At 64.9% G+C, this 56,100-nt stretch carries 52 protein-coding genes (2 of these 52 only partly in view); 32 read left to right on the top strand and 20 right to left on the bottom strand.

Translation table 11 applies throughout. The features are described 5' to 3' along the window. Positions 1-99, top strand: partial view of a histone deacetylase family protein gene (locus tag AC54AG_RS12345; protein WP_496630488.1) — the 3' portion only. The gene continues 828 nt to the left of window position 1, outside the view; 99 of the gene's 927 nt are visible here — the last part of the coding sequence; its start codon lies off the left edge, out of view; it ends in the stop codon at positions 97-99. 12 nt (positions 100-111) lie between these two features. Here the strand turns inward: AC54AG_RS12345 and AC54AG_RS12340 are convergent, their stop codons facing one another. Next, positions 112-438: a hypothetical protein gene (locus AC54AG_RS12340; RefSeq protein ID WP_034751776.1), complete on the bottom strand. Its 327-nt coding sequence runs from the start codon at positions 436-438 to the stop codon at positions 112-114. 163 nt (positions 439-601) lie between these two features. After that, positions 602-1,387: a hypothetical protein gene (locus tag AC54AG_RS12335; RefSeq protein ID WP_331777430.1), complete on the bottom strand. Its 786-nt coding sequence runs from the start codon at positions 1,385-1,387 to the stop codon at positions 602-604. A gap of 201 nt (positions 1,388-1,588) precedes the next feature. Between AC54AG_RS12335 and ylqF the strand changes: the two genes are divergently transcribed. Beyond that, a complete protein-coding gene (ylqF, locus tag AC54AG_RS12330; RefSeq protein WP_128140235.1) occupies positions 1,589-2,536 on the top strand; it encodes a ribosome biogenesis GTPase YlqF in 948 nt (315 codons plus the stop codon). Positions 2,537-2,662: 126 nt separating this feature from the next. Here ylqF and AC54AG_RS12325 read toward each other — a convergent pair whose 3' ends face one another. Next, positions 2,663-3,481 carry a DODA-type extradiol aromatic ring-opening family dioxygenase gene (locus AC54AG_RS12325; RefSeq protein ID WP_496630487.1) on the bottom strand — a complete coding sequence of 273 codons (819 nt, stop codon included), beginning with the start codon at positions 3,479-3,481 and terminating at the stop codon, positions 2,663-2,665. 112 nt (positions 3,482-3,593) lie between these two features. On the opposite strand from AC54AG_RS12325, the gene AC54AG_RS12320 reads away from it, so the two are divergent. Then, positions 3,594-4,484 carry a LysR family transcriptional regulator gene (locus AC54AG_RS12320; RefSeq protein ID WP_034751772.1) on the top strand — a complete coding sequence of 297 codons (891 nt, stop codon included), beginning with the start codon at positions 3,594-3,596 and terminating at the stop codon, positions 4,482-4,484. On the opposite strand, the gene AC54AG_RS12315 is transcribed toward AC54AG_RS12320, so the two are convergent. Together AC54AG_RS12315 and AC54AG_RS12310 are read right to left on the bottom strand one after the other, a co-directional pair. Beyond that, complete coding sequence (locus AC54AG_RS12315) at positions 4,485-5,369, bottom strand: hypothetical protein (protein WP_496630486.1); 885 nt, start codon at positions 5,367-5,369, stop codon at positions 4,485-4,487. Next, complete coding sequence (locus AC54AG_RS12310) at positions 5,366-7,618, bottom strand: M1 family metallopeptidase (RefSeq protein ID WP_496630485.1); 2,253 nt, start codon at positions 7,616-7,618, stop codon at positions 5,366-5,368. The genes AC54AG_RS12315 and AC54AG_RS12310 overlap by 4 nt, the downstream gene beginning before the upstream one ends. 230 nt (positions 7,619-7,848) lie before the next feature. Between AC54AG_RS12310 and AC54AG_RS12305 the strand changes: the two genes are divergently transcribed. From AC54AG_RS12305 to AC54AG_RS12285, 5 genes are all read left to right on the top strand, one after another. Continuing rightward, positions 7,849-9,384: a TonB-dependent receptor domain-containing protein gene (locus AC54AG_RS12305; RefSeq protein WP_496630484.1), complete on the top strand. Its 1,536-nt coding sequence runs from the start codon at positions 7,849-7,851 to the stop codon at positions 9,382-9,384. A gap of 146 nt (positions 9,385-9,530) precedes the next feature. Further along, complete coding sequence (locus AC54AG_RS12300) at positions 9,531-10,202, top strand: thiol:disulfide interchange protein DsbA/DsbL (RefSeq protein WP_034751770.1); 672 nt, start codon at positions 9,531-9,533, stop codon at positions 10,200-10,202. Between the two features lie 11 nt (positions 10,203-10,213). Continuing rightward, a complete protein-coding gene (locus tag AC54AG_RS12295) occupies positions 10,214-10,438 on the top strand; it encodes a hypothetical protein (protein WP_070303949.1) in 225 nt (74 codons plus the stop codon). Positions 10,439-10,519: 81 nt separating this feature from the next. Next, positions 10,520-11,266 carry an SDR family oxidoreductase gene (locus AC54AG_RS12290; RefSeq protein ID WP_496630482.1) on the top strand — a complete coding sequence of 249 codons (747 nt, stop codon included), beginning with the start codon at positions 10,520-10,522 and terminating at the stop codon, positions 11,264-11,266. Positions 11,267-11,380: 114 nt separating this feature from the next. Next, positions 11,381-11,911, top strand: a complete 531-nt coding sequence (locus tag AC54AG_RS12285) for an ester cyclase (RefSeq protein ID WP_496630481.1) — start codon at positions 11,381-11,383, stop codon at positions 11,909-11,911. A 10-nt stretch (positions 11,912-11,921) separates the two neighbouring features. Here the strand turns inward: AC54AG_RS12285 and AC54AG_RS12280 are convergent, their stop codons facing one another. The 7 genes from AC54AG_RS12280 to AC54AG_RS12250 all read right to left on the bottom strand — a co-directional run bounded on the left by AC54AG_RS12280 (position 11,922) and on the right by AC54AG_RS12250 (position 18,548). Further along, positions 11,922-12,839 carry a LysR family transcriptional regulator gene (locus AC54AG_RS12280; protein WP_331777423.1) on the bottom strand — a complete coding sequence of 306 codons (918 nt, stop codon included), beginning with the start codon at positions 12,837-12,839 and terminating at the stop codon, positions 11,922-11,924. Next, entirely contained in the window at positions 12,836-13,732 is an 897-nt protein-coding gene (locus tag AC54AG_RS12275; protein ID WP_331777422.1) for an HlyD family secretion protein, read from the bottom strand. The genes AC54AG_RS12280 and AC54AG_RS12275 overlap by 4 nt, the downstream gene beginning before the upstream one ends. Before the next feature lie 38 nt (positions 13,733-13,770). After that, on the bottom strand, positions 13,771-13,971 hold the full coding sequence (locus tag AC54AG_RS12270; RefSeq protein WP_496630480.1) for a DUF1656 domain-containing protein: 201 nt from the start codon (positions 13,969-13,971) through the stop codon (positions 13,771-13,773). Beyond that, positions 13,961-16,105 carry an FUSC family protein gene (locus tag AC54AG_RS12265; protein ID WP_496630479.1) on the bottom strand — a complete coding sequence of 715 codons (2,145 nt, stop codon included), beginning with the start codon at positions 16,103-16,105 and terminating at the stop codon, positions 13,961-13,963. Before AC54AG_RS12265 ends, AC54AG_RS12270 begins: the two co-directional genes overlap by 11 nt. Positions 16,106-16,115: 10 nt before the next feature. Next, a complete protein-coding gene (locus AC54AG_RS12260; protein ID WP_034751839.1) occupies positions 16,116-16,622 on the bottom strand; it encodes a MarR family winged helix-turn-helix transcriptional regulator in 507 nt (168 codons plus the stop codon). Between the two features lie 73 nt (positions 16,623-16,695). Next, complete coding sequence (locus tag AC54AG_RS12255; protein WP_496630478.1) at positions 16,696-18,108, bottom strand: efflux transporter outer membrane subunit; 1,413 nt, start codon at positions 18,106-18,108, stop codon at positions 16,696-16,698. A 122-nt stretch (positions 18,109-18,230) separates the two neighbouring features. After that, positions 18,231-18,548 (bottom strand): DUF4148 domain-containing protein, encoded by a 318-nt coding sequence (locus AC54AG_RS12250; RefSeq protein WP_034751760.1) that lies wholly within the window; start codon positions 18,546-18,548, stop codon positions 18,231-18,233. A 283-nt stretch (positions 18,549-18,831) separates the two neighbouring features. On the opposite strand from AC54AG_RS12250, the gene AC54AG_RS12245 reads away from it, so the two are divergent. The 3 genes from AC54AG_RS12245 (at position 18,832) to AC54AG_RS12235 (ending at position 20,158) form a co-directional block, all read left to right on the top strand. Next, complete coding sequence (locus AC54AG_RS12245) at positions 18,832-19,161, top strand: hypothetical protein (RefSeq protein ID WP_331777419.1); 330 nt, start codon at positions 18,832-18,834, stop codon at positions 19,159-19,161. A gap of 127 nt (positions 19,162-19,288) precedes the next feature. Then, positions 19,289-19,594 (top strand): hypothetical protein, encoded by a 306-nt coding sequence (locus tag AC54AG_RS12240; protein WP_331777418.1) that lies wholly within the window; start codon positions 19,289-19,291, stop codon positions 19,592-19,594. An 87-nt stretch (positions 19,595-19,681) separates the two neighbouring features. Continuing rightward, positions 19,682-20,158 carry a DUF2244 domain-containing protein gene (locus tag AC54AG_RS12235; protein WP_496630477.1) on the top strand — a complete coding sequence of 159 codons (477 nt, stop codon included), beginning with the start codon at positions 19,682-19,684 and terminating at the stop codon, positions 20,156-20,158. Here AC54AG_RS12235 and AC54AG_RS12230 read toward each other — a convergent pair. Beyond that, a complete protein-coding gene (locus AC54AG_RS12230; protein ID WP_496630476.1) occupies positions 20,143-20,628 on the bottom strand; it encodes a hypothetical protein in 486 nt (161 codons plus the stop codon). The two genes, AC54AG_RS12235 and AC54AG_RS12230, sit on opposite strands and share 16 nt — an antisense overlap. Positions 20,629-20,705: 77 nt before the next feature. Beyond that, positions 20,706-21,746, bottom strand: coding sequence for an L-glyceraldehyde 3-phosphate reductase (mgrA, locus tag AC54AG_RS12225; protein WP_034751755.1), 1,041 nt, complete (start codon positions 21,744-21,746; stop codon positions 20,706-20,708). A 121-nt stretch (positions 21,747-21,867) separates the two neighbouring features. Between mgrA and AC54AG_RS12220 the strand changes: the two genes are divergently transcribed. Further along, entirely contained in the window at positions 21,868-23,448 is a 1,581-nt protein-coding gene (locus tag AC54AG_RS12220) for a CYTH and CHAD domain-containing protein (RefSeq protein ID WP_496630474.1), read from the top strand. Positions 23,449-23,455: 7 nt separating this feature from the next. On the opposite strand, the gene kdoO is transcribed toward AC54AG_RS12220, so the two are convergent. From kdoO to AC54AG_RS12200, 4 genes are all read right to left on the bottom strand, one after another. Next, positions 23,456-24,331 (bottom strand): Kdo hydroxylase KdoO, encoded by an 876-nt coding sequence (gene kdoO / locus AC54AG_RS12215; protein ID WP_496630473.1) that lies wholly within the window; start codon positions 24,329-24,331, stop codon positions 23,456-23,458. Positions 24,332-24,466: 135 nt separating this feature from the next. Further along, positions 24,467-27,439, bottom strand: coding sequence for a sensor histidine kinase (locus AC54AG_RS12210; protein WP_496630472.1), 2,973 nt, complete (start codon positions 27,437-27,439; stop codon positions 24,467-24,469). A 129-nt stretch (positions 27,440-27,568) separates the two neighbouring features. Continuing rightward, positions 27,569-28,147 carry a superoxide dismutase gene (locus tag AC54AG_RS12205; protein WP_034751750.1) on the bottom strand — a complete coding sequence of 193 codons (579 nt, stop codon included), beginning with the start codon at positions 28,145-28,147 and terminating at the stop codon, positions 27,569-27,571. Positions 28,148-28,359: 212 nt separating this feature from the next. Continuing rightward, positions 28,360-29,379: a LacI family DNA-binding transcriptional regulator gene (locus AC54AG_RS12200; RefSeq protein ID WP_496630471.1), complete on the bottom strand. Its 1,020-nt coding sequence runs from the start codon at positions 29,377-29,379 to the stop codon at positions 28,360-28,362. Between the two features lie 443 nt (positions 29,380-29,822). On the opposite strand from AC54AG_RS12200, the gene AC54AG_RS12195 reads away from it, so the two are divergent. The 6 genes from AC54AG_RS12195 (at position 29,823) to AC54AG_RS12170 (ending at position 37,927) form a co-directional block, all read left to right on the top strand. Further along, positions 29,823-31,112: an extracellular solute-binding protein gene (locus AC54AG_RS12195; protein ID WP_496630470.1), complete on the top strand. Its 1,290-nt coding sequence runs from the start codon at positions 29,823-29,825 to the stop codon at positions 31,110-31,112. A 7-nt stretch (positions 31,113-31,119) separates the two neighbouring features. After that, complete coding sequence (locus tag AC54AG_RS12190; RefSeq protein ID WP_496630469.1) at positions 31,120-32,118, top strand: carbohydrate ABC transporter permease; 999 nt, start codon at positions 31,120-31,122, stop codon at positions 32,116-32,118. Continuing rightward, positions 32,115-32,933 carry a carbohydrate ABC transporter permease gene (locus AC54AG_RS12185; RefSeq protein WP_070282696.1) on the top strand — a complete coding sequence of 273 codons (819 nt, stop codon included), beginning with the start codon at positions 32,115-32,117 and terminating at the stop codon, positions 32,931-32,933. The genes AC54AG_RS12190 and AC54AG_RS12185 overlap by 4 nt, the downstream gene beginning before the upstream one ends. A 26-nt stretch (positions 32,934-32,959) precedes the next feature. Continuing rightward, positions 32,960-34,327, top strand: coding sequence for a GH1 family beta-glucosidase (locus AC54AG_RS12180; RefSeq protein WP_034751744.1), 1,368 nt, complete (start codon positions 32,960-32,962; stop codon positions 34,325-34,327). Between the two features lies 1 nt (position 34,328). Beyond that, the gene (locus AC54AG_RS12175; protein ID WP_070303931.1) at positions 34,329-35,369 is read left to right on the top strand and encodes an ABC transporter ATP-binding protein; all 1,041 of its coding nucleotides are present in this window, start codon (positions 34,329-34,331) and stop codon (positions 35,367-35,369) included. Positions 35,370-35,476: 107 nt separating this feature from the next. Then, positions 35,477-37,927, top strand: coding sequence for a TonB-dependent receptor (locus AC54AG_RS12170; protein ID WP_496630467.1), 2,451 nt, complete (start codon positions 35,477-35,479; stop codon positions 37,925-37,927). 94 nt (positions 37,928-38,021) lie between these two features. Here the strand turns inward: AC54AG_RS12170 and xseA are convergent, their stop codons facing one another. Continuing rightward, entirely contained in the window at positions 38,022-39,383 is a 1,362-nt protein-coding gene (xseA, locus tag AC54AG_RS12165) for an exodeoxyribonuclease VII large subunit (protein ID WP_496630466.1), read from the bottom strand. A gap of 1,329 nt (positions 39,384-40,712) precedes the next feature. Between xseA and AC54AG_RS12160 the strand changes: the two genes are divergently transcribed. The 9 genes from AC54AG_RS12160 to AC54AG_RS12120 all read left to right on the top strand — a co-directional run bounded on the left by AC54AG_RS12160 (position 40,713) and on the right by AC54AG_RS12120 (position 48,130). Continuing rightward, on the top strand, positions 40,713-41,318 hold the full coding sequence (locus tag AC54AG_RS12160) for a MotA/TolQ/ExbB proton channel family protein (protein ID WP_034751738.1): 606 nt from the start codon (positions 40,713-40,715) through the stop codon (positions 41,316-41,318). Further along, the gene (locus AC54AG_RS12155; protein ID WP_331777409.1) at positions 41,315-41,755 is read left to right on the top strand and encodes an ExbD/TolR family protein; all 441 of its coding nucleotides are present in this window, start codon (positions 41,315-41,317) and stop codon (positions 41,753-41,755) included. The genes AC54AG_RS12160 and AC54AG_RS12155 overlap by 4 nt, the downstream gene beginning before the upstream one ends. A gap of 74 nt (positions 41,756-41,829) precedes the next feature. Then, positions 41,830-42,885 (top strand): tetraacyldisaccharide 4'-kinase, encoded by a 1,056-nt coding sequence (gene lpxK, locus AC54AG_RS12150; RefSeq protein WP_496630465.1) that lies wholly within the window; start codon positions 41,830-41,832, stop codon positions 42,883-42,885. Next, entirely contained in the window at positions 42,866-43,042 is a 177-nt protein-coding gene (locus AC54AG_RS12145) for a Trm112 family protein (protein ID WP_010395789.1), read from the top strand. Before lpxK ends, AC54AG_RS12145 begins: the two co-directional genes overlap by 20 nt. 2 nt (positions 43,043-43,044) lie before the next feature. Beyond that, complete coding sequence (gene kdsB / locus AC54AG_RS12140) at positions 43,045-43,800, top strand: 3-deoxy-manno-octulosonate cytidylyltransferase (RefSeq protein ID WP_496630464.1); 756 nt, start codon at positions 43,045-43,047, stop codon at positions 43,798-43,800. Between the two features lie 246 nt (positions 43,801-44,046). After that, positions 44,047-44,703: an adenylate kinase gene (gene adk / locus AC54AG_RS12135; protein ID WP_034751729.1), complete on the top strand. Its 657-nt coding sequence runs from the start codon at positions 44,047-44,049 to the stop codon at positions 44,701-44,703. Positions 44,704-44,882: 179 nt separating this feature from the next. Continuing rightward, entirely contained in the window at positions 44,883-47,006 is a 2,124-nt protein-coding gene (locus tag AC54AG_RS12130) for a sodium-translocating pyrophosphatase (protein ID WP_496630463.1), read from the top strand. A 177-nt stretch (positions 47,007-47,183) separates the two neighbouring features. Next, entirely contained in the window at positions 47,184-47,615 is a 432-nt protein-coding gene (locus tag AC54AG_RS12125) for a hypothetical protein (RefSeq protein WP_496630462.1), read from the top strand. A gap of 14 nt (positions 47,616-47,629) precedes the next feature. After that, positions 47,630-48,130 (top strand): glycine zipper family protein, encoded by a 501-nt coding sequence (locus AC54AG_RS12120; RefSeq protein WP_496630461.1) that lies wholly within the window; start codon positions 47,630-47,632, stop codon positions 48,128-48,130. Here AC54AG_RS12120 and AC54AG_RS12115 read toward each other — a convergent pair. After that, positions 48,127-50,196 carry a TonB-dependent receptor domain-containing protein gene (locus tag AC54AG_RS12115; RefSeq protein ID WP_496630459.1) on the bottom strand — a complete coding sequence of 690 codons (2,070 nt, stop codon included), beginning with the start codon at positions 50,194-50,196 and terminating at the stop codon, positions 48,127-48,129. The two genes, AC54AG_RS12120 and AC54AG_RS12115, sit on opposite strands and share 4 nt — an antisense overlap. 246 nt (positions 50,197-50,442) lie before the next feature. Between AC54AG_RS12115 and AC54AG_RS12110 the strand changes: the two genes are divergently transcribed. The 5 genes from AC54AG_RS12110 to AC54AG_RS12090 all read left to right on the top strand — a co-directional run. Beyond that, positions 50,443-50,865: a hypothetical protein gene (locus AC54AG_RS12110; protein ID WP_496630458.1), complete on the top strand. Its 423-nt coding sequence runs from the start codon at positions 50,443-50,445 to the stop codon at positions 50,863-50,865. Between the two features lie 149 nt (positions 50,866-51,014). Continuing rightward, a complete protein-coding gene (locus AC54AG_RS12105; protein WP_496630456.1) occupies positions 51,015-51,773 on the top strand; it encodes a 3-hydroxyacyl-CoA dehydrogenase in 759 nt (252 codons plus the stop codon). A 72-nt stretch (positions 51,774-51,845) separates the two neighbouring features. Then, positions 51,846-53,621, top strand: coding sequence for a gamma-glutamyltransferase (gene ggt, locus AC54AG_RS12100; protein WP_496630455.1), 1,776 nt, complete (start codon positions 51,846-51,848; stop codon positions 53,619-53,621). 108 nt (positions 53,622-53,729) lie between these two features. Next, a complete protein-coding gene (locus AC54AG_RS12095; RefSeq protein WP_319992520.1) occupies positions 53,730-54,899 on the top strand; it encodes a patatin-like phospholipase family protein in 1,170 nt (389 codons plus the stop codon). Positions 54,900-55,000: 101 nt separating this feature from the next. Continuing rightward, positions 55,001-56,100, top strand: the beginning of a protein-coding gene (locus AC54AG_RS12090; RefSeq protein WP_496630452.1) for a hybrid sensor histidine kinase/response regulator. It continues 3,082 nt past the right edge of the window; only the first 1,100 of its 4,182 coding nucleotides appear in the window; it begins with the start codon at positions 55,001-55,003; the stop codon falls past the right edge of the window.

The raw sequence follows: 56,100 nt of genomic DNA, 5'->3' as shown, positions 1-56,100 counted from the left end.
GGCAAAGGCCGTATCGTCAGCTGCCTCGAAGGGGGCTACAACCTGTCGTCGCTGGGCCGCAGCGTGGCGGCGCACGTGAAGGCGCTGGCGGAACTGTAAGGACCCCGCGCGCTACAGCAAGGTGGGGCGGCTGCTGGAATTCGTGTGGCGGTGCGTCTGGTAGTCGAGCGCGTCGCCCGCCATGAAGCGGTGCCAGGCTTGCGTGTAGACGAGCGATGATTTATCCGCATCAAAACTGTCGAGTTGCAACATGTCGCGGTGGTGCTTGATTTCATTGACCAGTTGGTCATACAGCATTTGCAAGCCATAGCTGTCGGCGCTCTGGCGTTTCAGGCGCTCTTCCAGCTGCGCCACTTGCTGCTGCAACTGCCGGCATTCCTTCTTCCAGTCATTGCGCGGCACGCGCTCGGGCGCCTTGCCAGTGTGTTCCATCATCATATCGAGCTATTCCCCATCGCCTATCTCCCTGCATCTGGCGGGAGCCAGCCTGGAAAATTATTGCTTTTCATTTAAGAGGCGATATTAGAGCACACTTTTTTATTACTCTCAGTAAATAAAAGAATCCATGTGGAAATATTTGACCTGGCTTCCAGCGCGCGTATCACTGGCGCAGTGCTCCTGCAGGGGCGGCTTGCGCCATGTTGCCGTCATCGGCATACGTGAGGGTCAGCAGGGTATTGTCGTCCCAGCTCACGTCGTGCAGCGGCGGCACGTAGCGCTGGCGGTCTTCCGTGATGCGGACGTCCAGCGTGCGCTCGCCCGAGCGGGCCTGCACGGCAAGCAGCTTGCGGAACACGGGATACGGCACGTGGATCAGCGACGAGTGGCACGGTCCGCCCGCCAGGCGGAACAGGTTGCGCCGCACAAACGGCAAGTCATCCTGCTCGACGGCCCAGCGGATTTCGCATTCCAGGCGCAAGTCGCCCAGGCGGCGCACGTTGTGGGGCAGGCCCGGCGTGTGGATGTCGGCGCGCCAGCGCAGGGTGGCGCGCTTCTTGTTACTGACCAGGTCGGCATTCGCATCGTAGGCGGTCTTGTCGCGCGTCAGGATGAAACCGCCGTCCGCCGCCAGCGGCACGGGGATCGACAGATTGTCGGCCGACAAGTGCAGGGTCACGCCATCGAGCCTGGCCTTCGGCGTGGCGGGGATCAGCATGAAGCGCAGCGGCGCGCCCGGCGCCAGGCGCTGGTGGTCGGCATACGCGTCGAGTCCCTTGAGCATGGTGCGGTAGGGACGCAGGTCGGGATCGCGCGTGCCTTGCACATCGACAATCTGCTGCATTTCCTGGTTCACCGGGTCGCCTGGCGCCGCTGCTTGTTCCTGGGCCATGGCGGGCAGCAGGCAAGTGGAAAGGGAGGCAAGGAGGCAAAAGCGGGGAAGATGCATGGAATGCGTGCCAGGTTGAGCGTGCAATGGGGAAACCGTCCAGGCTGGACGGACTGCGGATCTTATCATTCGAGTAACTGCTAAATTATCACCAATTGTCTCGTTCGCGTCGCACGGCTGGCGCTGGCGGCGGAAAACGGGACGTCGTGGCGGCAACCACGTAAAATAGCGGATTGACTGAACGATTTTGAAAGCAAGAGCATGGCGATACAATGGTACCCAGGACACATGAACGCGGCCCGCAAGAAAGCGGCCGAAACCATGGAAAACACCGATCTGGTGATTGAAGTGGTGGACGCGCGCCTGCCGGCAGCCAGCTGCAATCCCATGGTGGACGAGCTGCGCCTGTTCCGCCAGCGCCCTTGCCTGAAAATCCTCAACAAGACCGACCTGGCCGATCCTGCCGCGACCGCCGCCTGGGTGGCGTATTTCAATGCGCAGGAAGGCGTGACCGCGTATGCGATGACGACCAAGAAGCCGGGCGACGTGGCGCGCATTCCGGACTTGGCCAAGTCGCTGGCGCCGCACCGCGGCGTGCCGACCAAGCCGCTGCGCATCATGATCATGGGCATCCCCAACGTGGGCAAGTCGACCCTGATGAACGCGCTGCTGAAAAAGCGCGTGGCCAAGGTGGGCGACGAGCCGGCCGTGACGAAGATGCAGCAAAAGCTGTATCTGGACAAGAACACCATCCTCGTCGACACGCCCGGCATGCTGTGGCCGAAGATCGCCATCCCCAGCGACGGCCTGATGCTGGCCGCCAGCCACGCTATCGGCTCGAACGCGCTGATCGAAGAGGAAGTGGCCGTGTTCCTGGCCGAGGAGTTGCTCAAGCGCTACCCGGACTTGCTGGCAACCCGCTACGGCACCAAGGTCGGTGAAGTCGATGCCATCGGCGTGGTCGAGGGCATCGCCGCCAAGCGCGGCTTCCGCATCAAGGGCGGCGACTACGATTTCGAGAAGGCGTCGCACACCTTGCTGCTCGATTACCGCAGCGGCATTCTGGGACGCATCTCGCTGGAAACGCCGGACACGCGTGCGGCCCTGATGGCCCAGCACGCGGCCGAGATGGCGGAAAAAGCGGCCAAGGCGGCCGAGATTGCTGCCGAGAAGGCGAAGAATGCGGCGCGCGGCAAGCGCGGTACGTAATGAACTAAAAGCCGCTTGTTAGCGGCTTTTTTAAATTCTGGGGTCAGACCCCCGGTGACGTTGGCGCTGAACCAGCCGTTAGCGGTGTTGAGGGACTCGGCGTCCCCGTCTGACCCCGGCTCGTTGCTAATTTCCGCCAGTCGCTCCAAACCGGAAACTCGTCACCGCCAGCGCTCCAAAAAAATCCTCCTCGTGATACGCCACGTGCGCCGCTTCCTGCTCGGCCGCGCCGAGCGCCACCATCAGCGGCAGCAGATGGTCTTCCTGCGGATGGGCCTGGCGTGCGCCCGGCGCCCGGTCCCAGGCCAGCAGTTGCGCCAATCTCTGTTCCGGCGGCAAGGCCATCGTCTGGCGCAGCCAGGCGTCGAACTGGTGCGAGGCGACGGCGCCCGCCTGGCCGAACTGGCGCAGGTTATGGTAAGACAGGCCGCTGCCCAGTATCAGCACGCCCTGGCGGCGCAGGCTGGCCAGCGCGCGGCCCACCTCGATGTGGGTGAGCGGGTCGTAGCCGTGTTTGAGCGACAGCTGCACCAGCGGCATGTCCGCCTGCGGGTAGATGGGGAACAGGGCGCTGAAGGTGCCATGGTCGAAACCACGTTCATGGTCGAGGCGCGCCGGATGGCCGGCCGCGTCCAGCAACTGTTTTACCTGCGCAGCCAGTTCCGGCGCGCCCGGTGCCGGGTACTGGATTTGATAGGTGTGCGGCGGAAAGCCCGAGTAATCGTAGATCATGCCCGGCCGGGGGCTGGCCGAGACGAGAAATTGCGGCCCTTCCCAGTGCGCCGTGACGACCAGCACGGCTTTCGGACGCGCGCCGATCTGGCGCGGGATATCCTGCAACGACGCTTCGAGCACGTCGTAGCGGCCGCCGAACTGGTCTTTCATGAACGGCCAGGGGCCGCCGCCGTGCGACAGGAAGTAGGTAGGGAAAGTGTGCTCTTGCATGGCGGCTCCGCAGTGGAATGGCTGATGCTATCGATGATAGTCATCCCCAGCCAGTTGATCAAGATCGCCATTATTGATATATCATTTCCATTTTGTTGATGATCGGGCAGTCATGGATACCTTGCGCAGCATGCGCGTGTTTCGCGCCGTGGTGGAGCTGGACAGTTTCGTGCGCGCCAGCGAGCGCCTCGACCTGTCGCCGGCCATGGTCAGCAAGCACGTGATGCACCTCGAGCGCCACCTGGGCGCGCGATTGCTGAACCGCAGCAGCCGCCACCTGAGCCTGACGGAAATCGGCAAGGTGTATTTTGAACAGTGCCGCGACATGCTCGACAACCTCGACGAGGTGGAAGCGACGGTGGGCCGCACGACCGTGGTGCCGCGCGGCATGCTGCGCCTGAGCGCGCCCGTCTGGTTCGCCAACGCCATCTTTACGCGCACCCTCGTGGCCTACCGCGAGCGCTTCCCGGAAGTGACGTTCGACATCGACTTGAGCGGAAGAGTCGTCAACCTGGTGGAAGAGGGCTTCGACCTGGCCCTGCGCGTGAGCCAGGCGCCGTCGCCGGCCCTGATTGCGCGGCCCATCGGCAGCATCGCCTTTCACCTGGTGGCCGCGCCCGCCTACCTGGCGCGCGCCGGCCAGCCGCAGCTGCCGCAAGATCTGGCGCAGCACGCGATGATCAGCTATTCCTTGTTGGCGAACGGCAATGAGCTGGCCTTCGACGGGCCGCAGGGACGCGAGACGGTGAAGTTCTCGCCCGTCCTGCAATGCAATAACGAAAGCCTGCTGCACGCGGCCGCGCTCGACGGCATGGGCATCGCACTGTTGCCATCGTGGCAGACGGATGCGGACCTGGCGGCCGGGCGGCTGGTGCGCCTTTTCGACGCTTACCAGCTGGCGGGCGGCAAGGTGTATGCCGTCTACACGAGCCGCCGCTACCTGTCCTCGAAAGTGCGCACCTTCATCGACTTCCTCGCCGATGAAGGGCGCCTGGGAGCTTGATCACGCGAGCGAACGCTTGACGCCGATCAGCGCGAACAGGCGCGCACTGCGCATCCACGCCAGCACCAGCACCGCCAGCTGCGTTGCCAGCAAGCCGGCCACGATGGCCAGCGGACCCGGGCCGGCCAGGTTCAGGCGCGCCACGCCCAGCAGCGCATACAGGGCCAGTCCCAGCACGGTGATGGCGAGGTAGATGGCCAGGCAGGCCAGCGGACGCCGGCGCAGCATGCCCAGGCCGCGCCACCACGCCTTGACGGCCGACGTACGGCGCCGGTCGACGGCCAGCGCCGCGCGGCCCGCATCGAGCGTGGCGCAGGCCAGCAGGAACAGCACGCCCGCGAACAGCAAGGCCAGGTGACGGGCCAGGTCGGCGTCCGCTTCCAGGATGGCTGTCGCCGCGTGCTTGTCGGCCAATTTCAGCGCGCCGGCACCGATCGCCAGCGCGAGGCCCAGCGGCACGATGCTCCACAACAGCATGCGCAGCATGCGGCCGTATGCGCTGAAGGCGCCCGTCAGCAGCGCGCCGAAGCCCAGTGGCGCCGGCGCGCGCGCGGCCGTCACCACCAGGCCGCTCAGCAGCGGCGACAGCAGCAGGGTCAGGACGACGCCGGCGATGGCGGCCTGGCTGATGGCGGCGCCATTGCGGCTGGCATTGGCTGCCAGATCGGCCAGGGTCATCAGGTCGAGTTGCTGCGCCAGGGCCGCCGCATGCACGGCCTGATCGAGGCTGGCGCTCAAGGTGCGCCAGAGCGGGATGACGGCAACGATGGCGGGGATCAGCAGCAGGCCGGCCCATAGCAGCAGCAAGCGCCATTGCAGGGCGGCGCGACTGGCGCGCGTGGTCAGTGTCAGGCCGCTGGCCCGTGTCGTGGAAGTGGCGCTCATACGGTGGCAATCAGGGAAAAGAGGTATTGGAAGGCGGCGGCGAGGTCGACGCTCCAGCGCCGCGCGGCGGACTTGTCGGCTTTCAGGGTGCGGCTGTCATCGAGCTTGTTGACGTCGAGGTAGTGCACGCGATCGGGGTCCAGTTCGGCCGAAACGGCCTTCACGGGCTTGCTCCAGGTGTAGCGCTGCCACAGCTGGTCGTTGTCCCACACCACGCGTTCGGACGTGCCGTCGGCGAACTTCACCAGCAGCACCTGCGGCACGGGCGCGCCGCGGCGGCGCAGCACCACGCTGGTCAGATACGGATAGGGACCCGTGCCTGGCTTGGCGTCCGGGTGCGCTTTGTCCCACGCCTCGCGCACCTTGTCCTCTTCTTGTTCCAGCGCCTCGGGCGTGCGTTCCACGCGCTTGCCGTTCACCAGCGCCATGCCGGCCAGCGGCGTCTGCTCGTCGCTGGTAAAGCTGCCGATGCGGTCGTCGATATTCGCGCTGGCATACACTTGCTGCGCGAAGACCTGTTCCACGATGCGCCGCTGGCCCGTCGCTTCGGCCAGCGCTTCGCGCAGGTCGGCCACGCTCGGGTGGCGGAATTTCCACTGTTCATAGTAGGCCTTGAAACCCCGTTCCATGGCCTCGCTGCCGATGCGCGCTTCGAGGTCGCGCAGGGTGGTGGCCGTGCGGGTGTAGACGGGGCCCACGCCCTGCAGGCGGTCCCACGCGTTCTGGCCCAGCGGGTCGGCCGCGTCCTGGCGCGGTGCGGCCGTGCGCTCGAACTCGAAGACCTTGAAGGCGGGAGCGAAGCCCAGGCGCTTGAGCAGGGGCGTGGTGGCGTGGATATCCTGGCCGCGCGCGCGCAGCATGCGCTGGTCCCAGTACTCGTTCAAGCCTTCGTCGAGGATCGGTTCCTCGAATTCGTTCGAGGCCAGGATGCCGTAGAAATAGCCATGGCCGAATTCATGGATGGTGACGAAATCGAGGCCGAATTCAGCCGCCGTCTTCGGCTGCAGGCCGGCGTAGCCCGAGGCCGTGAAGAAGGTCGGGTATTCCATGCCGCCCGCTTCGGCCGCGTTAAATGGTGGAATCACCACCGTCAGGGTCTTGTACGGATACGGGCCCAGGGTGCGCGAAAAATACGTGAGTGTATCCTTGGCCGCCTGCAGCGCGGGCGCCGCGTTCGACGCGTATTCGGGCGGGTACAGCACCTTGATGGCCACGGGCGGGCTGCCAGGGCCGTTCCAGCTGTCCAGCAGCGGCGGCGCGCTGCGCTTGTCGGCCGTCCAGGCGAAATCGTGCACGTCGCCCTGCACATAGTGATGCGTGAGCATGCCGTTCTTTTCCTGCGGCGCGCCCTGCAGCTCGCCCGTGGCGCCCACCGTGTATTCCTTGGGCACGGTCAGCTTCACGTCGTAGTGGCCGAAGTCGGCGTAGAACTCCGAGTTCAGGTGGAATTCATGGGCATTCCAGCGCGGCGCCGTGGCGCCCCGTTCGCCGGGCAGTTCCAGCACGGCGATCTTGGGGAACCACTGGCCCACCAGGTGGAAGCTGCCGAAATAGCCGGTGCGCGCGATGACGCGCGGCAGCTGGTCGAAGAAGCCGATGTCGAGCGTCGTCTCGGCGCCCGGCGCGACGGCCTGCGGCAAGTCGACGCGCACCACCGTGCGGTCGGTGGCCGGGCCGTTGTCGGGCTGGACGAAATGCCAGGGCGCCCTGGCGCCGTTCTGCGTCATGCTGCGCAGTTCGATGTAGCCCCACTCGCCGTCGCGCGTATCGACGCCCGAGCGGAAACCCGTATCGAGCTTGCGCTTCTCGGTGAAGAAAGTCGAATGCTCGCCTTCGAACGCGTTCAGGTACAGGTGCAGGTAGACGCTGCTGACGGCTTGCGCGCTGCGGTTGCGCCAGCGCAGTTTCTGCCGACCATCGATCGTGTGCTTGACGGGATCGAGCGTCGCTTCGATCCGGTAGTCGACCACGCGGTCCGACAGGGTCGCTTGCGCGCCCGTGCGCGCACCGCCCCAGGCGTTGCTGGCGCTGGGCGTGGTGACGGCCGACGCATGCGGCGAAGCGAGGGCGATGCCGTCGGCCGATGGTGCCAGCGGCAGGGGTGCGCTGGCGGGCTTGCCCTGATCCGGCTGGGCGAACAGGTCGGCTTGCAGGGCCAGGCCGGCCAGCAGCAGGGCGGCGATGGAAAGGGCCTTGAGCTTGCCCGGGATGAGGGAAATGCGGCGGCGCGGTGTGCTACGACTTTCCATGCGTGACTCCCACAGTGACTTCTGATTGATGATCTTCAAATGCAGTCGGCTGCACCCAGGATCGCCGGGCGTTCCTTAATATACCTGTAAAAATTACAAATAAGCAATGAATTGTGCTGGCAGCTTTGCCGGCTGTTGCGGCGCCGCGCGCCGTGCGTATAATGATTCGCTTTTGCCATCCCTCCTGCTGCCGTGCGTGCGCGCCCCGGTGGCGCACCCAGCTTTCCGCCATGATGCCTGCCCCTTCCGCCCTGACCATCGCCATGCGCACCTTGCTGTTGTGCGCCCTGGCCATGCCTGCGTGGGCGCAGGAAGGCGCGGATGGCGGCGCGGCCGGCGTCACGCATGGCGACTTGTCCGCCGAACTGGCGCAGGGCGGCCAGCACAGCGTGCGCGGCGCCTTGTCGCGCGACCAGGGCGGCATGGTGCTCGACGTGGCCATCGACGGCCTGCGCAACGGCAATTACCGCGATGGCAGCGTGTTTCACCAGCGCGGCTTCAACGGCGGCGCGGAATGGAAGCTGCGCCAGGGCCGCTTCGGTTTCAGCGCCGACCAGCTGAACCAGGACACCCGCTATCCCGCGCCCGAGGCGCCGTTCCTGGCCTTGCTGGCGGCCCGCCCGGAAGACCTGTACCGCTATGAAGTGCGGCGCGCCAGCGCCTTCGTGCAGCGCTATGTGGGCAGTTTCGAGCTGGGCGTGGAACTGTCGCAGCGGGAAAAGCGCGCCACGGCCCACTATGCGGGCGAGGACGGCAGCAGCGAATCGACGTACAGCAGCCGCCGCCGGCAACTGGCGCCACGCCTGCGCCATTACGGCAAGGTGGGCGGCGTGGGCACGGATACGGAAGTGGGCCTGGACCTGATGCAGTGGCAGCGGCGCTCGGGCCGCGCGGGCGATGCGCAGCGCCGCCAGTATTCGCGCGCGCTGCTGCTGCGCGAAGAGTTGGCCTTTGGCGGCCCGTATGCGCCGCGCCTGTTGCTGGGGCTGCGGCATGAACAGTTCCAGCTTGATCCGGCCGATATGCCCGCCGGCGGCAGCGACTGGGAAAACCAGAATGCCTGGGACGTGCAGGGCAGCCTGCAGCTGCGCCCGCAACTGAGCGTGTATGCGAAGGCCGCGCGCAGCTACCGCATCGACGATGATGGCTATACCCGCGCCGGCTACCGCCCGCTGGCGGGACAGTTGCGGCGCGACATGGAAGTGGGCGCCACCTTCGGCGACGCGGCGCGCAGCGCTTCCGTGCGCGTGTTCAGCGAGCGCCTGAGCAACCAGATCGTCTTCGACCAGAACCTGGGCCAGCTGGGCTTTGCGGGCAACCTCGATCCCTCGCGCCGCGACGGTGTCGCCATCGAGGCCAGCATGGCGCTGGCGCGCGACTGGCGCCTCGACGGGCAGCTGCGGCAAGTGCATGCGCGCTATGACGATTACGCCTACGACGGCCCGGACATCGCTCTCGTGCCCAAGACCCTGGCCAGCCTGCGCCTGTACTGGACGGGGCAGGCGGGCGCCAGTGCCGATGTGGGCGTGCAATGGCTGCGCGCGCTGCGCTATGGTCCCGATTTCGCCAACAGCTGCCTGGCACAGGTGCCAGCGTTTGCCACCGTGGACGGACGCTATGTGCGCAAGCTGGGCGCCTGGGAGCTGGAACTGGCCGGCAGCAACCTGGCCAACCGCCGCCATTACGGCGATGCGCCGGGCTGCCGCTCGAGCATTTACCTCAATGAGGCGCGCCAGTTGCGCGTGTCGGCGCGCTACCATTTCTGAGGCAGGGGCGCGGCGGGGCTTAAATGCGGCTTAAGCGGGTGCAAACGGAGCGGATAAAAGCGCTTTTTTTCCGGCCGGGCGACATCGTCCGGCGCAAAAAGTGGTAATCTCGCCCCGTTCACGACCACTTATGATGAAGGATTTATATGCGTTTTCTGCGTTTCTTGCGTCCCCTGCTTGCCGCCGTCACCCTGGTGGCGGCCACCGGCGGCGCCATGGCGGCCGATACCGGCTTTACCACGCTCACGACGCCAGTGCGCACGGACACGGGCAAGAAGGTGGAAGTGGTCGAGTACTTCATGTATTCGTGCCCGCACTGCTACGTGCTCGATCCGCTGATGCACGACTGGGTCAAGAAGCAGGGCGACAAGATCGCCTTCCGCCGCGTCCACCTGGCCGCCACCGGCCCGAAAGACCCGCAGGCGCACGCCTATGCCACGCTGGAAGCGATGGGCCAGCTGGACCAGTTCCACGACAAGATCTTCCGCGCCATCCACGTCGAGCGCAACCGCCTGAACCGCGATGACGCCATCCTCGACCTGCTGGTCAAGAACGGCATCGACAAGGCGAAATACCTGGACATGTTCAACTCGTTCGGCGTGCAGACCAAGCTGAAACGCAACGAGCAGCTGATCACCGCCAGCAAGATCGAGAGCGCGCCGACCATCGTCATCGATGGCCGCTTCGTGACGTCGCCGGCGCAGCTGTCGCGCCCGGGCCAGTCCGAGCCGCAAACCCAGGCCGCGACCCTGCGCGTGATGGATGAACTGGTGGCGCGCGTGCTGAAAGAGCGCGCACCGGCCCCAGCGAAGAAGTAAGCGGAGACGTCATGAAACAGCTGCCCTGGACCCTGTGCGTACTGGCCCTCGCCCTCGTGGCGTGGCTGGCGATTGCCATCGTCAACGTGGAAAACCAGCGCAATGCGCTGGCCAGCAAGGCTTGCGTGGACCCCGCGTTCAAGAACGAGGTCGATGCGAAATGCCTGGCGTCCGTGCAGTCGCGCGAACACTGGTGGCAGCACCTCACTTACGCCATGACGCATTTCCGAAATTGAATGTGTCAGTACGAAAAACCCGCCGCGTGCGGGTTTTTTTTCGTCCGCGTATGATGAAGCCACAACTATTCAGGAGGGACGATGAAGGAAGTGATCTTGATTACCGGTAGCAGCCGCGGCATCGGCGCGGCGACGGCGCTGCTGGCGGCGCGCCAGGGCTATGCCGTGTGCATCAATTATGTGCGCGACGCGCAGGCGGCCGACGCGCTGTGCGCGCGCATCGTGGCCGACGGGGGCGAGGCCATCGCCGTGCAGGCCGATGCCAGCGATGAAGCGGACGTGGCGCGCCTGTTTGCGGAAGTCGATGCGCGCCTGGGTACGCTCACGGCGCTGGTCAACAATGTGGGCGTGCTGGAGCAGAAATGCCGGCTCGTCGACATGTCCGCGCAGCGCCTCGAACGCGTGCTGCGCACCAATGTGATCAGTTATTTCCTGTGCTGCCAGCAGGCCGTGCGGCGCATGTCGACGGCCCATGGCGGGCAGGGCGGGCGCATCGTGAATGTGTCGTCGGCGGCGGCGCGCCTCGGCTCTCCGGACGAATACATCGATTACGCGGCCTCGAAAGGCGCCGTCGATACCCTGACCCTCGGCCTGGCGAAGGAAGTGGCGGCCGAGGGCATCCGCGTCAACGGCGTGCGGCCCGGCATCATCTATACGGAGATCCACGCTTCGGGCGGCGAACCGGGCAGGGTGGCGCGCCTGGCGCCCGGCGTGCCGATGCAGCGGGGCGGCCAGCCTGAAGAAATCGCCGACGCCATTGTGTACCTGCTGGGGCCGGGCGCCAGCTATGTCACGGGCAGCATCCTCGACGTGGCGGGCGGACGCTGATTTTCAACTTCAGTAAGCGACTGATTCAAGCACGGGACCAATTATCAAGCGCGGCAAGCGGGTCCAGAATGGCGGTGTGCCATGTGCACGCCGATCAACTCATTTGGAACTACTATGCCCGCTTTTGCCCCCGCCCTCCTGGCCCTGTCGCTGCTGGCCGCCGCGCCAGCCCATGCCGCCATGGATTTGCCCATGCCGGCCCACCTGTCCGGCGCGAAAGCCGATGCCACCGTGGCGCTGGCCGCGCGCCGCTATGCCGCGTTCTGGCAAAGCGGCGATCCGGCCCTGGCGCGGCTGGCGCTGGCTGACGATTTCACCGACCGTACCTTGCCCGCCGGCCGGCCGCAGGGCTTGGCCGGTCCGCTGCAGGCGTCGCAGGTGTTCCATGCGGCGGTGCCGGATTTGAAAGTCGCCATCGAGGAGATGCTGGTGGCCGGCGACCGGGTCACCTTGCGCCTGCATTTCACGGGCCGCTTCACGGGCGTCTTCCCCACGCCGCAGGGCGAGCTGCGCGGCCAGGGGCAAGCCATCGATTTCCATGCGTTTGATTTGTACCGCGTGAATGCGCAAGGGCGCATCAGCGACAACTGGCACCTGGAAGACAATCTGACCCTGCTGCGCCAGCTGGGCGTGCTGGCGCCGTGATGGCGGCCCGCTAACCGTGCGCCTGCAGGTCGGCGAATTGCCGCAGCAGGAACTCGACCAGCAGGGTAACGCGCGGCGGCTGGAAGCGGCTGCGCCGGTACAGCAGGTTCAGGGGGACGCTATCGGCAAAGTAATCGTCGAGCACCGTTTGCAAGCGCCCCGCGCGCAGGTCGTCGCCGATGTCGAGCAGGGATTTGTAGGCATAGCCATGGCCGGCCACGGCCCAGCGGCGGATGATTTCGCCGTCGTTGCTGTGCCAGTCCCCCTGCAGCCGCAGGCTGTGGCGCTTGCCGTTTTCGCGGTAGCGCCACTCCTGCGGCGCGCCGTCGCCGGCCGTGAGCACGAGCGTCGGCAGCGATGCCAGGTCGCGCGGCGCGGCCGGCACGCCGACCCTGGCGGCCAGCGCGGGCGCCACGCACACGACGCGCCGGCCCGGGTGCAGCAGGCGCGCCACCATGTCGCTGTCGGGCAGCTCGCCGTAGCGGATGGCCAGGTCGACGTCGTCCTGCACCAGGTTGGCCGTGGCGTCCGTCAGGGTCAGCGCATGGCGCACCTGCGGGTGCAGCGCGGCAAAGCGGTCGAGCATGGGCAGCAGCAACTGGCGGCCGATGTCGGACGGCGCCGAAATGCGCACCACGCCGCGCACGGCGCCGCCGCCCGCGTGCAAGCCGTCTTCGGCCTGCGCCAGCAAGTCCAGCGCCTGTTCGCTGTAGCGGCGGTAGTGCAGGCCTTCTTCCGTCAGGCGCAGCTGGCGCGTGGTGCGTTCGAACAGGGTGGCGCCCAGCGCCGCTTCCAGGCGCGCGATGGCGGCGCTTGCGGCGGCCGGCGACAGGCCGTGCTTGCGGCCGGCCGCGGAAAAGCTGCCCAGCGCCGCGGCGTCGAGGAACAGGGCGATTTCCGCCAGGCGTCCGGCGCCGCCGCGTATCATGCGGGGTGCGCGGCCGCTGGTTTCGGCGCCGGTGCAGAGTGGGGCGTGATCACCACGGTGCACGTGGTGCCGGCCACCAGCAGTTGTCCTTTCGGCTGCTCGTCGATGTGGATGCGCACGGGCACGCGCTGCGCCAGGCGCACCCAGTTGAACGTGGGGTTGACGTCGGCCAGCAGTTCGCGGCCCGTGGCGGCGTCGCGGTCGGTGATGCCGCGCGCGATGCTCTCGATGTGGCCATGCAGCGTGCCGCCGCTCATCAGATTCATTTCCGCCTTGTCGTCCTGCGCCAGCATGCCCAGCTTGGTCTCTTCGAAGTAGCCGACGACGTAGTAGGAGGCGCTGTCGATGACGGCCAGCTTGGCCGCGCCGACGGCGGCGAAATCGCCCTTGTGCACGTTCAGGTTCGTCACGTAGCCGCTGACGGGCGCGCGCACGGTGGTGCGCTCGAGGTTCAATTGCGCCAGTGCGCGGGCGGCCACGGCGGCCTGCACTTGCGACGTGGCCGAGGTGGCGGCGAACGCCGCGCTTTCGCGGCTTTCCGTCGAGATGATGCTGGCGTCAAGGCCTGCGCGGCGCTGCGCTTCCTTGCCGCGGCGGCCCTGTTCCGTCCTTTGCGCGGCCAGCACGGCATCGGCTTGCGCCAGCGCGCTCACATAGCGTTCCTTGTCGACGACGAACAGCACGTCGCCTTTTTGCACGACCTGGTTGTCGCGCACCAGCACGTCCGTGACGGTGCCGGCCACGTCGGCGCTGATGTTGACGATGTCGGCCTTGATGCGGCCGTCGCGCGTCCACGGCGACTCCATGTAGCGGTCCCAGACGGTCTTGCCTATCCATAGGGCGGCTGCCAATAGCAGCACGGTGATTGCATAGCGGGTCAGTTTGCTTACCATGTCGGCAGCCTTTCCTTGATCGGGTTGAGCGGTTTTTTTTATTTGTAAAGCGATAGCGCCAGCGCGCCGAAGATGGCGATGAAGATGCACAGCCGCGCCAGCGACGGGTGCCACACCATGCGGTACACGCCCAGCCAGCCCAGCACGCGGTCGAGCAGGGTTTGCAGGACTATGCTGAGGAGGAACAGGGGCAGCAGGGTAGGAATCAGAATTCCGAACAGGGCGAATTCACGCGGCATGGTGGTCTCCGGCGCCAGGCGCCATGTGGTCGAGCAATGAGGTGTAGATCGAGTGCAGGTCGGCCAGCGCCGTCTGCAGGCGCGCGCTGCGCTCGCCGGTGGCATCGGCTTCCGTCTGGGCCGCGCGCACGACGGCGCCCGCCTGCAGGGTGGCCGCCAGCGCCGCCTGCAGTGCCGTATCGCTGCGCGTGCGCAGCCAGCTGGCGATGTGGTCCACGCACTGCTGCAGCGCGTGGCGCGTGGCGCCTGGCCGGGCGGTGGCGATCAGTTCGCGCAGTTCGATCACGGAGTGGCCGATTTCCAGCAGGGTCAGTGCCTGGCGCACGACGGCGCGCGTGGCTTCGCCCGGCGCCGGGCCGGCCGCCGCGTTGAGCTGGCTGAGCAGGTCGCGCACGCGGTTGTCGAAACGGTGTTTGACACGGCGTGCGGGCGCCGTGCACGCATGCAGCGCTTCGCGCCACAGGGCCCGGCCGATGTGGTCCTTGTGGCCCATCGTGTGCTCGGGCAGCAGCACGGCAAACACGAGGGCGGCCAGCATCAGGCCGACGATCAGGGCCATGCCCGTGTTGAGAAAGGCCGCGCCATCGACATGCATCACATTCGTCGGCGCCATCTGCGTGATGAAGGTCGACACGCCCAGGCCCACGCCCAGCTTGGCGGGATTCGTCATCAGGTACAGGCCGACGGCGAGGAACGGCGCAAAACTGAGTACCAGCATGGGGAAGCCGTCGCCGTGCACCAGCACGAAGTACACGCAGACGAGCGACAGCGGCATGGCGATCAGAAAGCCCGCCAGCACCTGGCGGATCATCATGATCGGGCGCGGCGAGGACGAGGCCAGCGCGCAGAACACGGCCGCCATCAGCATCGCCGTGCTGGCGTAGGGCCAGGCGAGGAAATAGGCGCCCAGCGCCAGCAGGGCCAGGCTGATGCCGGCGCGCGCGCCGCTGGCAAGTACCAGTGCGGGCGGCGTCTTCGGTGCATATGCCTGCGGCGTGCTCACGTCCAGCGGCGTGTCGTGCACGAGGCTGAAATACACTTCGTGAAAGCGGCTCATGTCGCGCGCGAAGCGCTCGAGCAATTCGCACACGGTGTCGAAATCGATGCGCTGCGCATGCGCGATGGCGGCGCCGTCGATGTCCGCGCGCGCCTGGCCCAGCGCCGTCTGCAGATGCCGCTGCATGGTGTCGAGGGAGTCTTGCGAAGGCGTCGCTTGCAGCGCTTCGGCGACGATGGCGTACAGGGGCGCGCAGGCCTGCATGACCTGGGTTTCGCCATCGCGCTGCAGGCGGTCGAACAGGCGGTGGAAGGTATAGAAGGTGGTCAGCGCCGTCATGAAGGTGGCGTTGAAGGCGTGCAGCTTGCGGTTTTGCGCACGCACGTGACTGACCTTGCTCGTCACTTCGAACAGGGCGGCCGAGCGGCCCAGTTCCAGCGCCGCCACGTCGGCGGCAAACTGCAGATGCGTCAGTTCCACTTGCGCCGGCGTGAGTTTTTGCTGCAGCACATCCTGGCAAAAGGTGAGGAATTTGCCGTAGCGCGCCTGCACCGTGCGCATGACCTGCGTGCCCTGGTGGCGCGGCAGCAGCACGCTGGACACGGCTGCCGAGCAGATGATGCCCAGGCTCACTTCAGCCACGCGCGTGACGGCCAGCGAGAAGACCTGCATCGGCTGCTCGATGGCGGGCAGCACGATCATGCAGGCCGTGTAGCCGGCCAGTACGTACACATACGACTGGGCGTTGCGGTGCAGGGCCGAGCCGCTCGTGCACAGGCCCACCCACAGGGCCAGGCCGGCGAACAGCAGCACGGGCTGCTGCGGGAACAGGCCGATCAGGGTCAGTGCGGCCGTGCAGCCGAGCAGGGTGCCGCACAGGCGGTAAAAGCTTTTTTCCAGCACCATGCCGCTGCTGGGCAGGGCCAGGATGATGGTGGTGGTCATCGCCGTGCTCGGTGAATCGAGGCCCAGGCGGTAAGCCAGCCACAGGGCGCAGAACGCGGCGATCAGAGTCTTGCCGACGTAGATCCAGCGTTCGCCTTCCGTCGCGCGCCAGTCCTGCAGCGCCAGCGCCAGCCAGCGGGCCACCCGGGTCAGGGGGCCGTCTATAGGTGTTGTTGCTGTGGCTGGCGTCATCGATAGGCTATCAGTTCTGGTTGTTGAGATTGTTCAAATTGCGCAGCTGGCGCATGTACAGCTTGTCGAGCACTTGCAGCTCTTCTTCCGTGAACCCTTCGTACAGGGCCGACGTTTCCTGGTACACGTCGGGCAGCGCCGTTTCGATCAGCGCGCGGCCCTTGTCGGTCAGCGAGATCATCACGGAGCGGCGGTCGCCGGGACGCGTGCCCCGATGGATCAGGCCGCGCGTTTCCAGGTCGTTGCACACGCGCGTCAGGTTGGCCGGTTTTTCATGGCAGGCCATGCCCAGGGTGCAGGCGTTCGAGGTTTCGTCGTCCGTGCCGTACAGCACGGCCAGCACCATGTAGCTGGCATCGACCAGGTCGTGCTTTTTCAGCGCGGCGTTGGTCAGGTCCTTCATGCCTTTTTGAATGTGGTACGTCATGCGCAACAGGCGCATCAGTTCCATGGGGAAGCCTGGCATGCGCGTGCGGATGTTTTGCAGCCGCTTGGCGGTGGCGTCAAAAGCGGTCATGTCATATTCCTTCATGTGTGAATAAAGTTCCGATTGTATCTTGTTGAGCTAGGGCAATGCCAGGATTGCAAGCTTATATGCCGCCTCCCAGTGCATTCATCAAGGAAACGTACAGATCGAGCTCGCGCGCCCCATTTTGCGCCTGCTGCTGTTCTTCCGCCAGCAGCGCCACTTGCGTGTTGAGCATGGCGATGGCGTCGCTCATGCCCGCCTTGTACGCCTTTTCCGCCAGGTCGCGCGCACGCCGCGCCGTGGCCAGCGCCTGCACGGTCAGCTCGTGTTGCTTGGCCAGCGACTGCGCCTTGGTGACGGCGTTGGCCACGTCCGACATGGCGTTGATGACGGTGGCGTTGTACTGCTCCACGGCGCCGTCGTACACGGCTGTCTGGCTGCCCAGCTGGGCGCGCAGGCGGGCGCCGGCAAAGATGGGCAGGCTCAGCGCGGGCGAGGCGCCGCGGATCTGCGAATTGGCGTCAAGAAAATGGCTGAAGCCGAAGGCCTGGAAGCCGGCAAACGCCACCAGGTTCACGTTAGGGTAGAACTCGGCCTTGGCCGCGTCGATGCGCTGCGCCGCCGCTTCGACCCGCCAGCGCTGGGCGGCGATGTCGGGCCGGCGGCCGATCAGGTCGGCCGGCAGGGCGGCGGGAATGGCCAGCGGCTGGTCCAGGCGCAGCACAGGGCGCGTGAGCGCCGCGCCCGCTGCCGGGCCCTTGCCCGCCAGGGCCGCCAGCTGGTTGCGCAGCAGGGCCAGCGATTCGGCCGACTGTTCCAGCTGGCGGCGTCCGGCCGGCAAGGTGGTTTCGATCTGCGCCACGTCAATGTCGGTACCGATACCGGCCGCCTTGCGCTGGCGCGTGATGTCGAGGATGCGGGCGCGCTGCGCCAGGCTGCGTTCGATCACGTCCTGCAGCTGGAATTCATACGACAGCTGGATGTAGGTGCGCACCAGCGCCGTTTCCAGGGCCAGGCGGGCCATCTGCGATTCGGCCGACGCCATCTGCACGTCGCCCAGGGCGGCGGACAGGGCGGCACGGTTGCGGCCCCACAGGTCCAGGTCGTACGAAGCCGTGACGGTGGCCTGGTTGCGCCACGCGTAATTGCCGGCCAGCGGCGCTGGCGTGCTGCCATGCTGGGAATACAGTTCGCGGTTGATGGAAACATTCGCGTCGGCCTGCGGGCGGGTCTTGTCCTCGGCGGCGCCGGCCAGCGCCTCGGCCTGGCGCACGCGCGCCTGGGCGCCGCGCAGGGTGGGGCTGTCGGCCAGCGCCTGGTCCATCAAATGGTTCAATTGGGGGTCATGCAAGTCTTGCCACCATTGCGTGCGCGGCCAGGCGATCGCTGCGCTGGCGGCGGCATCCATGGCCTGGCTCGCTTGCAGCTTGTTGGCGTCGAGCATGGCCGATTGCGGCGCGATATGGCCCATGTCGGCGCACGCGCTCAAGGCAAGGATCAGGCTGGCGGCAAGCAAACGGCGGTGCAGGGACATGCAGGAACTCCGGAAGAAGGTGTTGGGGTACTGCTGACAGCTCGCCGCGGTGAGCGCCGGGAGTGGCCCGGGTGCTGCGCCGCAACTGAGTTGTTACTGACTGAAACCGGCTGACTGGTTTCTTATTGCACGACGTGTTTTGCCGTTTGCGCGACGTCAAAGTCCGCTTCCGTTTGCGGGATCAGGCCAGCTTTGCGGGCGGCGTAGAACTCGGCCATGACTTGCTCGCGCGTCACCTGGCTGGCGGCGGTGGCCGGTGTTTTCGGATAGTCGACTTCGCTGGTGGCGATTTCGCCGGCGTTGCGGGCACGGACGTATTCGGCCGTGACTTGTTCGCGCGACAATTGCTGGCCCGTGGTGGCAGGCGCGGCGCTTTGGGCGAAAGCCGAGGTGGCGGCGGTGACGGCAAACAATGCTGCGATAAGGGATTTGGCTTGCATGATAAGACTCCAAAATGTGCTTGATGGCTGGGTGGATGGGCCGGATCGCCACGTACCGGTCGGTTCGGCGGCATGGCGCTGGTGGGCGCCATGCCGACGATGAAGCAGTTTCTGGGTGAGAAGATGCTTACTTGAATTAACTATAGCAATGAATATTACATTTGTGAAGTAATTTATGAAAATAGTTGTGCGCCGCCGCATTTTCTGGGGGAAAGGCCGTGCAGGCGTGCGCCGCTGGCCGGGCCAGGGGAGTAAGCTGGTTTTTTTGTTAACGGAGGCCGCCATGAGCAGCAGTTCACTCGATCCGGACAATTTGCCCGTCATCCCCGACCGCGTCCTGGGCAGCGGCCATGGCAAGGGGGCGCTGGGTCCCAGCGACAGTTCCGACAGCGGCAGCGACATGCAGGGCGTGCCGGGCCAGGACCCGGAAGAGCTCGATAACGACAGCGATGCCGCGGGCACGGGCGAGCGGGCCGGCGTGGAGCCGCGCAATACGGCACCCGATGGCGGCGACATCGACGTCGACCATGTGGAAAGCCTGGCGCCCGTGCGGCCTGCAGAGGACGGCGATGGCGAACCCGGCGCTCCCCAGGCGCCAGCGCCACGGCCCTGATGCCAGAGGCCGGCCGCAAATTGCCGCCGCTGTGGCGCCATCAGCGTAAAATGGCGGCAAGGCGGCGTGCGCGCCGCCATGGCCAGCCGGCCGGCACAGGATAGGATGTCAGAGGATGCAAACGCAGATGTCGCAAGAGAAAGAAAAAGACTTGATGTCGATGTACCGCGAGACGCGGCCACGCGAGTTTTTTGGCGAAAAAAGTAATACCAACCACCTGGCCTGGAGTTTGCTGGTGGTCTTGCTGGCGCTGGCGTTCTGGCTCGTCGTGGCCCTGTCGGCGGCGGAAAACCAGCGCTATGCCCTGGAAACGAAGGCTTGCCAGGATCACGTGTTTCCCACGGAAATCGACACGTCTTGCCTGAAACAGGTCAAGTCGCGCGATCACTGGTGGCAGCACGTGGGCCATGCGCTGGTGCGCATGGGCGCCTGACCCTGGCGCAAGCTGGCTGAACGATCTGGCTGAACCTTGCGGCGGCGAAGGCCGCTGCGGTGATGGAGCGATAGTGCGGGAGGCGCCATGCCACGCGATCACTCGCGCGAGCAGCCGCAATGGCTGCTGGCGCGCCACAGTGCCTTGACGGCGCGCCAGTTGCTGCGCGCCTATGGCTTGCTATGCCTGTTTTCCCTCGTCATTGCCGCCGCCTTTGCGCTGCGCGGCCTCTGGTACATTCCCGTCTTTTCGTTCGCCGAACTGTGCCTGGTGGCTATCGCCCTGCTGCATTACCTGCGCCATGCGCGCGACTATGAACACATCGTCCTGCGCGACGGCGAACTGATCATTGAACAGGTCAGCGGCGGGCATTGCCGGCGCCAACACTTTGCGCCGTGGCGCACGCGCATCGCCATGCCGCAAGGGCCGCGCCAATTGATACACATCAACGATATGTATGATGCTACCCGGCACGTAGCGGTGGGCGTCTTCGCCACGCCAGAGCGGCGTCGGCAAGTGGCGCAGGAATTGGGCGCGTTGCTGCCGCCTTATTTGGGCCCGTAAAACTGGAATGTCTGTACCACCAGCAAGGTGGTGGGGAAGCCCGTGATGGTCTTGAATTCCTTCACGCCCGTGATCTTGTAGGCGCTGGCCTGGAACGCTTCCCCTTCCGCCCAGCTGTGATCTTTCATGGCAAACTGCAGCAGGCGCTTGTCGTTGTAGCGGTAGCTGAAGATGGTGTAGGCGCCGACGCGGCTGGTGACGACGAAGTTTTCATCCTGCGCGTCGGCGATGAGCAGGATGCCCGGATAGCGCCCGATGCCCGCCTCCTCGTTTTGGATTCTCAGGATCACATCGGTAAAACTGCATTCGGCGTCGCGGATCTTGTCGCGCTTCGTGGCGATCTGCATCACCTCGTCGTAGCTCTTGTTGTGCACGATCGACCATTGCGGCGAGTCGCAATAATTGGCCGCGTTGACGCTGGCCGCGCAGGACAGCAGCAGGCAGAGGGTGATGGCGGGGATGGCGTGCATGGAACCTCGTGGAGGAAATTGGAAGGCGGCGGCAGTCTACCTGCCCGCTGCCGCCGCCACAAGCGCAGGACGGGTGATCAGGTCGCCCGCGACGGACCTTCCCACAGATTGATATGGCCTTCGCGCGCCTGCACGTCGATGGCGGCCAGCTCATCGGCAGTGAACGACAGTTGCTGCAGCGCGGCCACGTTTTCGCGGATTTGCGCGCTGCTGCTCGCGCCGATCAGGGTCGAAGTGACGCGGGGATCGCGCAGCACCCAGGCCAGCGCCATCTGCGCCAGGGTTTGCCCCCGTTGCGCGGCGATCTGGTTCAGGGCGCGTACGCGGGCCAGGTTTTCCGCGCTCAGGTGCTGTTGCATCAGCGAACCGCCGCCGGGCCGGTTGACGCGCGCATCCTGCGGCACGCCATCGAGGTACTTGTCGCTGAGCAGCCCCTGCGCCAGGGCCGTGAATGTGATGCAGCCCATGCCTTCCTGCTGCAGGGTGTCGAGCAAGCCGTCTTCCTCGATCCAGCGGTTGAGCATGTTGTAGGCAGGCTGGTGGATCAGACACGGCACTTTCCATTCCTTCAGCAGGGCGGCCGCCTCGGCCGTCTTTTGCGGCGAATACGACGACAGGCCCACGTACAGCGCCTTGCCCTGTTGCACGGCGGTGGCCAGCGCGCCCATGGTTTCTTCGAGCGGCGTGTCGGCGTCGTAACGGTGCGAGTAAAAGATGTCGACATAGTCGAGGCCCAGGCGCTTCAGACTTTGGTCCAGGCTGGCCAGCACGTATTTGCGCGAACCGCCGCCCTGGCCGTACGGCCCCGGCCACATGTCCCAGCCCGCCTTGGTGGAAATGATCAGTTCATCGCGGTAGGGCAGGAAATCATCGCGCAGCAGCTTGCCGAAATTGCTTTCCGCGCTGCCATACGGCGGGCCGTAATTATTGGCCAGGTCGAAATGCGTGATGCCCAGGTCGAACGCCGTGCGCAGCATGTCGCGCTGCGATGCCAGATTGTTGCTGTCGCCAAAGTTATGCCACAGTCCCAGCGACAGCAGTGGCAGTTTCAGCCCGCTGCGCCCGCAGGTGCGGTATTGCATGCTGTCGTAGCGGTTCTCGGCGGCGTGGTAGGTCATGGCATCTCCTCGTTGAATGAAGCGCTTATTTTCGCGCAAAATCAAGGTCCGTGTGCGTGCGCCGTACGCGTGGCCGCACGCGCCTTACAATGGGCGATCAGGAGTCTCGCAAGGAGCGGTCATGGAAATCGAATTGAAATTGTTGCTGGCGCAGCAAGATGTACCGCGTTTGCGCGCGCACCCGCTGCTGGCGCAATCCACGCAAGGTGAGCCGCAACTGTTGCAGATGCACGATATCTATGTCGACACGCCCGATCTGCAGCTGTGCCGCCACCAGGCGGGCTTGCGCGTGCGCCAGGTGGACGGACGCTGGGTGCAAACCCTGAAGGCGGGCGGCACGGTCAGCGGCGGCTTGCACAGCCGCCACGAATGGGAGGGCGAGGTGCCGGGGCCGCAACCGGATCTGGCCGCGCTCGACTCGGTCATCGGCCGCAAGCAGCCCATCCGCGCGCTGCTGCGCCAGGACGCCATCCGCGACGCCTTGCGGCCCGTGTTTACCACGCGCATGGAGCGCACCGTATGGCAGTTGCGCACGCCGCAGGGCGACCAGATCGAATGCGTGCTGGACCAGGGTGTCATCGAAAGCGGCGCGGATGGCGCCGCGCGCAGCGTGCCCGTCAGCGAGATCGAACTGGAATTGAAGCAGGGGCAGGCGTCCAGCCTGTTCGACGTGGCGCTGGCCCTGCTGCAGGAGGTGCCGCTGCAGCTGGGCCATATGAGCAAGGCGGAGCGCGGTTACCGGCTGGCCGCATCGCATCCCTTGCAAGCCGTCAAGGCGCAGCCTTTGCGGCTCGATGACGGCATGACGGTGCAGCAAGCCTTCATCGCTATCTGCGGCAATTGCCTCGAGCAGGTGAGCGGTAACCAGGATGGCGTGGCGGGGGGCGAGGACGTGGAAAGCGTGCACCAGATGCGCGTGGGCCTGCGCCGTCTGCGCTCGGCGCTGGGCATGTTCAAGTCGCTGCTGGCGCTGCCGGACGTCTTGAAGGGCGAACTCGAGTGGCTGGGCGGCGCGCTGGGCGAGGCGCGCGACTGGGATGTGTTGGCGGGTAACACCCTGGCGCAGATCAATGGCGAGGCGGCCACGGATGCGGCGGCGCTGGCGGAGGCGGCGCACGCGCAGGCGCGCCTCAAGCACGAACAAGCGGCCCAGGCCGTCACCTCGGCGCGCTACACGGCCTGCATGCTGGGCTTGCAGCGCTGGCTGCAGGCGCGCGCCTGGCGCGACAGCTGTTCCGCGCGCCAATTGCGGCGCCTGGATGCGCGCGTTTCGCCATTTGCCCGCGCGACCTTGCGCAAGGCCCAGCGCCGCCTGATAAAGCGTGGCAAGCGTTTGCTGCATGCGACGCCGCAGCAGCGCCACCGGGTGCGCATCGCGGCCAAGAAGACGCGCTATGCGACGGAATTTTTTGCCTCGCTGTTTGCGGGCAGGGCCGTGCATCCGTATGTGGGGCGGCTGTCGGCCTTGCAGGATGAACTGGGCTGGCTCAACGATGTGCAGGTGGCCGACCGGCTGCTGCGGCAATTGCCCGAAGTTCAGGCCGACCAGCCCGGCCAGGCCGACCAGTCGGCCCAGGACCGGTTGCGGCTGCATGCTGCCTTCGTGCGCGGCTATCTGGCGGCGCGCGCGCAGGCGCAAGGCAGCGATGGCCGCATGCACAAGGCCTGGCGGCGCTTCAAGGCGGTCCGCTTGCCGGCCTGAGCCCCGGCTAGGCCAGCGGGCGTTGCAACTGGCGCTCGAGGATGGCCAGCGGCGACTTGTGCGGAGCGGCCATGGCGTGCACGGGCAGCAGCCAGGTTTGCTCCAGCGCATGCTGTCCCCGCAGGGCAGCGTGCGATACCGTGTCGCTGAAGACGATCCACGTCTGGCCCGGCGCGAACGCATGCGTGTACTGTTCCACCTGCGCCTGGTAACCGAGGTCGGCCTTCATGGCGTCGTGCAGCTGCAGCATGTAGTGGTCGTAGGCCGTGCGCCGCGACTTGGTGACGCGCAGCCATTGCAGCAGGGCCGCCAGCACCGGTTGCGGACGTTTCGCGACGGGCAGGAAATGCTGTGCCACCTGCTCGAATGGCGCGCCCAGTTTCCACACGCGGGGTGCGTCGCGCGGATGGATGTTGGTGAAGACGCGCAGGATGCGCCGGCCCTGCGTGGGCGAGGAGGGAAAGCTGTCGACGTGCAGGCGTGTATCGTCCTTGCGCCACGAGGTCACCCTGCCGGCAATTTCCACGGGACGAAAGCTGCCCTTACCTTGCTGCAGATGGGCCGAATAGGCAGGCAGCAAGCCGGCCAGCAGGCGCTGCGTGTGCCGCGCATAGCGCTGCATCAGCGCGGCCAGCAGGGTCGCATCGTAGGCGTCGCCGTGGCCGCGCACGCCGCGCGCCGGTTCCCAGCTGATGTTCTTGGCGCTGCTGGCGCTACCCACAGCGCCGTTCAGCAGCGTATGCTCTTCCTGCCGCAGGGGAAAGCCCAGCGCGGGCAGCAGCAGTACCTGCCCATCTTCGAGTGCCTGCTGCGCCGCCGCCTGCTGCGCGGCGCTGCCGCGGGCGTCCCACCGGTCCAGGGAAATATCGATGAGTTTGTTCATGGCACAAACGGGTAAGTCATCGGAGCGGCCAGTATGGGCGCTTGCCGCCCGCTCCCGTTTGCGCTGGCGCAGATGCAGTTCACGGTGTGGCGCGATCGCGGTTCACATAGAACAAGCCCGGCGACCGGCGCGCCCTCAGTAAGCGAGGCGGCCCGGCACGCTTACTTCGATCTGCGTGCCGGCACCGGGCCGGCTGTCGATGCGCAGGCTGGCCGCGATGCCGGCGGCGCGCTCGCGCATGCCGACCAGGCCCCAGTGGCCGGGCCGCTGGCCCGCCTGTGCGACGGCGTCATCGAGGCCGCAGCCGTCGTCGCGCACGCGCAGGGTGAATGCCTGCTCCGCATAGTCGAGTTCCAGCACGATGTTGGCCGCTTCGGCATAGCGCGAGGCGTTGAACAGCGCTTCGCGCGCGATCGCATAGATCTCGTCATGCACGCGCGGCTGCAGGCGCCGGCAGGTGCCGCTCACATGCACGGTGAACGCATGCGCGCGGTGCTCGGCCAGGCCCTTGCCGAATTGCTGCAGCGCCAGGCGCAGTTCGTCCGGTTCGGCCGAGGCGCGCAAGTCCATGATCTGGTCGCGTCCTTCGATCAGCAGCTGGTCGGCCAGGTTGAGGGTGCCGTCGAGGCGCGCCCGTTCGCGCGTGCCCTTGGGCAGCATGTCCGCATGCGCATGGAATGACAGGATCAGGCCCTGCACGCTTTGCAGCAGGGTGTCGTGCAGCGAACGGGCGATGCGCGAGCGTTCGGCCAGGCGTTCCTGCAAGCGTTCCTGCAGCCGCTCCTGCATGTTGCGCGTCAGGTGGCGGATGCGCAGCACATAGCCGCCATACAGCAGCAGCGCGGCGCCCAGCGCCAGCAGCACGATGAACCACGGCGTTTGCGCGAAGGCGGGCGCGATGACGATGGCTAGCCCTGTCCCTTGCGTGTTCCACACGCCGTCTTCGTTGGCGGCCGTGACCTCGAAGCGGTAGCTGCCGGGCGCGAGGTTGGTATAGTAGGCTTCGCGGCGTCCGACCGCTTCTTGCCAGCCGGCATCCACGCCCGTCAGTTTGTAGCGCAGGCGCACGCGTTCCGGCATCGACAGGCTCAGGGCCGTGAAGCCGATCTGCAGGGTCTTGCTGCCTTGCGGCAGGTGCTGCGGCTTGCCATCGTCCAGCGCGTAACGCACGCCATTGGCCAGCAAGCTGTGGATCTGCACGGGCGGCGCCAGGGCGTTGCGGCGGATATGCAGCGGGTCGAGCATGCCGATGGTGGCCGAGGTGGAAAACCACAGCTTGCCATCGGGCGCATGGATCAGCGACGGCACGGGGCGCAGCTGCGAGGCATGGCCCTGCAAGCCGTCGAGCGCGTCGAAGCGTTCCGAGGTAACAGCGCTGCCGTCGCGCATCCACGCGGCCAGGCTGGCGGCGCCGATATGGGCTATGCCGTCCGCGCCATGCAGCCACAGGTCGCCGTCCGGCAGGCGCACGATGCCCGACACGCCGCGAAATACCGTGCCGCGCGCGCCGCGCAAGGTGTGGAAGCGGCCGGCGCGGTACAGGGCCACGCCGTTTTCGCCGCCGGCCCACATCGCGTCGCCATCGCGGTACAGCTGCAGCACGGTGCCCACTTGCAGGCCCTCGGGCGCGCCGAGCCGCCTGACGGCGCCCGCGCGCTGGCCGTCGGCCACCAGGCTGATGGTATTGTCGGCATGGCCCAGCCAGACGGTGCCGGCGCCATCCATCGCCATGGCCGTCGTCAGCACCGTCGGCAAGCCCGAGAGGCCGCCGTTCGCGATCCATTTTCCTTCGCTCCGGCGAAACAGGCCGCCACCGGAAAACGAGGCCCACAGGGCCCCCGAGCGGTCTTGCTGCAGCGCCTGCGGATCGAGTCCCTGCACGGGCGTCGCCACGCGCGTCATGGCGCCGTTGCGCGCGCGATGGTGGAGTTCCTGCTCGTTGCCCAGCCACAGCGTGCCGTCGGGCGCCCAGTGGCTGGCCGCCAGCGCCCCTTTCAGGATCACTTTTTTCATGCCATCGGCCGTAAAGCTGCGCACGTCGCTCACATAGTCGCCGATCCACACGTCGCCATCGGGCCCCGGCAGCATGCCGGGATGGTCGAAGGGCACGGCCACGGCCAGGGTCTTCAGGCGGTTCGGCCGCAGCCGGTCCAGGCCCGTCGAGGTGCCGAACCACAGATTGCCTTCGCGGTCCTGGAACGAGGTCTGCGGCAGCGGGCCGCTGATGCCGTTCTGGCGCGTCAGGCGCTGGGCCGGCAGGCTGGGGCCGGAAGGGTCGAACTTGCGTTCGATGCCATCGGGCTGCATCAGCCACATGGTGCTGGCGCGGTCGAAGCGGATGCTGTTGCCCCTGGCGTCGGGCCGGATGGGCGCACCGCCGCGCGGCGCGCTGGTGCGCACGCGGTAGTAATTGCTTTGCGCATCGACGGCCCAGATGGCGCCGTCGGGCGCTTCATCCATGCCGGTGAGGATGGTGCGCGGCCAGGCGTGGGAAAAGCGCGTCTCGCCCGGCTTGCGGAAGTAGGCGCCAAGCATGGTGCCCACCCACTGCGTGCCATCGCGGGCGAACAGGATCTGGTAGACGCGCTTGTCGGGCAGGCCCACGTTGGCCGCCTGCGCAACGAAGCGGTCCGCGCCCGGCGCCAGGCGCGCCGCGCCATCGCGCGTGCCGACCCAGATGGCGCCGTCGGGCGCTACCTCGATATGGAACACGGCGCCCGGCGGCAAGCCGTCCGCCTCGCGGTAGGTGCGCGTGCCATCCTTGCGAAAGACGCTGACGCCGCCGAGGCGGTAGCCGACCCACACGGCGCCATCGGCCGGCGTGGCCAGGCCCAGCACATTGCTCGACGGCAGGCGGTGGCTGTACACGCTGTCGACCCTGTCGAAGCGCACGCCATCGTAGCGGTACAAGCCGGTGGCCGTGGCGATCCACAGCCAGCCATCGTTGCCCTGGGCGAATTTCAGCACATCGACGGGCGCGCCTTGCAGGGCGCCCCAGGCATTGTGGGTGTAGTCGGACAGCAGGGGCGATGGGGCGGCCGCGCACGCGTGCAGGTGGCACGCGAGCAGGGGCAGGATCAACAGGCGGCGCAGCAGGCGAGCGGACATCGTGGCAGAGGGAGATAGCGGTGGCGGGGCAGTGATTGTAGCGCAGCGCCGTGCTTTTCAGCAGGCAAAAAAAAGCCTGCGCGGGGTGGCGCAGGCTTCTTTTCGCCCTACGTTGACAAGGTTCCGCGCTTACGCGAAGTTCTTGGCAACGAAGTCCCAGTTGACCAGGCCCCAGAACGTTTCCACGTACTTGGCGCGCAGGTTGCGGTAGTCGATGTAGTAGGCATGTTCCCAGACGTCGCAGGTCAACAGCGGCTTGTCGCCGGTGGTCAGCGGGCAGCCGGCGTTCGAGGTGTTGACGATGTCGACGGAGCCGTCGGCTTTTTGCACCAGCCAGGTCCAGCCCGAACCGAAGTTGCCCACGCACGACTTGGTGAATTCTTCCTTGAACTTGTCGAACGACGACCATTTGGCGTTGATCGCGTCAGCCACGGCACCCGCAGGTGCGCCGCCGCCGGCCGGCTTCATGCCGTTCCAGTAGAAGGTGTGGTTCCATACCTGGGCTGCATTGTTGAAGATGCCGCCCGACGATTTCTTGATGATTTCTTCCAGCGACAGGTTCTCGAACTCGGTACCCTTGATCAGGTTGTTCAAGTTGGTGACATACGCCTGGTGATGCTTGGCATAGTGGTATTCCAGGGTTTCTTTCGAAATATGCGGCGCCAGAGCGTCCATTTCATATGGCAGTGGTGGCAGAGTATGTTCCATGTGATGTCCCTTTATGGTGAGTGTTCGGAGTCTTCCAGCCTGTGGCCGGAGGGTTGAGCCAAGCTTGCTTGAAGCAGGCATTCTTGCTGAACGAGCCACTATTGTAAAGCGGATGCGCCATTGCTGCAGATTCCGGCACGCGTCGCGGATGCCTTTGGCGTAGTGATTCTCGTTCAGCCTGAATCGGGCGGAAAAGTTCCCAGCCGCAAGCCTCAACGGATGCGCCGGGTGGTCTCGCGAACGATCAGTTCCAGCGGTGGAATGGCCGCCTGCACGGCCTCGCCATTGATCAGTCCCAGCAGCGCTTCCGTGGCGATGCGGCCGATGTCGTACAGGGGCTGGTGGATGGTCGTCAGCGGCGGTGTCGTGTAGGACGAGCCGGGCAAGTCATCGAAACCGACGAGCGAGATATCGTCGGGCACGCGGATGCCCTTGCGGTACAGGCACAGGCGCACGCCGTAGGCGGACAGGTCGTTGGCGGCGAAGACGGCGCTGAATTGCTGCTGCGTATCGAACAAATGGTTCATGGCCAGCATCCCGCTTGCCTCGTGGAAATCGCCTTCCACCATCAGCTTCGGGTCGATGGCGATGTCCGCTTCGCGCAGCGCGCGCTGGTAGCCCGTCAGGCGCTCGGCCGCATCCGTGTTGTTGGCGGGGCCGGCCACGAAGGCGATGCGGCGGTGGCCCAGTTCCACCAGGTGGCGCACGGCCAGGTAGGCGCCGTATTCGTTGTCGAGCTTGAAGCCGATGGCGCTTTTCGTGGCCAGCAGGCGGCCCGTCGAGACGATGGGCCGCTGCTGCGAGAAATCGAGCACGCTCTCGTCCGAGATGCGCCCCGACAGCAGGATGATGCCGTCGACCTTCCGCGCCAGCAGCAAGTGGATGCGGTCCGCCTCTTCCTGCGCATTCCAGTGCCCGCTGACGATGACGGACGCGTAGCCCGTGTCCTTCAAGCCGTCGTCCACGCCGCGCAGGCTTTCGTCGAAGAAGGGGCTGGAAATATCTTGCACCACGATGCCGATGGTCATCGAGCGGCCCTTCTTCAGACCTTGCGCCATCTGGTTCGGCGCGAATTTCATGTGCGCAATGGCCGCCAGCACGGCGTCGCGCTTGTCGTCGGAGACCCTGGCCGTGCCATTGAGGATGCGCGAAACGGTGCTGGGCGACACGCCGGCCTGGCGGGCCACGTCGAGCAGGGTGGAAGGGGGAGCAGCGTGGGCGCTATCGTTCAAGGTGATTCCTGGGTATCAAGATGGCTGGTCCTCAGTGCTCTGAAAACCTTTTCATCGAAAGATTACCATAAATGCCCACAGGGCCGTCGGTCGGGGTAGGTCGGGGTAGGTCGGGTTAGCCCGCAGGGCGTAAGCCGACACAGCGTAGCCAACAACGCGTCGGGACCATGCCTCTTGCGCCAACAATGTTGTCGGATTACGCGCGTAGCGCTAATCCGACCTACGTATGAAAACGTTTTCACGAAAAACAACAACCTCTCAAAATGGCGGATTTTTGTGTCCTTTCATAGGAGAACACGAGCCATGGCATGGACCTTGCCACGCTGCCCTCAATAAAAATGACAACTTTTTCGATTGACTTGATTTTCTTTGCGGTGTTAAATGGACACATGTTGTGAAAACGTTTTCAAGATAGAAGACGCTCAATAAACGGAGATGAAATAATGAAGTCAAGCATCCTTGGCGCCGCCCCTCTGGCGGCGCTGACCCTGGCCGCCGGTGTGGCCGCCGCTCCCGCCGCCGTCCCGCCGGCCGCACCGTTGCCGGCGCTGGCCCCGGCCACGATTACCGTCGCCTCGTTCCCCGACCTGGACCGCGCCGTGAAAACAGCCTTGCCCCTGTGGGAAAAGCTGTATCCGCAAGTGAAGGTCAAGCTGGTCAGCCTGCAGATCGACGACCACCATAACTCGATGACGACGGCGCTGGCGGCCGGCGCGCGCCTGCCCGACGTGATGGCCATCGACTTCCGCTATGTCGGCAGCTTCGCCGAATCGAAGGGCATGGAAGACCTCTTGCTGCCGCCATACGGGGCAGGGCAGTACCGCGCCCAGTTCGTGCCGTTCACGTTCGTGCAGGCGACCAGTTCGCGCGGCACCCTGGGCGCCATGCCGGCCGACCTGGGACCGGGCACGCTGTTCTACCGCAAGGACTTGATGGACAAGGCGGGCATCAAGGAAACCGATCTGACGCAATCGTGGGAATCGTATATCGCGGCCGGCAAGAAGCTCAAGGCCGCTACCGGCACCTATCTGCTGGCTGGCGCCAGCGACCTGGCCGATATCTATATCCGCGCCAATTTGAAAGATGGCGAAGGCATCTATTTTGGCGACAAGGGCCAGGTGCTGGTCGACTCGCCCCGCTTCGTCAAGGCGTTCGAACTGGCCAAGGCGGCGCGGGTCGCCGGCATCGATGCACGCACCGTGGCCTGGACGGGCGAGTGGGCCGAAGGTTTTAAACGCGATAAGGTGGCCAGCCAGATGATGGGTTCGTGGCTCAGCGGCCACCTGGCCAAGTGGCTGGCGCCGGCGTCGTCCGGCCAGTGGCGTGCGGCGAACCTGCCGGCCGGCGCGCTGGCGTCGTACGGCGGCTCGTTCTACGGCATCCCGAAAAAGGCGGCGAATAAAACCCAGGCCTGGGAATTCATCAAGTTCATGACCGTCAACAAGGATATCCAGCTGCACTCGCTCAAAGAGATCGGCGCCTTCCCGGCCCTCAAGGCCGCGTATGCGGACCCGATGATGGACGAGCCGCAGCCGTATTTCGGCGGCCAGAAGACGCGTATTCTGGCGCGCGACACGGCGGCGAAAATCCCCGTCATCCGCGTCGACAAGTTCGACGCCGTGGCGCGCGACATCGTCAACATGGAACTGGAAAGCGTGCTGGCGCAAAACAAGGATATCAAGACGGCGCTGGCCGACGCCAAGGCCCTGATCACCCACCGCGCGCGGCGCTAGGAGCAGCATGACTACTTCCATGCCTTGTACCGATGGCGCGCCCGCTGCTGCGGCGGCGAGGCCCGCCAGGAAACGCTTCAACATGAAGAAGTGGGCGCCATATATTTTCATCAGCCCATTTTTCATTTTGTTCGCCGTCTTCAGCCTGTTCCCGCTGCTGTTTTCCATCTATCTGTCGTTCAACCAGTGGGAAGCGGCCAGCGGCGTGGAAGCCATGCAGTGGGTGGGCCTGGACAACTACAAGTATGCCTTGAGCGACCCGTGGTTTCTGCGCTCGCTGGGCAATACCGTCTGGCTGGCGCTGGCCTCGGGCGTGCCGCAGCACCTGGTGGCCATTCCGCTGGCAGCGTTCATCCACAACAGCTTCAAGCGCTCGCGCAACCTGGTGATCGGCATTTACTTTTTACCGTTCATCACGTCCAGCGTGGCCATCGCCATGGTCTTCAATACCCTGTTCTCGCGCGATTATGGCCAGATCAATGTGCTGATCCAATGGTGCGCCAGCCTGCCGTTAATCGGTGGCCTGTTCCCTGCCGAATCGATCGACTGGCTGGGCAGCTCGCTGTTCATCAAGCCGGCCGTCGCCTTCGTGATTTTCTGGCGCTATCTGGGCTGGAACCTGGTGCTGTATCTGTCCGCGCTGCAGGTGATACCCAAGGATCTGTACGAGGCGGCCACCATCGACGGCGCGTCGAAACGCCAGCAGTTCTGGTACATCACCTTGCCGCAGCTGCGTCCGATGATTTACCTGGCCGTGACCCTCACCATCATGGGTAACCTGCAGCTGTTCGAGGAACCGTTCGTGCTGGTGGCCGAATCGAGCGGCGTAAGCCAGTCGGTGATGACGACGGCCATCTTTGTCTACAAGACGGCGTTTTCCTCGGGCGACTTCGGCACGGCGTCGGCCATTTCCTGGCTGCTGTTCCTGATCATCGCCAGCACCACCTGGGTCAATAACCGCATTTTCAGCCGCAACGAACGCAATGAGCGCAAGGAGTCCCGATGAAAACCACCCGCTGGACGGCCTACGCCATGGTGGCCATCGGCGCCCTGATCATGGTCGCGCCGTTCTACTTCATGTTCGTCTTCGCCACGCACACGAGCGCCGAGATCTACAGCCTGCCGCCGCCGCGCTGGTTCGGCACGGCCCTGCTCAACAACATCGAGCTGCTGCAGGAGCGCCTGCCGTTCTGGCGCAATATCGGCATCAGCCTGTACGTGGCCCTGATGACGACGGCGCTGACCTTGTTCTTTTGCTCGCTCGGCGGCTATGCGTTCGCCATGTACGAGTTCCGCTTCAAGCGGCCCCTGTTCACCCTCGTGATGGCGTCGATGATCATCCCGTCTTTCATGAACATGATTCCGACCTTCATGCTGATGGATTTCCTCGGATGGCTGGACCAGCCGCGCGCCCTGTACGTGCCTGGCGCGGCCGGCGCGCTGGGGATTTTCCTCATGCGCCAGTACATCGGCACGGCGATCCCGAAGGATCTGATCGAGGCGGCGCGCATCGACGGCTGCGGCGAATTCGCCATCTACTGGAGAGTCGTGCTGCCGCTGATCGGTCCCGCCATGGGCACCCTGGGCCTGATCACCTTCATCAACTCGTGGAACAACTTCATCACGCCGCTGGTCGTCATGCGCTCGGTCGAGAACTACACGATCCCGCTGGCCCTGCGCAGCATGCAGGCGCCGAACAACACGGAGTGGGGCGCGCTGATGACGGGCGCCGCCATCGCCGTGCTGCCGCTGCTGCTCATGTTTTTTGTCGCCTCGAAGCGTTTAATTGAAGGACTGACCCAGGGCGCCGTCAAAGGCTAGCACTCTTTTCATCCACTCACACTGACATGACCACCATGCATAACGACGATATTGACACCAACTTTCCCGCCACCTTCACCTGGGGCGTGGCCACCAGCGCCTACCAGATCGAGGGCGCCGCCGCCATCGACGGCCGCGGCCCTTCCATCTGGGATACCTTCAGCCATACGGATGGCAAGATCATCGACGGCAGCAATGGCGACGTGGCCTGCGACCACTATCACCGCTACGCGGAGGACGTGGAGCTGATCGCCAGCCTGGGCGTGAACGCCTACCGCTTTTCCATGTCCTGGTCGCGCGTGCAGCCCACGGGTTCCGGCGCCTGGAACGAGGCCGGTTTCGATTTCTATGGACGCCTGCTCGACGCCTTGGCCGCCAAGGGGCTCGACGCCCATCTGACCCTGTACCACTGGGACTTGCCGCAAGCCTTGCAGGACGAGGGTGGCTGGCTCAATCGCGCCACCTGCTACCACTTTGCCGCCTACGCGGCCGAAGTGGCGCGCCGCTTCGGCCACAAGGTCGCCAGCATCGCTACCCATAACGAACCGTGGTGCACGGCCGTGCTGGGCCACGGCACGGGCCAGTTCGCGCCCGGCATGGCCGACCCGGCCGCCGCCGTGCAAGTGTCGCACCATCTGCTGCTGTCGCACGGCCTGGCCATGCAGGCGATGCGCGCCGTCAATCCGCCCGCGAAACTGGGCATCGTGCTCAATCAATGGACGGCCACCCCGGCCACCGACAGCGCCCAGGACCGCGAGCTGGCCGAACTCGAATATGCGCGCTCGGTGCAGTGGTATATGGACGCCATCTTCAAGGGCCGCTACCCGGCGCTGGCCCTGAAACACGTCGACGCTTCTGCTTTAGCTATTTTTGAAAACGATTTCATAGATATCAAGCAGCCCATCGATTTCCTTGGCGTGAACTACTACACGCGCGCTTTCATGAGTGCCGAGACGCCGCCGCGCAAGCCCGAGTGCAAGCTCGGTGTCAACGACATGGGCTGGGAAACCTATCCGCAAGGCTTGACGGAACTGCTCGTCGGCCTGCACCGCGAATACCGGCTGCCGCCCGTCTACATCACGGAAAACGGCATGGCCGTGGCCGACAAGCCCGTCGACGGCAAGATCCACGACGCGCCGCGCATCGAGTACGTGCAGCTGCACCTGGACGCCTTGCGCGCCGTGATCGCGCAGGGCATCGACGTACGCGGCTATTTCTACTGGAGCCTGATGGACAACTTCGAGTGGAACTCGGGCTATGCCAAGCGCTTCGGCATGGTCTACGTCGATTACGCCACGCAGCAGCGCAGCTTCAAGGACAGCGCCCTGTGGTACCGCGACTTCATCGCCGCGCAGCGCGCGTCCCACGCCGCCGTGCTGGCCGAGGAGCACTGACATGGCCGCCATTTCCCTGCGCGGCATCCGCAAGACCTATGGCGACGGCCCGGAAATCGTCAAGGGCCTGGACCTCGATATCCACGACGGCGAATTCATGGTCTTCGTCGGGCCATCCGGCTGCGGCAAGTCGACCCTGCTGCGCATGATCGCGGGACTGGAAGACATCAGCGCGGGCCAGTTGCGCATCGGCGACCTGCTGGCCAACGACGTGGCGCCGGCCGAGCGGGGCATCGCCATGGTCTTCCAGAGCTACGCGCTGTACCCGCACATGACGGCGCGCGACAACATGGGCTTTGCCTTGAAACTGGCCGGCAAGCCGGAAGCGGAAGTGCGCGTGGCCGTGGGCAAGGTGGCCGAGATATTGCAGATCACGCACCTGCTCGACCGCAAGCCCAAGGCCTTGTCGGGCGGCGAACGCCAGCGCGTGGCCATCGGCCGCTCCATCGTGCGCCAGCCCAAGGTGTTCCTGTTTGACGAGCCGCTGTCCAACCTTGACGCCTCGCTGCGCGTGCAGACGCGCATCGAACTGGCCAAGTTGCACCAGGAACTGGGCACCACCATGATCTACGTGACGCACGACCAGGTCGAAGCCATGACCCTCGGTGACCGGGTCGCCGTCTTCCACGGCGGCCACCTGGAGCAGGTGGGTGCGCCGCTGGACTTGTACCGCCAGCCGGCCAGCCAGTTCGTGGCCGGCTTCATCGGCGCGCTGCGCATGAATTTCTTGCCGTGCGCCGCCGTGCCCGCACTGGCCAGCCAGCTTGGCGGCGAGGCGGGCATGCTGGTCGGCATACGCCCTGAACACCTGCGCCTGGTGCCGCGCCAAGAAGGCTATGGCGCCACGGTGACCCTGATCGAGCAGCTGGGCGACGCGCAAATCATTCACGCGATGCTGGACGGCAGCCCGCACGCGGTGGCCATCAAGCTGCACGGCGAGGCGCGCCACGCGCTGGCGCAGGGGAGCGCCATCGGCTTTGCGCCGGAAGAAGGCCATGCCTTTCTATTCGACACGGCCGGTCGCGCCGTGGCTACCCATTGACCCCGCACGGAGGCGACATGACTTCAGATTGACACCCAAAAAATGTGCAGCAATAGCCAAAGAGCTATGTGATCATCAATCAACCAGCGGTACAGGAGACAACAACAATGCAACAGCTCAAACCCAATACCATCGCCCTCAGCCTGGCGCATGCGACCTTCGCCCAGTTCATCTTGCTGGGCAGCGGCGCCGCCATGGCCCAGGAGGCTGCCGCCACGGACGCGGCAAAACCGGCAGCCGAACAGATGGACCGCATCGTCGTCACGGCCACGCGCCGCAATACCTTCGTGCAGGAGACGCCGCTGGCCGTCACCGCCTTCAACCAGGACACCCTGCAAAACAACCAGGTCAAGGATCTGGCATCGCTGGCCACCATGGTGCCCAGCCTCGTCGTCGAGCAGCATGGCGACTCGGGCGGCGTGCACGTCTACATGCGCGGTGTCGGTTCGGCCAACCACACGGAGCTGGGCGACCCGGCCGTCGCCTTCTATGTCGATGGCGTGTATTCGCCGCGTCCCCAGGGCGCCACGGCGCTGATGTACGACTTGTCGCACGTCGAGGTGGCGCGCGGACCGCAGGGCACGCTGAACGGCCGCAATTCGACTGCCGGTGCTGTCAACCTCGTGTCGGCCGCGCCTAGCACGGCCAAGTTCATGGGTTCGGCCGGCATCACGGTGGGCGACTACCGCCACCTGCAGACGCAGGGCATGATCAATATTCCGTTTTCCGACGACGTGGCGCTGCGCATCGCCGCCATCAAGGATAGCCATGACGGCACGGTGGACTTCCGCCGCGGCTCGAACGTCATGCCGGGCACGGCCAAGTATGGCGCCGGCGACCAGATGGGCGTGCGCGCCTCGCTGCTGTGGAAGTTCACGCCGCAGCTGCGCGGCACCTTCATCGCCGACTACTTCCTCGACCAGGGCGCCGGCAACGTCTACCTGGCGGCCGAACCGAAACGGGGCGAGAAGCTGCGCTCGGCCCTGATCGACACGCCGGGCACCCTGGACCAGTCGATTCTGACCTACAAGGGCAAGCTCAATTACAAGCCGACGGACGCGCTGGACTTCACGTACCTGGGCAGCTGGAGCCGCTACAAGCGCCAGAACAGCAACGACTCCGATGCGGGCCTGTTCCCCGGCTTCAAGTCGGAAAACCGCACAGACTGGGCGCAGTTCGACAGCTATTCGCACGAGCTGCAGGCGCGCTCGGACGACGATGCGCCGTTCCAGTGGGTGGCCGGCCTGTTCCTGTTCAATGAAAAGAATAAGGTGCGCTTCGATATCGACCGCAGCCAGATTTCGCAGGCGGCCGTGCAGCAGGATATCGCCAATGGCGCCGTGATCTTCGTGCAGCCGACCGTGGGCCAGTATGCGTCGTCGATGTCCTTCATCCAGGGCGACCGCCAGCTCAAATCGAAAGCCGTGTTCGGCCAGGTCAGCCAGCAAGTGACGGACCAGATCAAGCTGACGGCCGGCGCGCGCTACACAAAAGACCATAAATTCGACATCGGCGGCAAGAACTGGGCATGCCCGAACTGGCCGGCCAACACCCCGCTGGGCACCACGGTCCTCACTGCCGACCAGCTGCGCCAGCTCGTCACGCCGGGCACGGGCCTGGCCAACACGCACAATATCGGCCCGGGCGGTGCCATCACGGCCGCCACCTGCGGCAATACGCCGGGCGACAATACGGCCGACCTGAAATACGGCCAGGCCACCTGGCTGGGCCGCATCGAGTACAAGCTGCGCCCCGACATCCTGCTGTTCGGTTCCGTGACGACGGGCTTCCATTCGCCGGCCATCGGCGACGGCGGCGCCACCACCAAGCCGGAAAAGCTGACCAGCTATGAAATCGGCTTCAAGTCGGACTTGCTGAACCGCGAACTGACCCTGAACCTCGACGCCTTCCTGATGAAGTACAAGGACAAGCTCGAGTCGCAGGTGGTCAACAGCGTGCTGGCCAACTTCAACGCGGCCGGCGCCACCGTCAAGGGCCTGGAAGCGGAGTGGGTGTGGCGGCCAACGAAGGTCGACCGCCTGACGGGCAACGCCACCTGGCTCAAAGCCGTGTATGACGACTTCATGTCCTGCGACGTCGATGCGGCGCGCGCGAATGGCCAGTCCTGCGGTTCGACGGCGCCACTGGTGAACGTGGGCGGCAGCACCATGAAGCATGCGCCGAAGTTTTCCACGACCGTCCAGTACGAGCATGATTTCAATGTCGCCGGCGGCCAGATCACGCCGCGCGCTTCGGTGCACTATGAAACCATGTCGTACGTGGGGGCGGGGGCGTTCAACGGCGACGTGCCGGGCCATGCCGGCGTCAAGCGCCAGGAAGCCTACACGACCCTGGACCTGAGCCTGCGCTTCCAGCCGGCCAACAAGGCCTACACGGTGGAAGCGTTCGTGCAGAACGCCACGGACAAGGCGGTCAAGCTGGACGTCAATGAAATCTGCACGGACGTGGGCATGCCATGCCAGCCGACGCAGCAGATCTACGGCGCCTTCTACAACGCGCCGCGCACGTTTGGCGCGCGCGTGTCGATGAAGTTCTAAGTCAGGTAGTGTGAAAGAGCAGTTGCGGTAGCAGTCCACTCAGTAGGGAAGGTGTTGGGCCGGGGTTCTTCCCCGGCCTTTTTTATTCCAGCGCTTATTCCAGGCTGGCCTGCACGCTGGCGATGCCGACCTGCGCGCTGCCTTCGGCCAGGCGCACGTTGACGTTCTGGCGCGCCTGCAGCTGCACCGGCGAGCGCACGATATTCCCCTTCTCATCGCGCAGTATCGCGTAGCCGCGCTCCAGGGTGCGCTGGGGATTGAGCAGTTCCAGCTGCGCCGCCAGGCCGTCGAGGCGGTGGCGCCGCTGGCCCAGCTGCTGCGCCATGGCCGCGCCGCTGCGGCGCTGGGCTTCCACCAGCCGCGTGCGCGATGCCGTGACGTCGGGCCGCAGGTTGGCCCAGCGCGAGCGCAGGCGTTCGAGCGCGTACTGCGACTGGTTCACGGGCGCGCGCGCCGCATGCGTCATGGCCGTCGACAGGGCCAGCAGCTGCAAGCGCTGCTGCTGCAGCTGCGCCTTCGGATTGAGCAGGCGGCGGCTGTGGCGGTCCAAGGTTTGCGCCGCATCGTCGAGGCTGCGGCGCATGGCGCGGCGCAGGTCCGTCGCGTCGGCGCGCAGGGAAGCCATCCAGTCGGCGCGCGGCGTGGCCGCCAGTTCGGCCGCCGCCGTCGGCGTGGCCGCGCGCAGGTCGGCCGCGAAGTCGGCGATGGTGAAATCCGTCTCGTGGCCCACGCCGCTGATCACGGGCATGGAGCAATTGGCAATCGCATGCGCGACGGCTTCATCGTTGAACGACCACAAATCCTCGATGCTGCCGCCGCCACGGCACACGAGCAGCACGTCGCACTCGGCCCTTGTCGATGCCGTGCGGATGGCGTGCGCGATCTTTTCCGGCGCCTGCTGTCCCTGCACGGGAGTCGGGTACAGAATGATGTTGACGTGCGGCGCGCGGCGCTTGAGCGCGATCAGCACGTCGCGCAGGGCGGCCGCCTGCGGGCTGGTGACGATGCCGATGCTGCGCGCGAACATGGGGATGGCGCGCTTGCGCTCCTGGTCGAACAGGCCTTGCGCGGCGAGCTTTTCCTTCAGGCGCTGGAATGCTTCGTACAGGGCGCCTACGCCGGCGCGGCGGATGGCTTCCACGTTGATCTGGTAATCGCCGCGCGCGCCGTACAGGGTGACGAGGGCGCGTACTTCGACCTTGTCGCCTTCGCGCGGCGTGAAGCCCGCGTACTGGGCGCGGCCACGGAACATCACGGCGCGGACCTGGGCGCCATCGTCCTTCAAGGTGAAATACCAGTGGCCGGAAGCGGCGCGCGTGAAGTTGGATATCTCGCCGGCGATCCAGGTCAGGGGAAACGAGCGCTCGAGCAGGCGCGCGACGGCCTGGTTCAGGGCGCTGACGGTCAGCACGGGTGGGGCGGCAAAGCCGCTGTCAGTCGGGTTGTCAGTCATCATAAAGCTGGGAGCGGGAAGGGAACTGTCCACATATTATCGGCGAGGTCATGCTTATGTCATATATCGCGCAAAACAACAAGTTCTATTTCTAAGTAATTGATTTCATGACGAATTCCCGTATGCCTGATTTGCGTGCACAGGGAAAAAATCCTTTAATATCAAGTACATCAGTGTAGCCCCTGCCACTTACGCACAAAGTTATCCACAGAAAGTGTGCGGAACTTTTTGCCTTGGACAAACATGGCCGGGCTGGCCTTGTCCGAGCGATAAAAGTGCCTTGCTACATTTTTGCGCACGGAAATAAAGTGCCTATGAATCAAGCGCTTAGTATGCCATGCATGGCCTTGCGCACAATCTTATCCACAAAAAATGTGCAGAACTCTGGCGCGGCACCGGATTTATCCATGGGAAGGCCCATAGCATGGCTTGCCTTAATTTTGCGCAGCATAAAAATAGTCTTACAAATCAAGGGTATAGCATCGTACCGTGCGCCTTGCTCACAATCTTATCCACAGAATGTGTGTAAAACTGCATAAACCGTTTCGTGGTTTGTCCGGGTTTTCCACCGTGTGAGCATGTCGAATTGCTGCCTTATTTTTCAGCAGAGAAAAAAATCCCTTTAGAATCAATGCTCTTGCATGGAGTCAATCGGCTTGCTCACAATCTTATCCACACTTTATGTGTGGAACTGCGCTGGCGGTGGAAAACTGCTGTTTTGAAGTGGAATCGGACCGTGAAAAACACGCTTTTCAGCCAATGCCACATTTTTGTGCATGGCAATAAAAACGATATAAATCAATGTACTTGGCGCGTATCCGTACGCTTGCGCACAATCTTGTCCACAGATTGTGTGCAGAACTTTGAGGGCCTGTCTGGCGCCGGTTGCGCGCTGCCTGCCACTTTTTTACGCATTGATTTAATTTCCTTTAAAATCAATGGCTTGATTACATTCCTCGGCTTTGCGCACAATCTTGTCCACAGTAAATGTGCAGAACTCTTCAAGTGTTAATTTATTGACATTGACTACTGCCGATAAGCTGCTATGCCTGTATTTTGCGCAGCACGATAATCTCCATGTAAATCAATGACTTGTGGGCTGGACTTCATGCTTGCTCACAATCTTATCCACACAAAGTGTGCAAAACTGGGCCGCAGCGGCAGGTGCTCACTGCGCGCTGGGGACAAGTACCATGCAGGCGCCACTTGCCGCCGGCGCGGCAACGCGCTACATTGCGCCATTCCTGCGCGCACGTACAATCGGTCTTCGGCGCTCGGTACAATACAGGCTGTTCGGGCGATTCATCGCCTTCCCTTTACCAGGAGTTTCTTTTGCTCGCTATATTTCAAGCCGCTGGCTGGCCCATCTGGCTGTTGTTGATCGCTTCCATCGTCGCCCTGGCCCTGATCATCGAGCGCCTGCTGTATTTGCGCCGCGCCAAGATACTGCCCCGCAAGCTGTTCGATGAGGTGGTGCAGGTGTATCGCAGCGGCAAGATCACGCCGGATACGGTGGCCAAGCTGGAAAGCAATTCGCCGCTGGGCGTGGTGCTGGCCGCCGCCCTGCGCAACGTCGACGCGCCGCGCGAGGTGATGAAGGAGTCGATCGAAGAGGCGGGCAGCGGCGTGGCCCACACGCTGGAACGTTTCCTGACGACCTTGGGCACGATCGCCACCCTGGCGCCGCTGATGGGTCTGTTCGGCACGGTGGTGGGCATGATCGAAATCTTCGGTTCGCAAAACGCCAGCGGCTCGAATCCCGCACAACTGGCGCACGGTATCTCGGTGGCCCTGTATAACACGGGCTTCGGCCTGGCCATCGCCATGCCGACCCTCGTCTTCTACCGCCACTTCCGCGCCCTCGTCGACAGCTTCGTCATTGACATGGAGCAGCAAGCCGTCAAGTTCGTCGACATCGTCCACAGTGGCCGCAAATGAATTTCCGCAAAGGCAAGGGGCGTGAAGACCCCGAAATCAACCTGATCCCGTTCATCGACGTGCTGCTGGTGATCCTGATCTTCCTCATGGTCAGCACCACCTACAGCAAGTTTACGGAGCTGCAGATCACCTTGCCGACGGCCGACGCCGAGCCGGCGAAGGAGAAGCCGCAGCAGATCGACGTCACCATCGACGCCAAGGGCAACTACACGGTCAACCGCGAGCCCATCTCGTTCCGCGACGTGGCCGGCCTGGCCGATGCCCTGCAGAACGCGGCGAAAGCAGCCAACGGCGGCAAGGCGCCCGCGCAGACGCCCGTGGTCGTGGTCAACGCCGACCAGTTCGCCATGCACCAGATGGTCATCCACGTGATGGAAGCGGCCCGCCTGGCCGGCTATGAAAAGCTGACGTTCGCGGCGCAAGCTGGGGGCAAGTAAGCTTCGACCGTTACCGGCAACAAAATTGGGGTCTGACCCGCCGGGTCAGACCCCAGCCCTTTACTCCTCCCCCCATGCTCACATCCTCCCCCGCCAAGCTTGAAACCACACTGACCCGCGCCTGGCTGACGCGCGGCCCGCTGGCGTGCGCGCTGTGGCCCGTCTCCCTGCTGTTCGGCGCTTTGAGCAGTGTCAGGCGAGGCCTGTACCAGGCAAACCTCCTGACATCCGCGCGACTGCCCGTGCCCGTCGTCGTCGTCGGCAACATTTTTATCGGTGGCACGGGCAAGACGCCGCTGACGATCTGGCTGGTGCAAGCCTTGCGCGACGCGGGCATGCGCCCTGGCGTCATTTCGCGTGGCCATGGCAGCGCCGACCGTTCGCCACGCGCCGTCACCGCTGCTTCCACGCCGCAGCAGGTGGGCGACGAGCCGCTGCTGATCTTCCAGCGCGGCGGCTGTCCCGTGATGGTGGGGCGCGACCGCGCGCAAGCGGGCAGGGCGCTGCTGGCCGCGCACCCGGACGTTGACGTGCTGGTCACCGACGACGGCTTGCAGCATTACGCCTTGCGGCGTGACGTGGAAATCGTGCTGTTCGACGGCCGCGGCGCGGGCAATGGCTGGCTGCTGCCGGCGGGGCCTTTGCGTGAATCGCCGCGCCGCCGGCGCGACGTGACGATGATCAATGCGCCCGAGCTGGCGCCGGATCTGGTGGCCAGGGTCGCGCCGCAGGGCGGGCTGGTGGTGCAGATGCTGCTGGCCGGCGGCGTGGCCGAACGCATGGTGAACCGCAGTGAAAGCGTGGCGCTTGAAACCCTGGCGGCCAGCGGCCAGCGCATCGTGGCGGCGGCCGGCATCGGCAACCCGCAGCGCTTCTTTGCCATGCTGCGCGGCGCCGGATTGGATTTCACGGAACTGCCCTTGCCCGACCATCACGACTTCCTCGACCAGCCATTTGCGGCACTCGACACGGATGTGATCTTGATCACCGAGAAGGATGCAGTAAAATGTGCGCAAATTGAATATCTCAAAGATGACCCGAGACTGTGGGTCGTCCCCGTCAGTGCGCGCATCGATAGCGCGCTGGCCCAACAAATTGTGGAGAAATGTCGTGGACGCTCGACTGCTTGATATCCTGGTCTGCCCTGTTTGCAAGGGTCCGCTTGAACACGATAAGAAGGCGCAGGAACTGATTTGCCGCGCCGACCGCCTCGCCTATCCGATCCGCGATGGCATTCCCATCATGTGGGCGGACGAAGCGCGCACCCTGCAAGACGCAGTGGAATAACGATGGCGTTCATCGTCATCATCCCGGCCCGCCTGGCCTCGACGCGCCTGCCGGGCAAGCCGCTGGCTGACCTGGGCGGCAAACCCATGGTGGTGCGCGTGGCCGAGCAGGCAGCCCTGTCGGGCGCCGCGCGCGTCATCGTCGCCACCGACCACGAATCCATCCGCGCCGCCTGCGCCGCGCATGGCGTGGAAGTGTGCATGACGCGCAGCGACCATCCGTCGGGCACGGACCGCATCGCCGAAGTGGCGCGCACGCTCGAGCTGCCGCTCGATGCCGTCGTCGTCAACCTGCAGGGCGACGAACCGTTGATCGATCCGGCCTTGCTGGCCGCCTGCGCGGCGCAGATCAGCGCCGCCGTCCCCATGGCCACGTGCGCCCATCCGCTGCACGATGTGGCCGATGCGTTCAACCCGAACGTGGTCAAGGTCGTGCTGGACAAGAATGGCCGCGCCTTGTATTTCTCGCGCGCGACGATTCCGTGGCACCGCGACGGCTTCGCGCAGTCGAAAGACAGCCTGCCGACCGGCTATGTGCCGCTGCGCCATATCGGCCTGTATGCCTACAGCAATGCATTCCTGCAAGAGTATCCGCAATTGTCCGCGTCGCCGCTGGAAGCGATCGAGGCGCTCGAGCAGTTGCGCGTGCTGTGGCACGGTGTTGCCATCGCCGTGCATGTCACGGACTCGGCCCCGGCCGCCGGTGTCGACACACCGGAAGATCTTGCCAGGGTACAAGCCCACTATCGCGCCCAGTAAGCGCGTTACCCGCAAAACGGCAGGCGTGCAAATATAATTTTGTGCGCCTGCAGCAAAAACCACATTTTGAAACGTCTGCTTCGCTAATTGCTGGCTTTGATCAATCAGGGCATAGCAATTCGACAGCAAACTGGCGTTCCGGGGATTTTTTGTGGTAAGTTTCGTAGGGAAAGATAGCCATAGCAACATCATCTAAAAATAATTACACATACCACCATCCAAAATCTGTTTTTTAGGAACTTTTCAATGCGTCTGATACTTTTAGGAGCACCCGGTGCCGGCAAGGGCACCCAAGCTAACTTCATCAAAGAAAAATACAATATTCCACAAATCTCCACGGGCGACATGCTGCGCGCGGCGATCAAGGAAGGCACGGAACTGGGCCTGGCAGCGAAAAAAGTCATGGATGCGGGCGGCCTCGTGTCGGACGACATCATGATCGGCCTGGTCAAGAACCGCCTGCAGGAAGCCGATTGCGCCAATGGCTATCTGTTTGACGGCTTCCCGCGCACCATCGCGCAAGCGGACGCCATGAAAGATGCCGGCATCAATGTCGACTATGTGCTGGAAATCGACGTGCCTGACGCTTCGATCATCGAGCGCATGGATGGCCGCCGCAGTCACCCGGGTTCGGGCCGCGTGTACCACGTCAAATTCAATCCGCCAAAAGTCGACGGCGTCGACGACATCACGGGCGAGCCCCTGATCCAGCGCGACGACGACAAGGCGGAAACCGTCAAGAAGCGCCTGGACGTGTACCACAACCAGACCAAGGTTTTGCTCAACTACTACAATGACTGGGCCAAGTCCGGCCTGCCAGGCGCGCCGAAATACCGCCGCATCGCCGGCGTCGGTCCGGTCGAGCAAATCCGCGACAGCGCATTTGCCGCCCTGGCGGAATAAGCAGTGTTTGAAAAGCGGACCTGAGTGTCCGCTTTTTTTGTGCCCGCGCTTCAGGCGGGCGCCGTATCGTTTTCGTGGTTCAGTTTTTTTGCAGGTCGTGTTTTCCTGGCTGCGCGTGCCTACCCGGTGCGGTCTGCAGCTGTTGGCAATGACGTCGGATAAAAACAGAAGGGGACGATATGGCAGCCAGTTTGTGGTTTGCGGTAGCCTGCGGCGTGGTCGCAGTCATTTATGGTTTGGTGTCGCGCAGCTGGATCCTGAGGCAGGATCCCGGCAACGCGCGCATGCAGGAAATCGCGCTGGCCATCCAGCAGGGCGCGGCCGCCTACCTGGCGCGCCAGTACCGCACCATCGCCATCGTCGGCGTGGTGCTCCTGATCGCCATCTATCTGCTGCTTGGCCTGCACACGGCGCTGGGCTTCCTGATCGGCGCCGTGCTGTCGGGCGCCTGCGGCTTCATCGGCATGAATGTCTCCGTGCGGGCCAATGTGCGCACGGCGCAGGCGGCCACCCTGGGCATCAACCAGGCGCTGAACGTGGCTTTCAAGGGCGGGGCGATCACGGGCATGCTGGTCGTCGGACTGGGCTTGCTGGGCGTGACCCTGTTCTACTGGCTGCTGGTGACGACGGGCGCGCCCGGCCTGACCCAGCATGATTTGATCAAGCCGCTGATCGGCCTGGCCTTCGGCGCTTCGCTCATTTCCATCTTCGCGCGGCTGGGCGGCGGCATCTTCACCAAGGGCGCCGACGTGGGTGCGGACCTGGTGGGCAAGGTGGAGGCGGGCATACCCGAAGACGATCCGCGCAACCCGGCCGTCATCGCCGACAACGTGGGCGACAACGTGGGCGACTGCGCCGGCATGGCGGCCGACCTGTTCGAAACCTATGTCGTGACCCTGATCGCCACCATGCTGCTGGGCGCACTGCTGATGGCAGAAGCGAGCAGCACGGCCATCATCTACCCGCTGCTGCTGGGTGCCGTGTCCATCCTCGCTTCCATCGTCGGCTGCTCGATGGTCAAGACCAAGCCGGGTGCGAAGATCATGTCGGCCCTGTACACGGGCTTGTGGTGGGCCGCCGGCCTGTCCCTGGTCGGCTTTGCCGTCGTCACGTGGCTGCTGTGGCCCGACGACGCGATGCGCTACAAGATGCTGGGCGCCACCGTCGTCGGCATCGTGCTCACGGGCCTGATGGTGTACATCACCGAATACTACACGGGCACGGATTTCAAGCCCGTGCGCCACATCGCCGAAGCGTCGACGACGGGCCACGGCACCAACATCATCGCCGGCCTGGGCGTATCGATGAAGTCCACCGCCTATCCGGTGCTGGCCGTCTGCATCGCCATCCTCGTCTCGTATCAATTGGCGGGCCTGTACGGCATCGCCATCGCTGCCACGGCCATGCTGTCGATGGCCGGCATCATCGTCGCGCTCGACGCGTATGGCCCCATCACCGATAACGCGGGCGGCATTGCGGAAATGTCGGGCTTGCCCGACTCCGTGCGCGCCATCACCGACCCCCTGGACGCCGTCGGCAACACGACCAAGGCCGTCACCAAGGGCTATGCCATCGGCTCGGCCGGCCTGGCCGCGCTGGTGCTGTTTGCCGACTACACGCATGCGCTCGAATCCGTGGGCCAGCACATTACCTTCGATTTATCGAACCCCATGGTCATTGTCGGCCTCTTCATCGGCGGCCTGATACCGTATTTGTTCGGCGCGATGGCGATGGAAGCCGTGGGCCGCGCGGCCGGCGCCGTGGTGGTCGAGGTGCGGCGGCAGTTCCGCGACATCAAGGGCATCATGGAAGGCACGGCGCGGCCCGAATACGACAAGGCCGTCGACATGCTGACGGCGTCGGCCATCCGCGAAATGATCGTGCCCTCCTTGCTGCCCGTGGTGGTGCCCATCGTCGTGGGCATGCTGCTGGGGCCAGCGGCTCTGGGCGGCCTCTTGATGGGGACCATCGTCACGGGCCTGTTCGTGGCCATTTCGATGACCACGGGCGGCGGCGCCTGGGACAATGCGAAGAAATATATCGAGGATGGCCACTTCGGCGGCAAGGGTTCCGATGCGCACAAGGCGGCCGTCACGGGCGACACGGTGGGCGACCCGTACAAGGACACGGCCGGTCCGGCCGTGAACCCCCTGATCAAGATCATCAATATCGTCGCCCTGCTGCTGGTGCCGCTGCTGCCGGCCACGGGCTGGCTGGCGGTCAAGGCGCCGGCACCGATCCACGCGCCCGTGCCGCCCATCCTGGCGCCGGCCACACCGGTGCAAAGCTTGCCGGCGCAATAAACCCCACGTCAAACAGCCCCGTTTCCAGGGGCTGTTTTTACGTCGGGCATGTCAAAATTTCCTGATTTCCATATCGTGTACGTATCAAAAGTGAGCAAATGTTACAGCGCCTTGCCTGCGCCAGCCGTCTGCCAATAATGAAGGAGTCACTTCAGGCAGCAGAAGGCAGGAGGCATCATGGACAAGGCAGACAAACGGCGCTGGCTGATGCGGGGGCTGGCCGTGGCGGTGGGGCTGGCGCTGGCCGGCAGCGCCTGGGCCGATCCTGGCAGGCATGGCCGGCACGGTGGACACGGCTTCCACGGCCATCATGGCCACCATGGTCATCACGGACACGGCCATTTCCGTGGCCGCTCGCATGTCGGCGTGTGGCTGGGTTCTAGCTGGGGCTACGGGCCGGGGTGGTACGGCGACCCGTGGTACCGCCATCCGTACGGACGCACGGTCGTGGTACAGCCGCTGCCCGTCGCGCCGCCCGTGTATGTCGAGCAGGGCGGGGTGCCGACGGCGCCGATGTGGTACTACTGCCGTCAGCCGCAAGGCTATTATCCCTATGTGGCAAGTTGCACGCTGCCGTGGCGCGCCGTGGCGCCGGGCAGTGTGCGCTGAAAGCGAGGTGCGACATGAACGGGAAAACAGGCGCAGTGTGCGGGGGCGTGCTGGCGCCCCTTGTGCTGGCGGCATGCACGGTGATGCCGCAAGGGCCATCGGCCATGGTGTTGCCCGGCACGGGCAAGAGTTTCGCGCAATTCCAGGGCGATGACGCCCAGTGCCGCGGGTATGCGCAGGCGCAGCTGGGCGGCAGTTCGGCGCAGCAGGCCGCGGCCGACAGCGGCGTGCGCAGTGCGGCCCTGGGCACCTTGCTCGGTGCGGTGGCCGGCGCCGCCATCGATGGCGGCCATGGCGCCGGCGTGGGTGCCGGCACTGGGCTGGTCTTTGGCGCGCTGGCCGGCACGGGCGCGGCCGACAGTTCGGCGTATGGCATGCAGCGCCGCTATGACTACGCCTACCAGCAATGCATGTACGCGAGCGGCCACAAGGTGCCCGTGGCCGGGCAGATGCTGAGCAGCGTGCCGGCCAATGCCGCCACGCCGCCGCCAAATACGCCGCCGCCCCGCTATTAGAAGCGCGACGTCAGGCCGACGAACATGCGCCGTCCCGGCACGTAATAGTCGACCAGTCCATCGGCCAGCGGGCCTTTCTTGAACAGGTTTTCCACGCCGCCGCGCACGGTCCATTGTGGCGTGACCTTGTACGACACGACCGTGTCGACGATGGTGTAGGCCTTGTTGGCCGCCTGGCCCGCGTCGAGTTCCTTGCCCGTGTACTGGGCCGATACTTCGCCGAACAGCTGGTCGTTGACTTGCCAGCCCAGGGCCGAGTACCACGACAGTTTTGGCGTCGACAGCAGGTTGGCGCCCGTCGTCAGGTTTTTCGCTTCCGCCATGTAGGTCACGTTGTTACGCCAGTTCAGGTTTTTCGTCAGCGGGATGGTGGCCGTCGCTTCCACGCCGCTGGTGCGCGCTTTCTGGATATTCGTCATCTTGGTCCACCACTGCTTCTGGTAAAAGCCCAGCGGCGCGTAGTCGATCTTGTTCTTGAAATCCGTGTGGAAGTACGTCACGCCCACGTCCCAGCCATTCTGTTCCCACGCCACGCCGATTTCGCCGGCCGTGCTCGTTTCTGGCTTCAAGTCCGCATTGCCGGCCATGTAGCAGCCGCCCGTGATGTAGCCCAGGGGTTTCAGGCTGCCGCAACCGCGTCCTCCCGACTGCGTGGCCGCCGCCGGCGAGTTTTCCTTCAGGCTCGGGGCGCGGAAGCCTTGCGACACGCCGCCCTTGATGGTCCAGGCGGGGGCAGGGTGGTACACCAGGTACAGGCGTGGGCTGTAATGGTTGCCGAACTTGCTGTGGTGGTCGAGGCGCAGGCCGGCCGTGGCCGTCAGGTTGTCGCGCAGGAACAGCTGGTCTTCCGCAAACAGGGCCGACGTGGTGCCGGACAGGGTGGCGCCGCTGACGGGGTTGCCCAGGTAGTCGGTGGGGATGGTGCCGATGGTGTCCGTGTTCGTCAGTTCCTGGTGCTTCCACTGGCCGCCCATCACCAGCATCTGCTCGATGCCGCCCCAGCCGACCCGTTTTTCCAGGCTGGCGTCGAGGGTGCTGTCCTTGGATTTGGCCACCGTGCCGACGACTTCGTTGTCGAAATCGTTGTGGTACAGGTTGACCATGGCCTTGCCGAAGTCCCAGCGGCCTTCATAGCCGATGCTGGCGCTCTTGCGTATCAGCTTGCTCGCGCCCCAGGCGCCGAACAGCGGGTAGCCGTCGGCGTCGAGCGTGGTCGAATCCGTCGATTGCTGCTTGCCGTAGCTGGCGTCCAGCGTCAGGTTCTGTTTCTTGTCCAGCGCCCAGCTCAGCTGGCCCGTGACAGTCTGGTTGCGTTCGCCGCCGATGCCGCCCGATTTTCCGATGGCTTTTTCATCGGGATTCTGGCGCGTCTGGCCCACGCCCAGGCGCATGCCGACAGTGTCCGACAGGGGACCTGCCAGGTTCACGCCCAGCTGGTGCGCCGTGCCGCGGCCGCTGTCCTGCGGCTGCGTGTAGTTGGCCGTGGCCGAACCGTTCCACTTGCCCGGTACCTTGCGCGTGATGATGTTGATCACGCCGCCCATGGCGTCCGAGCCGTACAGCGACGACATGGGTCCGCGCACCACTTCGATGCGCTCGATCATGTCGGGCGAGATCCAGTTCAAGTCCTGGCGGCCCAGGTCGGGGCGGTAAGCCGTGTCGGCCGAGCTGCCCACGCGCTTGCCGTCGACGAGGATCAGGGTGTATTTGTCGGGCAGGCCGCGCAGCTTGATCTTCGATTCTTCGCCCACGGGGCTGGTGCCGCCCGTCACTCCGGGGATGCGGCGCAGCAGGGTGTTGAGGTCGTACACGGGCTGGCGTTCGATTTCCTCGCGCGTGATGACGCTGATGCTGGCCGGTGCATCCTTGATGTCGATGGCCGTACCCGACGCGGTGACGACCACCGTGTTCATGGTCGGGTCGGCGGCCACAGTGCCTTCGGCCCAGGCGCTGCTGACGGCCAAGGACAGCAGGCAGGGCAGGATCAGGGTGGTGCAATGGCGGGGACGGGCGGGAGTGGCGACGGGGACTGCGAAGGATGTGAAGGCGGGACTGCGCTTGGTCATGGTGAACTTTCCGGATGTTGTTTTTTCCTGGCTGCCTTCCGGGTGGCTCGGGTATGAATGATTGAAAATGCAATAAACTGCGCTCCCATTCTGCTAATGAGAATAAGAATCGTTCTTATTGTAATGCTATCCTGGCAAGAAGGAAAGTGATGAAAGGAAATAAAACACCGTTGCAGCATATGCATGGCATCTGGCGCCGCGTGTGCCAATAATGAAAGCGGTATGATCGATGCATGGGGAGGTGGCATGAAGACGATGATCAAAACCATACCGGCGCTGGCCTGCGCCCTGCTGCTCGTTGGCGGCCATGCAGGCGCCCAGGAGCAGGCCGTTTCCGATGATTTGCCCGTGTGCCAGCTCGATCCGCGCGACAGCGGCAAGCTGGCCGTCGAACCTTGCCGCCCGGCGCCGCCCGTGCAGCCGCGTCGTTCCGTGCCGCAAGTGATCGGCCGCATGCCGGCGCAGCCCGCGCTTCCCGTCGTGCCCATGGCGCCCCTGCCGCCCAGCCCGGCCGTGCCCATGCCCCGTGCGCCGCAGCCGATCGGCGCCTGCGACACGGGCGGTTGCCGCGATGCGGCCGGCGCGCGCTATAACGGCGCGGGCAACGCGACGCTCGATGCCAACGGGCGCATCTGCCACCGCAATGGGGCGTTCATCCAGTGTTTTTAGTCCTGCCATAGGCTGGTCCTGCAAGTTTTCGCGCGGTGCGCTCAAAAATGGCTACAATTGTCGCCGACATTACGTTTACGTAAACGTAACTATGGCACCATGTAACCATCAGGCGCCGGGAACACGGCGCTTATCACTCAGGAGATTTCATGCAGATTCAAGACAATGTATTCATCATCACGGGCGGCGCATCGGGCCTGGGCGCGGCCACGGCGCGCATGCTGACGGCGGCGGGCGGCAAGGTCGTGCTGGCCGACGTGCAGACGGAAGCGGGCCAGGCGCTGGCCGCGGAACTCGATGGCGTGTTTGTGCAGTGCGACGTGACGTCGGAAGAAGACGGCATGGCCGTGGTGGCGGCCGCTACCAAACTCGGTACCTTGCGTGGCCTCGTCAACTGCGCCGGTGTGGCGCCGGCCGTGAAAACCGTGGGCAAGGATGGCCCGCATCCGCTGGCCCTGTTCCAGAAAGTCGTCAACATCAACCTGGTGGGCACCTTCAATATGTGCCGCCTGGCGGCCGACGCCATGGCCAAGCAGGATGCCACCGCTGAAGGCGAGCGCGGCATCATTATCAACACGGCGTCCGTGGCGGCCTACGATGGCCAGATCGGCCAGGCAGCCTACGCCTCGTCGAAGGCGGCCGTGGTGGGACTGACCTTGCCGATGGCGCGCGACCTGTCGCGCAACGGCATCCGCGTGATGACGGTGGCGCCCGGCATTTTCGAAACGCCAATGCTGCTGGGCATGCCGGCCGAAGTGCAGGATGCGCTGGGCAAGATGGTGCCGTTCCCATCGCGCCTGGGCAAGCCCGGCGAATACGCGCAGCTGGTGAAAGCCATCGTGGAAAACGTCATGCTCAATGGCGAAACGATTCGTCTCGACGGCGCGATCCGCATGCAACCGAAGTAAGCCCTAGACGAGGGTGCAGCGCCGTGGCCGGCATTTGAGGTAGCATACCCGGGTATCTTTACCGGAGTAAGCATGATCACATTGAAGCCGCTGGCGCTGAGCCTGACCTTGCTGGGAGCACTCGCTGCCAGTCCCGTATTTGCCGAGGTGCCGCAAAAGGCGCCGGAAGTCGCCACCGCGTATGCGGAAAAATCGGGTTGGGCGGCGCAGAAATTCATGGTCGCCGCCGCCAATCCGCTGGCTGCCGATGCGGGCTATCAGATGCTGAAAAAGGGCGGCAGCGCCATCGACGCGGCCATCGCCACGCAGCTGGTGCTGACCCTGGTCGAGCCGCAATCGTCGGGTATCGGTGGCGGCGCATTCCTGCTGTACTCCACGGCCAAGGGCGTGCAGGCGTTCGACGGGCGCGAAACGGCGCCGGCCGCCGCCGATGAACACCTGTTCCAGAATCCGGACGGCAGTCCCGTCTCGCGCGCCACGGGCGTGGTGGGCGGGCGTTCCGTGGGTGCGCCGGGCGTGCTGCGCATGCTGGAACTGGCGCACAAGGAACACGGCAAGCTGCCGTGGGCGACCCTGTTCGGCCCCGCCATCAAGCTGGCGCACGGCGGCTTTCCCGTCAGCCAGCGCCTCAACGGCTTGCTGAACTGGGACCAGGCCTTGAAGCGCGATCCTGTCGCCGCCGCGTATTTCTATGACAAAGAGGGCAAGGCCTGGCCCGTCGGCCACGTGCTGAAGAATCCCGAACTGGCGCGCACCCTGCGCGAGATCGCCCGCGGCGGCGCCGACGCTTTTTACAACGGCCGCATCGCGCGCGACATCGCCGCCAAGGTGGCGTCTCACCCGACCAACCCGGGCAAGCTTACGGCGACCGACATCGCCGGCTACAAGGCCAAGGTGCGCGAGCCCGTCTGCAGCGATTACAAGGCCTGGACCGTGTGCGGCATGCCGCCGCCATCGTCGGGCGGCATCGCCATCGCGCAGATGTTGGGCATCCTGGAGGTCAAAGACATCCGGCCGTATGCACCCGTCGACGGCGTGCTCGATGCGCAAGCGATCCACCTGTTCTCGGAAGCGGGGCGCCTGGCCTACGCGGACCGCAACCGCTACGTGGCCGACACGGACTTCGTGCCGCTGCCGGGCAATGGCGTCGCCTCGATGCTCGATAAAACCTACCTTGCCCAGCGCGCCGCGCTGATCGGTGAAAAATCCATGGGCAAGGCCAAACCTGGCACGCCGCCCGGCATGCAGGTGGCGTGGGGCATGGACAACGCCTTGCAGCGCCCGTCGACCTCGCACCTGGTGGCCGTCGACGCTTTTGGCGGCGGCCTGTCGATGACCACCAGCGTGGAAGACGCGTTCGGTTCGCGCCAGATGGTCGACGGCTTTTTGCTCAATAACCAGCTGACGGATTTCTCGTTCGATTCGCGCGATGCGGACGGCCCGATCGCCAACCGGGTCGAAGCGGGCAAGCGGCCGCGCAGCGCCATGTCGCCCACCCTCGTGTTCGAGAAGGGCACGCACAAGCTGGTGCTGGCCACGGGTTCGCCCGGCGGCTCGTCCATCATCAATTATGTGGCCAAGGTGCTGGTCGGCACCATGGACTGGGGCTTGAACGTGCAGCAGGCGATCAGTCTGCCGAACTTCGGCAGCCGCAACGGCCCGACGGAACTGGAAAAGGGCCGTGCGCCGGCAGCGCAAGTCGAGGCGCTGCAGGCGATGGGCCACGAGGTGCGCGTGATCGAGCAGAACTCGGGCTTGCAGGGCATCATGCGCCTGAATGCGCATGGCAGGGATTTCTGGTTTGGGGGGGCTGATCCACGGCGTGAAGGCATGGTCAGGGGGGATTGATTTTTTGATTGTTACTGTTTAGCCCAAAGGCAAAAGCTGGGGTCAGACCCGACGGGTCTGACCCCTAATCTTTTCCACAAAGCATCCAGACCCTGCTAATCTGCCGGCATGGGAATGCAAAATAAAACAGGCTTGATACTCACGGGAGGAGGCGCCCGTGCCGCCTACCAGGTGGGCGTGCTGCAGGCGATTTCAGCAATACTGTGGGAAGCGGGCTGGGCGCCGGCGCGCAACCCGTTCGACATCATCTGCGGCACCTCGGCCGGCGCCATCAACGCCACGGCGCTGGCCTGCCGTGCCGACAATTTTGGCGAAGGCGTGCAAAAGCTGCTCGACGTGTGGCAGCACATCGAAGTCGAGCAAGTGTACCGCGCCGATTCGCTGGGCGTGATCCGCTCGGGCGCGCGCTGGCTGTCCTTGCTGTCGTTCGGCTGGCTGCTGCGCCAGTGGCATGCGTCGCCGCCCAATTCCCTGCTCGACAATACCCCGCTGGTCAGCTTGCTGCACCGCATGCTCGACCTGCCGCGCCTGGACGCGGCCCTGGCCGACGGCTTGCTGCATGCGCTGGCCGTGACGGCATCGTCGTATTCGGGCAGCCGCCATATGACGTTTTACCAGACGGCTGAGGATATCGCGCCGTGGGTGCGCACGCAGCGCCTGGCCCTGCCGGACCAGATCGGCGTGGAGCATTTGCTGGCGTCGGCCGCCATCCCCTTCATCTTCCCCGCCGTGCCCCTGTACGTGGGTGGCCAGCGCGAATACTGCGGCGACGGTTCCATGCGCCAGCTGGCGCCGATCTCGCCGGCCATTCACCTGGGCGCGAACAAGGTGCTGGTGGTGGGCGCCGGGCGCATGACGGAACCGGCGCCCGCCGCGTCCGAAGCGGCGCGCTACCCGAGCCTGGCGCAGATCGCCGGCCACGCGCTCTCGTCGATCTTCCTCGATGGCCTGGCCGTCGACATCGAACGTTTGAACCGCATCAACCTGACCCTGTCGATGCTGCCGCCCGAGTTGCTGGGCAAGACGGCCTTGCGGCCCGTGGAATTGCTGGTCATCGCGCCGTCCGAACGGCTCGACGCCATTGCCAGCCGGCATATCGGCAGTTTGCCGCGTCCCATCCGCACAATGTTGTCGGGCATCGGCGCGGCCGAAGCGCGCGGCGCGGCGCTGGCATCGTATTTATTGTTCGAATCGACGTATACTAACGAGCTGATCCGTCTTGGACAGCGCGATACGCAAGCCCGCAAGGACGATGTACTGGCGTTTTTTGGTTCTTGAGACGGCCCTTGGAGCGGCGTGCGGGTTTTTCGCGTTTTTTTGACAGGACGATTGTGCGGGTATTTCGACGTGTTTGCGATGTTGCCTTACTGTTAATTTTGATGGCGGGCGGATGGGCCGTGGCGGCGCCTGCGCCCACCTTGCGTTTCGACCAGCTCAGCGTCGACCAGGGTCTGGCGCAGGAATCGGTGCTGGCCATCGCCCAGGACCGGCAAGGCTATATGTGGTTCGGCAGCCAGTCTGGCCTGAGCCGTTACGACGGCTACCGCATGGTCGTCTACAAGAATATCGAGGGCGACAAGACCAGCCTGGCCGATAACTGGGTCGGCGAGCTGCACGTCGATAGCCAGGGCCAGCTGTGGGTGGGCACGGACAATGGCCTGGACCGCTTCGACGCCGCCAGCCAGACCTTCATCCATTACGGCCCGGCCGAAAAGAGCAAGCGCGGCAACGGCAACCGGCATATCCACGCCATTCTCGACGATGGCGCGCGCGGCTTCTGGATCGCCACCTCGGACGGCTTGCAGCATTTCGACCCCGCCACGGGCCGCTTCCGCACCTGGCACCATGAAGAGGGCAACCCGCACAGCCTGGGCGACAATGAAATCAAGGCGCTGGCGCTGGATGCGCAGCAGCGCCTGTGGATAGGCACGGTGACGGGCCTGGACATGCTGGCGCCGGGCAGCGAGCGCTTCGAGCATTTCGCCGTCGATGCGGCGCCCGGCTCGAAGTACAACGTGATCCAGTCGCTGCTGATCGACCGCCAGCAGAACCTGTGGATCGGCACCATGGCCGGCGCCGAGCGCTGGCGCCTGGGCGCGGCCGGCCAGCTGCCGCAATCGAGAGTGCGCTTAGGCGAGAAGCATGGCTTCTCCGCCATCCGCGTGGCCAGCCTGTACCAGGATGTCGACGCCACCGTCTGGCTGGGCAGCAATGCCGATGGCCTGTTCCGCTGGCTGCCCGAAAGCGACACCTTCCTGCAATACCGCCACCAGACGGGCGACAAGTTCAGCGTGGCCGACAACCAGCTGTCGTCGTTGTACCGCGACCGCGCCGGCACCTTCTGGGTCGGCTCCTGGTACAACGGCGTGAGCCGGGTCGACCTGGGCAGCGGCGGCTTTTCGCGCATGGCGCGCGCGCCCGGCGACGTGGGCGCGCTGGCGGACAAGAAAGTGCGCGCCGTGGCCGACGCGGGCAATGG

This window comes from Janthinobacterium sp. BCJ23, from assembly GCF_059617945.1.
Note: the sequence above shows the minus strand (reverse complement) of the source record. Positions and strands in the feature narration are given on the sequence as shown.

Bases quoted from the DNA above. Each gene is read 5' to 3' on its own strand.
- AC54AG_RS12340 (WP_034751776.1), bottom strand. From the start codon at position 438: ATGATGATGGAACACACTGGCAAGGCGCCCGAGCGCGTGCCGCGCAAT.
- AC54AG_RS12335 (WP_331777430.1), bottom strand. From the start codon at position 1,387: ATGCATCTTCCCCGCTTTTGCCTCCTTGCCTCCCTTTCCACTTGCCTG.
- ylqF (WP_128140235.1), top strand. From the start codon at position 1,589: ATGGCGATACAATGGTACCCAGGACACATGAACGCGGCCCGCAAGAAA.
- AC54AG_RS12325 (WP_496630487.1), bottom strand. From the start codon at position 3,481: ATGCAAGAGCACACTTTCCCTACCTACTTCCTGTCGCACGGCGGCGGC.
- AC54AG_RS12320 (WP_034751772.1), top strand. From the start codon at position 3,594: ATGGATACCTTGCGCAGCATGCGCGTGTTTCGCGCCGTGGTGGAGCTG.
- AC54AG_RS12315 (WP_496630486.1), bottom strand. From the start codon at position 5,369: ATGAGCGCCACTTCCACGACACGGGCCAGCGGCCTGACACTGACCACG.
- AC54AG_RS12310 (WP_496630485.1), bottom strand. From the start codon at position 7,618: ATGGAAAGTCGTAGCACACCGCGCCGCCGCATTTCCCTCATCCCGGGC.
- AC54AG_RS12305 (WP_496630484.1), top strand. From the start codon at position 7,849: ATGATGCCTGCCCCTTCCGCCCTGACCATCGCCATGCGCACCTTGCTG.
- AC54AG_RS12300 (WP_034751770.1), top strand. From the start codon at position 9,531: ATGCGTTTTCTGCGTTTCTTGCGTCCCCTGCTTGCCGCCGTCACCCTG.
- AC54AG_RS12295 (WP_070303949.1), top strand. From the start codon at position 10,214: ATGAAACAGCTGCCCTGGACCCTGTGCGTACTGGCCCTCGCCCTCGTG.
- AC54AG_RS12290 (WP_496630482.1), top strand. From the start codon at position 10,520: ATGAAGGAAGTGATCTTGATTACCGGTAGCAGCCGCGGCATCGGCGCG.
- AC54AG_RS12285 (WP_496630481.1), top strand. From the start codon at position 11,381: ATGCCCGCTTTTGCCCCCGCCCTCCTGGCCCTGTCGCTGCTGGCCGCC.
- AC54AG_RS12280 (WP_331777423.1), bottom strand. From the start codon at position 12,839: ATGATACGCGGCGGCGCCGGACGCCTGGCGGAAATCGCCCTGTTCCTC.
- AC54AG_RS12275 (WP_331777422.1), bottom strand. From the start codon at position 13,732: ATGGTAAGCAAACTGACCCGCTATGCAATCACCGTGCTGCTATTGGCA.
- AC54AG_RS12270 (WP_496630480.1), bottom strand. From the start codon at position 13,971: ATGCCGCGTGAATTCGCCCTGTTCGGAATTCTGATTCCTACCCTGCTG.
- AC54AG_RS12265 (WP_496630479.1), bottom strand. From the start codon at position 16,105: ATGACGCCAGCCACAGCAACAACACCTATAGACGGCCCCCTGACCCGG.
- AC54AG_RS12260 (WP_034751839.1), bottom strand. From the start codon at position 16,622: ATGACCGCTTTTGACGCCACCGCCAAGCGGCTGCAAAACATCCGCACG.
- AC54AG_RS12255 (WP_496630478.1), bottom strand. From the start codon at position 18,108: ATGTCCCTGCACCGCCGTTTGCTTGCCGCCAGCCTGATCCTTGCCTTG.
- AC54AG_RS12250 (WP_034751760.1), bottom strand. From the start codon at position 18,548: ATGCAAGCCAAATCCCTTATCGCAGCATTGTTTGCCGTCACCGCCGCC.
- AC54AG_RS12245 (WP_331777419.1), top strand. From the start codon at position 18,832: ATGAGCAGCAGTTCACTCGATCCGGACAATTTGCCCGTCATCCCCGAC.
- AC54AG_RS12240 (WP_331777418.1), top strand. From the start codon at position 19,289: ATGTCGCAAGAGAAAGAAAAAGACTTGATGTCGATGTACCGCGAGACG.
- AC54AG_RS12235 (WP_496630477.1), top strand. From the start codon at position 19,682: ATGCCACGCGATCACTCGCGCGAGCAGCCGCAATGGCTGCTGGCGCGC.
- AC54AG_RS12230 (WP_496630476.1), bottom strand. From the start codon at position 20,628: ATGCACGCCATCCCCGCCATCACCCTCTGCCTGCTGCTGTCCTGCGCG.
- mgrA (WP_034751755.1), bottom strand. From the start codon at position 21,746: ATGACCTACCACGCCGCCGAGAACCGCTACGACAGCATGCAATACCGC.
- AC54AG_RS12220 (WP_496630474.1), top strand. From the start codon at position 21,868: ATGGAAATCGAATTGAAATTGTTGCTGGCGCAGCAAGATGTACCGCGT.
- kdoO (WP_496630473.1), bottom strand. From the start codon at position 24,331: ATGAACAAACTCATCGATATTTCCCTGGACCGGTGGGACGCCCGCGGC.
- AC54AG_RS12210 (WP_496630472.1), bottom strand. From the start codon at position 27,439: ATGTCCGCTCGCCTGCTGCGCCGCCTGTTGATCCTGCCCCTGCTCGCG.
- AC54AG_RS12205 (WP_034751750.1), bottom strand. From the start codon at position 28,147: ATGGAACATACTCTGCCACCACTGCCATATGAAATGGACGCTCTGGCG.
- AC54AG_RS12195 (WP_496630470.1), top strand. From the start codon at position 29,823: ATGAAGTCAAGCATCCTTGGCGCCGCCCCTCTGGCGGCGCTGACCCTG.
- AC54AG_RS12190 (WP_496630469.1), top strand. From the start codon at position 31,120: ATGACTACTTCCATGCCTTGTACCGATGGCGCGCCCGCTGCTGCGGCG.
- AC54AG_RS12185 (WP_070282696.1), top strand. From the start codon at position 32,115: ATGAAAACCACCCGCTGGACGGCCTACGCCATGGTGGCCATCGGCGCC.
- AC54AG_RS12180 (WP_034751744.1), top strand. From the start codon at position 32,960: ATGACCACCATGCATAACGACGATATTGACACCAACTTTCCCGCCACC.
- AC54AG_RS12175 (WP_070303931.1), top strand. From the start codon at position 34,329: ATGGCCGCCATTTCCCTGCGCGGCATCCGCAAGACCTATGGCGACGGC.
- AC54AG_RS12170 (WP_496630467.1), top strand. From the start codon at position 35,477: ATGCAACAGCTCAAACCCAATACCATCGCCCTCAGCCTGGCGCATGCG.
- xseA (WP_496630466.1), bottom strand. From the start codon at position 39,383: ATGATGACTGACAACCCGACTGACAGCGGCTTTGCCGCCCCACCCGTG.
- AC54AG_RS12155 (WP_331777409.1), top strand. From the start codon at position 41,315: ATGAATTTCCGCAAAGGCAAGGGGCGTGAAGACCCCGAAATCAACCTG.
- lpxK (WP_496630465.1), top strand. From the start codon at position 41,830: ATGCTCACATCCTCCCCCGCCAAGCTTGAAACCACACTGACCCGCGCC.
- kdsB (WP_496630464.1), top strand. From the start codon at position 43,045: ATGGCGTTCATCGTCATCATCCCGGCCCGCCTGGCCTCGACGCGCCTG.
- adk (WP_034751729.1), top strand. From the start codon at position 44,047: ATGCGTCTGATACTTTTAGGAGCACCCGGTGCCGGCAAGGGCACCCAA.
- AC54AG_RS12130 (WP_496630463.1), top strand. From the start codon at position 44,883: ATGGCAGCCAGTTTGTGGTTTGCGGTAGCCTGCGGCGTGGTCGCAGTC.
- AC54AG_RS12125 (WP_496630462.1), top strand. From the start codon at position 47,184: ATGGACAAGGCAGACAAACGGCGCTGGCTGATGCGGGGGCTGGCCGTG.
- AC54AG_RS12120 (WP_496630461.1), top strand. From the start codon at position 47,630: ATGAACGGGAAAACAGGCGCAGTGTGCGGGGGCGTGCTGGCGCCCCTT.
- AC54AG_RS12115 (WP_496630459.1), bottom strand. From the start codon at position 50,196: ATGACCAAGCGCAGTCCCGCCTTCACATCCTTCGCAGTCCCCGTCGCC.
- AC54AG_RS12110 (WP_496630458.1), top strand. From the start codon at position 50,443: ATGAAGACGATGATCAAAACCATACCGGCGCTGGCCTGCGCCCTGCTG.
- AC54AG_RS12105 (WP_496630456.1), top strand. From the start codon at position 51,015: ATGCAGATTCAAGACAATGTATTCATCATCACGGGCGGCGCATCGGGC.
- ggt (WP_496630455.1), top strand. From the start codon at position 51,846: ATGATCACATTGAAGCCGCTGGCGCTGAGCCTGACCTTGCTGGGAGCA.
- AC54AG_RS12095 (WP_319992520.1), top strand. From the start codon at position 53,730: ATGGGAATGCAAAATAAAACAGGCTTGATACTCACGGGAGGAGGCGCC.